Source organism: Acuticoccus kandeliae (genome assembly GCF_003073115.1).
Window position 1 is genome coordinate 621,177 of the sequence record NZ_QBBV01000001.1, and the last position, 57,443, is coordinate 678,619.

Annotated in this window: 48 protein-coding genes (3 of these 48 running past the window's edge); 20 read left to right on the top strand and 28 right to left on the bottom strand. The window is 69.3% G+C overall.

Going from position 1 to position 57,443, the window contains the following annotated elements:
* Positions 1-653 carry the 3' portion of a TRAP transporter large permease gene (locus DBV35_RS02870; protein ID WP_108658732.1) on the top strand. 619 nt of this gene lie to the left of the window's left edge, so the window shows 653 of its 1,272 coding nt (coding positions 620-1,272); its start codon lies off the left edge, out of view; the stop codon is at positions 651-653.
* 99 nt (positions 654-752) lie between these two features.
* Here the strand turns inward: DBV35_RS02870 and DBV35_RS02875 are convergent, their stop codons facing one another.
* The gene (locus tag DBV35_RS02875) at positions 753-1,490 is read right to left on the bottom strand and encodes a phosphatase PAP2 family protein (RefSeq protein WP_108660521.1); all 738 of its coding nucleotides are present in this window, start codon (positions 1,488-1,490) and stop codon (positions 753-755) included.
* Positions 1,491-1,649: 159 nt separating this feature from the next.
* Here DBV35_RS02875 and DBV35_RS02880 point away from each other — a divergent pair, with 159 nt between their 5' ends.
* Positions 1,650-2,465, top strand: coding sequence for an inositol monophosphatase family protein (locus DBV35_RS02880; RefSeq protein WP_108658733.1), 816 nt, complete (start codon positions 1,650-1,652; stop codon positions 2,463-2,465).
* Positions 2,466-2,498: 33 nt separating this feature from the next.
* On the opposite strand, the gene DBV35_RS02885 is transcribed toward DBV35_RS02880, so the two are convergent.
* Genes DBV35_RS02885 through DBV35_RS02895 form a run of 3 tightly spaced genes read right to left on the bottom strand, consistent with a single transcriptional unit; the run spans position 2,499 to position 5,459 of the window.
* Entirely contained in the window at positions 2,499-3,863 is a 1,365-nt protein-coding gene (locus tag DBV35_RS02885; protein WP_205648442.1) for a TRAP transporter large permease, read from the bottom strand.
* Complete coding sequence (locus DBV35_RS02890; RefSeq protein ID WP_108658734.1) at positions 3,860-4,405, bottom strand: TRAP transporter small permease subunit; 546 nt, start codon at positions 4,403-4,405, stop codon at positions 3,860-3,862. The genes DBV35_RS02885 and DBV35_RS02890 overlap by 4 nt, the downstream gene beginning before the upstream one ends.
* A gap of 4 nt (positions 4,406-4,409) precedes the next feature.
* Complete coding sequence (locus tag DBV35_RS02895) at positions 4,410-5,459, bottom strand: TRAP transporter substrate-binding protein (protein WP_108660523.1); 1,050 nt, start codon at positions 5,457-5,459, stop codon at positions 4,410-4,412.
* Positions 5,460-5,719: 260 nt separating this feature from the next.
* Between DBV35_RS02895 and DBV35_RS02900 the strand changes: the two genes are divergently transcribed.
* The 3 genes from DBV35_RS02900 to DBV35_RS02910 all read left to right on the top strand — a co-directional run bounded on the left by DBV35_RS02900 (position 5,720) and on the right by DBV35_RS02910 (position 7,827).
* Positions 5,720-6,166: an MOSC domain-containing protein gene (locus tag DBV35_RS02900; protein ID WP_245943820.1), complete on the top strand. Its 447-nt coding sequence runs from the start codon at positions 5,720-5,722 to the stop codon at positions 6,164-6,166.
* Positions 6,167-6,187: 21 nt separating this feature from the next.
* Positions 6,188-7,141: a PDR/VanB family oxidoreductase gene (locus DBV35_RS02905; RefSeq protein WP_108658736.1), complete on the top strand. Its 954-nt coding sequence runs from the start codon at positions 6,188-6,190 to the stop codon at positions 7,139-7,141.
* Positions 7,142-7,248: 107 nt separating this feature from the next.
* On the top strand, positions 7,249-7,827 hold the full coding sequence (locus DBV35_RS02910; protein WP_108658737.1) for a helix-turn-helix domain-containing protein: 579 nt from the start codon (positions 7,249-7,251) through the stop codon (positions 7,825-7,827).
* Positions 7,828-7,839: 12 nt separating this feature from the next.
* Here DBV35_RS02910 and DBV35_RS02915 read toward each other — a convergent pair whose 3' ends face one another.
* Complete coding sequence (locus tag DBV35_RS02915; RefSeq protein WP_108658738.1) at positions 7,840-8,475, bottom strand: TetR/AcrR family transcriptional regulator; 636 nt, start codon at positions 8,473-8,475, stop codon at positions 7,840-7,842.
* Between the two features lie 211 nt (positions 8,476-8,686).
* On the opposite strand from DBV35_RS02915, the gene DBV35_RS02920 reads away from it, so the two are divergent.
* The 3 genes from DBV35_RS02920 to DBV35_RS02930 are packed head-to-tail and all read left to right on the top strand — an operon-like array spanning position 8,687 to position 12,434.
* Positions 8,687-9,163: a (2Fe-2S)-binding protein gene (locus DBV35_RS02920; protein WP_108658739.1), complete on the top strand. Its 477-nt coding sequence runs from the start codon at positions 8,687-8,689 to the stop codon at positions 9,161-9,163.
* Positions 9,160-10,140 (top strand): FAD binding domain-containing protein, encoded by a 981-nt coding sequence (locus DBV35_RS02925; protein WP_108658740.1) that lies wholly within the window; start codon positions 9,160-9,162, stop codon positions 10,138-10,140. The genes DBV35_RS02920 and DBV35_RS02925 overlap by 4 nt, the downstream gene beginning before the upstream one ends.
* Positions 10,137-12,434 (top strand): xanthine dehydrogenase family protein molybdopterin-binding subunit, encoded by a 2,298-nt coding sequence (locus DBV35_RS02930; protein ID WP_108658741.1) that lies wholly within the window; start codon positions 10,137-10,139, stop codon positions 12,432-12,434. Before DBV35_RS02925 ends, DBV35_RS02930 begins: the two co-directional genes overlap by 4 nt.
* 88 nt (positions 12,435-12,522) lie before the next feature.
* Here the strand turns inward: DBV35_RS02930 and DBV35_RS02935 are convergent, their stop codons facing one another.
* The 11 genes from DBV35_RS02935 to DBV35_RS02985 all read right to left on the bottom strand — a co-directional run bounded on the left by DBV35_RS02935 (position 12,523) and on the right by DBV35_RS02985 (position 24,532).
* Positions 12,523-13,512 (bottom strand): ABC transporter ATP-binding protein, encoded by a 990-nt coding sequence (locus tag DBV35_RS02935; protein WP_108658742.1) that lies wholly within the window; start codon positions 13,510-13,512, stop codon positions 12,523-12,525.
* Positions 13,509-14,480, bottom strand: a complete 972-nt coding sequence (locus DBV35_RS02940) for an ABC transporter ATP-binding protein (RefSeq protein WP_108658743.1) — start codon at positions 14,478-14,480, stop codon at positions 13,509-13,511. Before DBV35_RS02940 ends, DBV35_RS02935 begins: the two co-directional genes overlap by 4 nt.
* 4 nt (positions 14,481-14,484) lie before the next feature.
* Entirely contained in the window at positions 14,485-16,035 is a 1,551-nt protein-coding gene (locus DBV35_RS02945; protein WP_205648445.1) for a gamma-glutamyltransferase family protein, read from the bottom strand.
* Positions 16,035-16,913: a polysaccharide deacetylase family protein gene (locus DBV35_RS02950; RefSeq protein WP_108658745.1), complete on the bottom strand. Its 879-nt coding sequence runs from the start codon at positions 16,911-16,913 to the stop codon at positions 16,035-16,037. Before DBV35_RS02950 ends, DBV35_RS02945 begins: the two co-directional genes overlap by 1 nt.
* 10 nt (positions 16,914-16,923) lie before the next feature.
* On the bottom strand, positions 16,924-17,715 hold the full coding sequence (locus DBV35_RS02955) for an SDR family NAD(P)-dependent oxidoreductase (RefSeq protein ID WP_108658746.1): 792 nt from the start codon (positions 17,713-17,715) through the stop codon (positions 16,924-16,926).
* 7 nt (positions 17,716-17,722) lie between these two features.
* Positions 17,723-18,595 carry an ABC transporter permease gene (locus DBV35_RS02960; protein WP_205648446.1) on the bottom strand — a complete coding sequence of 291 codons (873 nt, stop codon included), beginning with the start codon at positions 18,593-18,595 and terminating at the stop codon, positions 17,723-17,725.
* Positions 18,592-19,521 (bottom strand): ABC transporter permease, encoded by a 930-nt coding sequence (locus tag DBV35_RS02965; protein WP_108658747.1) that lies wholly within the window; start codon positions 19,519-19,521, stop codon positions 18,592-18,594. The genes DBV35_RS02960 and DBV35_RS02965 overlap by 4 nt, the downstream gene beginning before the upstream one ends.
* Positions 19,522-19,539: 18 nt before the next feature.
* Complete coding sequence (locus tag DBV35_RS02970) at positions 19,540-21,051, bottom strand: ABC transporter substrate-binding protein (protein ID WP_205648447.1); 1,512 nt, start codon at positions 21,049-21,051, stop codon at positions 19,540-19,542.
* A gap of 81 nt (positions 21,052-21,132) precedes the next feature.
* Positions 21,133-22,611 (bottom strand): ABC transporter substrate-binding protein, encoded by a 1,479-nt coding sequence (locus DBV35_RS02975; RefSeq protein ID WP_205648448.1) that lies wholly within the window; start codon positions 22,609-22,611, stop codon positions 21,133-21,135.
* A gap of 17 nt (positions 22,612-22,628) precedes the next feature.
* Positions 22,629-23,426, bottom strand: a complete 798-nt coding sequence (locus tag DBV35_RS02980; RefSeq protein ID WP_108658750.1) for a GntR family transcriptional regulator — start codon at positions 23,424-23,426, stop codon at positions 22,629-22,631.
* A gap of 161 nt (positions 23,427-23,587) precedes the next feature.
* Complete coding sequence (locus tag DBV35_RS02985; RefSeq protein WP_211099928.1) at positions 23,588-24,532, bottom strand: DMT family transporter; 945 nt, start codon at positions 24,530-24,532, stop codon at positions 23,588-23,590.
* A 142-nt stretch (positions 24,533-24,674) separates the two neighbouring features.
* Between DBV35_RS02985 and DBV35_RS02990 the strand changes: the two genes are divergently transcribed.
* Positions 24,675-25,412 (top strand): MBL fold metallo-hydrolase, encoded by a 738-nt coding sequence (locus tag DBV35_RS02990; RefSeq protein ID WP_108658751.1) that lies wholly within the window; start codon positions 24,675-24,677, stop codon positions 25,410-25,412.
* A 13-nt stretch (positions 25,413-25,425) separates the two neighbouring features.
* Here DBV35_RS02990 and DBV35_RS02995 read toward each other — a convergent pair whose 3' ends face one another.
* Complete coding sequence (locus DBV35_RS02995; RefSeq protein WP_108658752.1) at positions 25,426-26,247, bottom strand: lytic murein transglycosylase; 822 nt, start codon at positions 26,245-26,247, stop codon at positions 25,426-25,428.
* A 186-nt stretch (positions 26,248-26,433) separates the two neighbouring features.
* Between DBV35_RS02995 and DBV35_RS03000 the strand changes: the two genes are divergently transcribed.
* Positions 26,434-27,315: a PhzF family phenazine biosynthesis protein gene (locus DBV35_RS03000; protein ID WP_108658753.1), complete on the top strand. Its 882-nt coding sequence runs from the start codon at positions 26,434-26,436 to the stop codon at positions 27,313-27,315.
* Positions 27,316-27,388: 73 nt separating this feature from the next.
* Here DBV35_RS03000 and DBV35_RS03005 read toward each other — a convergent pair whose 3' ends face one another.
* The 3 genes from DBV35_RS03005 to bcsA form a co-directional block, all read right to left on the bottom strand.
* On the bottom strand, positions 27,389-30,208 hold the full coding sequence (locus DBV35_RS03005) for a tetratricopeptide repeat protein (RefSeq protein WP_108658754.1): 2,820 nt from the start codon (positions 30,206-30,208) through the stop codon (positions 27,389-27,391).
* A gap of 210 nt (positions 30,209-30,418) precedes the next feature.
* A complete protein-coding gene (locus DBV35_RS03010; protein WP_157961549.1) occupies positions 30,419-33,238 on the bottom strand; it encodes a cellulose biosynthesis cyclic di-GMP-binding regulatory protein BcsB in 2,820 nt (939 codons plus the stop codon).
* Positions 33,239-33,249: 11 nt separating this feature from the next.
* A complete protein-coding gene (gene bcsA, locus DBV35_RS03015; protein ID WP_108658756.1) occupies positions 33,250-35,571 on the bottom strand; it encodes a UDP-forming cellulose synthase catalytic subunit in 2,322 nt (773 codons plus the stop codon).
* A 612-nt stretch (positions 35,572-36,183) separates the two neighbouring features.
* On the opposite strand from bcsA, the gene bcsN reads away from it, so the two are divergent.
* Positions 36,184-37,140: a cellulose biosynthesis protein BcsN gene (gene bcsN, locus DBV35_RS03020; RefSeq protein ID WP_170134866.1), complete on the top strand. Its 957-nt coding sequence runs from the start codon at positions 36,184-36,186 to the stop codon at positions 37,138-37,140.
* 170 nt (positions 37,141-37,310) lie between these two features.
* Here the strand turns inward: bcsN and DBV35_RS03025 are convergent, their stop codons facing one another.
* The 5 genes from DBV35_RS03025 to DBV35_RS03045 form a co-directional block, all read right to left on the bottom strand.
* Positions 37,311-37,757: an acyl-CoA thioesterase gene (locus tag DBV35_RS03025; RefSeq protein WP_108658758.1), complete on the bottom strand. Its 447-nt coding sequence runs from the start codon at positions 37,755-37,757 to the stop codon at positions 37,311-37,313.
* A gap of 72 nt (positions 37,758-37,829) precedes the next feature.
* The gene (locus DBV35_RS03030) at positions 37,830-38,720 is read right to left on the bottom strand and encodes a dienelactone hydrolase family protein (RefSeq protein ID WP_108658759.1); all 891 of its coding nucleotides are present in this window, start codon (positions 38,718-38,720) and stop codon (positions 37,830-37,832) included.
* Between the two features lie 74 nt (positions 38,721-38,794).
* On the bottom strand, positions 38,795-40,336 hold the full coding sequence (locus DBV35_RS03035; protein ID WP_108658760.1) for a GH3 family acyl-acid amido synthetase: 1,542 nt from the start codon (positions 40,334-40,336) through the stop codon (positions 38,795-38,797).
* Positions 40,329-42,581: a penicillin acylase family protein gene (locus DBV35_RS03040; protein ID WP_108658761.1), complete on the bottom strand. Its 2,253-nt coding sequence runs from the start codon at positions 42,579-42,581 to the stop codon at positions 40,329-40,331. The genes DBV35_RS03035 and DBV35_RS03040 overlap by 8 nt, the downstream gene beginning before the upstream one ends.
* A gap of 92 nt (positions 42,582-42,673) precedes the next feature.
* Positions 42,674-44,725: a GumC family protein gene (locus tag DBV35_RS03045; protein WP_108658762.1), complete on the bottom strand. Its 2,052-nt coding sequence runs from the start codon at positions 44,723-44,725 to the stop codon at positions 42,674-42,676.
* A gap of 659 nt (positions 44,726-45,384) precedes the next feature.
* Here DBV35_RS03045 and DBV35_RS03050 point away from each other — a divergent pair.
* The 3 genes from DBV35_RS03050 to DBV35_RS03060 all read left to right on the top strand — a co-directional run bounded on the left by DBV35_RS03050 (position 45,385) and on the right by DBV35_RS03060 (position 49,737).
* Positions 45,385-46,983, top strand: a complete 1,599-nt coding sequence (locus tag DBV35_RS03050; protein WP_108658763.1) for an undecaprenyl-phosphate glucose phosphotransferase — start codon at positions 45,385-45,387, stop codon at positions 46,981-46,983.
* Positions 46,984-47,081: 98 nt separating this feature from the next.
* Complete coding sequence (locus DBV35_RS03055; protein ID WP_108658764.1) at positions 47,082-47,885, top strand: polysaccharide biosynthesis/export family protein; 804 nt, start codon at positions 47,082-47,084, stop codon at positions 47,883-47,885.
* Between the two features lie 193 nt (positions 47,886-48,078).
* Positions 48,079-49,737: a PilZ domain-containing protein gene (locus tag DBV35_RS03060; RefSeq protein ID WP_157961550.1), complete on the top strand. Its 1,659-nt coding sequence runs from the start codon at positions 48,079-48,081 to the stop codon at positions 49,735-49,737.
* A gap of 10 nt (positions 49,738-49,747) precedes the next feature.
* On the opposite strand, the gene DBV35_RS03065 is transcribed toward DBV35_RS03060, so the two are convergent.
* Complete coding sequence (locus DBV35_RS03065; protein ID WP_157961551.1) at positions 49,748-51,118, bottom strand: DUF2254 domain-containing protein; 1,371 nt, start codon at positions 51,116-51,118, stop codon at positions 49,748-49,750.
* 207 nt (positions 51,119-51,325) lie between these two features.
* Between DBV35_RS03065 and DBV35_RS03070 the strand changes: the two genes are divergently transcribed.
* The 5 genes from DBV35_RS03070 (at position 51,326) to DBV35_RS03090 (ending at position 55,757) form a co-directional block, all read left to right on the top strand.
* Positions 51,326-51,976 (top strand): glutathione S-transferase family protein, encoded by a 651-nt coding sequence (locus DBV35_RS03070; protein ID WP_205648450.1) that lies wholly within the window; start codon positions 51,326-51,328, stop codon positions 51,974-51,976.
* Positions 51,977-52,265: 289 nt separating this feature from the next.
* Positions 52,266-53,159 carry an NAD(P)-dependent oxidoreductase gene (locus DBV35_RS03075; protein WP_108658768.1) on the top strand — a complete coding sequence of 298 codons (894 nt, stop codon included), beginning with the start codon at positions 52,266-52,268 and terminating at the stop codon, positions 53,157-53,159.
* Positions 53,159-53,887, top strand: a complete 729-nt coding sequence (locus DBV35_RS03080) for an SDR family oxidoreductase (protein ID WP_205648451.1) — start codon at positions 53,159-53,161, stop codon at positions 53,885-53,887. The genes DBV35_RS03075 and DBV35_RS03080 overlap by 1 nt, the downstream gene beginning before the upstream one ends.
* Before the next feature lie 80 nt (positions 53,888-53,967).
* Positions 53,968-54,810: a fumarylacetoacetate hydrolase family protein gene (locus tag DBV35_RS03085; RefSeq protein ID WP_108658770.1), complete on the top strand. Its 843-nt coding sequence runs from the start codon at positions 53,968-53,970 to the stop codon at positions 54,808-54,810.
* On the top strand, positions 54,807-55,757 hold the full coding sequence (locus DBV35_RS03090) for a 2-hydroxyacid dehydrogenase (protein ID WP_108658771.1): 951 nt from the start codon (positions 54,807-54,809) through the stop codon (positions 55,755-55,757). Before DBV35_RS03085 ends, DBV35_RS03090 begins: the two co-directional genes overlap by 4 nt.
* 64 nt (positions 55,758-55,821) lie before the next feature.
* On the opposite strand, the gene denD is transcribed toward DBV35_RS03090, so the two are convergent.
* Positions 55,822-56,784, bottom strand: a complete 963-nt coding sequence (gene denD, locus DBV35_RS03095) for a D-erythronate dehydrogenase (RefSeq protein WP_108658772.1) — start codon at positions 56,782-56,784, stop codon at positions 55,822-55,824.
* 121 nt (positions 56,785-56,905) lie between these two features.
* Positions 56,906-57,443: the 3' portion of a sulfite exporter TauE/SafE family protein gene (locus tag DBV35_RS03100; protein WP_342752359.1), read on the bottom strand. It continues 113 nt past the right edge of the window; 538 of the gene's 651 nt are visible here — the last part of the coding sequence; the start codon falls outside the window, past its right edge; the stop codon is at positions 56,906-56,908.
* A protein-coding gene (locus tag DBV35_RS03105; protein ID WP_245943944.1) for an SGNH/GDSL hydrolase family protein crosses the window boundary here: on the top strand, position 57,443 shows a 1-nt sliver of it. 1,100 nt of this gene lie beyond the right edge of the window; a 1-nt sliver of its 1,101-nt coding sequence is all that appears in the window; the start codon is cut by the window's right edge — 1 of its three bases falls inside, at position 57,443; its stop codon lies off the right edge, out of view. The genes DBV35_RS03100 and DBV35_RS03105 overlap by 114 nt on opposite strands.

The window sequence follows — 57,443 nt, forward strand, 5'->3', positions numbered from 1 at the left end:
CCGAGCGTCTCACCGCGATGCGGCGGGCGGGTGCGGCCCTCATCACGCCGATCATTATCATCGGCGGCATCCTCCTCGGCGTCTTCACGCCGACCGAGGCGGGGGCGGTCGCGGTCGTCTACGCGCTCGTGGTGACGATGTTCGTGTACCGCTCCATGTCGCTGCCGACCCTGGGGCGCGCGCTCGCGGACGCCGCGCTCACCACCGGGATCGTCGGCCTCATCATCGCGGCGGCGGGGATCTTCGGCTGGGTGCTCGCGCTGGAGCGCGTGCCGATGATGATCGTCGGCACCGTCCAGGCGCTGACGGACAGCCCGTGGATCGCGGTCGCGATCATCGTCGCCTTCGTGCTCCTGATCGGCTGCTTCGTGGACGTGACGGCGGCGGTGATCGTGCTCGTCCCCGTGCTCCACCCGCTCGGGATGGCGTACGGGTTCGACCCGGTCCATTTCGGCATCATCCTGTGCGTCGCCCTCGTCTACGGCAACGTGACACCGCCGGTCGGCCTCCTCCTCTACCTGACAGCGCGGATCGCCGACTGCTCGGTGACCGAGGTGATGCGCTACCAGGTGCCGTTCTACATCGTCCTCAGCCTTGCCCTCGTCCTGACGATCCTCCTGCCGGACCTGGTCCTCCTCCTGGCTCGGCTCTAAAGAACGGCTCTCGCTCTATTGGAGCATAGAGCGAGAAAAAGCCGTTCGATATCCAAGAGCTAGATCAGCTTGTCCGCGCTCGACCGAGCGCGGGATGATCTAGAGAGCCGCCTCCGTCTCCCGCTCGTCGGCGGGGGCTTCGATCGTCTTCGCCTCCGGCTCGATCTCGCCGCGCTTGGCGAGCCAGTCGGCGATCAGCCAGCACGAGAGCGCCCACGCCGCGCCCGCGGTCCACCCGGCGACGACGTCCGTCGGCCAGTGGACGCCGAGATAGACGCGGCTCGCCCCGACGAGGCCGCTGAGGAGGCAGGCGAGGAAGATGAGGTAGGCCTTGATCGAGCGACGCGGCTCGATGCGAGCGAGGATGGTCGCGAGCGTGAGGTAGGTGATCGCCGCCATCATCGAGTGCCCGCTCGGGAAGCTCGCGCTCATCACGTAGGATTCGTGCGGGACGAGATCGGGGCGCGGCCGGTCGAAGAGGTGCTTGGCAAGGTTCGAGAAGACGACGCCGCCGCCGATCGAGGCGAGGAGGAACAGCGTCGTGCGCACCCGTCCATGGAGGAGCATCAGCCCCGAGACGGCGAAGGTGATGAAGGTGAGGACGCCGAACCCGCCGAGCGCGGTGAAGTCGCGCACCATCTCCTCCACCCAGGCCGGGCCGAGCGGGTTCGCGGGATCGCCCGGATCGCGCAGCGCGAGGAGGATCGCGGTGTCGAGGGCGTGCGTCTCCCCCTCCATCACCTCGTCCGCGACCGCCATGAAGATCCAGGCGCACGCGGCGACGACGAGGAGCGCGGCGAGGGCGCGTGGCTCGAACAGAGGCTTCACCGCTCGCATCCCGATTCCGCGCCAGTCCCGCATCGCCACGCTCCCGATTTGTGTCCGCTTTCGTCACATAGGGCGACGAGCGGCCGCTGCCCGCAGCGTGATCGGCGATTGCGGCCCGCGGCGCAATGCGCGACACGGGGGCAACCCTTCTGCGCCGAGAGCCATCCGATGATCGCCGACCCCGAAATCGCCGCGCGCCTCGACACCGTGCGTGCCGTCATCCACGAAGCCGGGGCGCTGGCCTCGTCCTATTTCGCCGACATCCACGCCCTCGAGATCGAGGAGAAGCAGAACGGGCAGGACGTTGTGTCCGTCGCCGACAAGGCCGTCGAGGATCTCGTGAAGGGGCGGATCGGCCGCGCCCATCCGACGGACGGCTTTCTCGGCGAGGAGACCGGCCTCACCCCCGGCCCGTCGGGCTATCTCTGGGTGATCGACCCGATCGACGGGACGAGCTGCTTCGTCCACGGCCGCAACGACTGGTGCGTGTCGATCGCGCTCCTGAAGGACGGCGAGCCGGTCCTCGGCATCATCCTCGCGCCGCGGCTCGACGAGCTTTTCCTCGGGGTGAAGGGGGAGGGGGCGACGCTGAACGGCGCGCTGATCCACGTCGACACCAAGAGCCACCTGACGCAGGGCCTCCTCGGCGTCGGCGCGAATTTCCGCGTTCCGACCGAGAGCGTGCCGCGCTTCACCTATCGCCTCATGGAAGCGGGCGGCATGTTCATCCGCAACGGCTCGGGCGCGCTGATGCTCGCGGAGATCGCGTGCGGCCGGCTCGTCGGCTACTACGAGCCCTACATCAATGCCTGGGATTGCCTTGCCGCGCTCCTCATCATCCGTGAGGCGGGCGGCTGGACCGCCGATTTCCCGACGCGGGAGCCGGCGATCCTCCACGGGGCCCCGGTGATCGCGTGCGCGCCGCAGGTGCGGGCCGATCTCCTGGGGCTGATCGAGGCGACGAAGGCCGACCTCTCCCGCTGATGGTGGACCGGGGCGTCGCCGCCCCGGCCCGTCTTAGAAGCCGACCGCCTTCGGGAACCACAGGACGATGGCGGGGAAGAGGATGCAGAGCGCCAGCGCCGCGAGCTGGAGGAGCGTGAAGGGGATCACGCCTTTGTAGATGTCCTCCAGCCGCAGCGAGCCCTTGCCCACCTGCCGCAGATAGAAGAGCGCGGGCCCGAAGGGCGGGGTGAGGTAGGAGGTCTGCAGGTTCACCGCGACGATGATGGCGAACCACAGGAGGATGCTCTCCGACGGGATGCTGTCGCCGAGATCGAGCGCGGCGACGATCGGGCGGAAGACCGGCAGGATGATGAGCGTGATCTCCAGCCAGTCGAAGAAGAAGCCGAGCAGGAAAATCAGCGTCATCAGGAGGATGAGGAGCCACCAGTCGTGGAGGTCGAGCATCTCCAGGACGTGGATGATCGCATCGTCCCCGCCGAGCGCGCGGAACACGTAGGAGAACAGCGTCGCGCCGCAGAAGATGCCGAAGATCATCGCGTTGGTGAGCGCTGAATCGAACACGACCTCCTTGAGGAGGCGCGGCCGCAGTGTCCCGGCGCACAGCGCGAGAACGGTCGCTCCGAATGCGCCGACGCCCGCCGCCTCCGTCGGCGTCGCGATGCCGAAGACGATCGAGCCGAGCACCACGATCACGAGCGCGGTCGGCGGCACGAAGCCCTTGAGGAGCAGGATGACGAGGTCGCGCCGCGTGCCCGCATAGGGTTCTGTCGAGCGCGGCATCAGGCGCGGCCGCAGCATCGCCGTCACGACGACATAGACGACGTAGAGCCCGGCGAGGAGGAGCCCTGGAAAGACCGCGCCGGTGAAGAGGTCGCCGACGGGAATCGCGAGGAGGTCGCCCATGATCACGAGCATGATCGAGGGCGGGATGAGGATGCCGAGCGTGCCGGAGGAGGCGATGACGCCGGCGGTCGTCGCCTTGTCGTAGCCGCGCTCGCCCATCACCGGGAGGGCGAGCATCCCGAGCATCACCACCGACGCGCCGACGATGCCGGTCGTGGCGGCCATGATCGTGCCCATCAGGACGACGGCGAGGGCGAGGCCGCCCGGCACGCGCCGCATGAGGACGGAGAGGATCTCGAGCAGGTTGCGCGCGACGCCGCTCTTTTCGAGCATCACCCCCATGAAGATGAACATCGGGATGGCGACGAGGACCTGGTTCTCGGCGATCGACCCCCAGATGCGGCTCACGATGAGGAAGAGCTGCATCGGGTTGAAGCTGCCGAAGACGATCGCGCCGGCGGCGTAGAAGAGGCCGACGCCCGCGAGGCAGAACGCCACCGGGAAGCCGGTGAAGAGCAGCGCCATCAGGACGCCGAGCATCGATAGCGGCAAGGCCGGGCCGTAGGCCATCATAGGCCGGTTCCCTCGTGCTCGGTGTGCTGGGGCGGGGTGGCCCCGAGGAGGATGGCGAGGTTGGAGGCGATGGCGGCGACGGCCGCCATCAGCAGGGTTCCGAAGCCGAAGAGCAGGAACGATTTGATGATCCAGCGGTGCGGCAGCCCGGTCTGGGAGGCCGAGCCCTCGTCCATCGCGAAGGAGCGGGCGACGAACGACCAGCCATAATGGAGCACCACCAGGCAGAAGGGGACGAGCATCAGGAGCGCGCCGAGGAGCTCGATGGTCGCCACCGCCTTGGGGCTGAAGCGGGCCGACAGGATGTCGATCCGCACGTGCGCCCCTTCCACGTAGGCGTAGCCGAGACACAAGAGGAACAGCGCGGCGTGGAGGTGCCACTCGAGGTCCTGCAGCTTCGTCGATCCCAGCACGATGAAGCGGCGCGTCACCACGTCGAGCACGATGACGAGCATCAGCGCGATCGCGAGCCATGCGGCGAGCTGGCCAATGCGGCGGGCTACGAGATTGAGCCCGCCCGCCACGGAAAGGAGCGCCTGCATCGGCTTATTTCAGATAGCCGATGTCGCGCCAGATCTTGTAGTTCTCGCGGAAGGACGAGAAGCTTTCATAGGCGCGGGCGAAGTCGGGATCGGCGGCGATCTGCTCGGTGATCACCTCGTCGAAGGCCGCCTTGATCTTGGCGAGGTCCTCGTCGGACCAGGTGTGGAGTTCGACGCCCTTCGCCTTCAGCTCTTCCAGCGCGGCGAACTGGATCGCCTCGCCCTCGGCGATGCCGTAGCGCACATTGTCGCCGCACACGGCCTCGATCTGGGCCTGCTGCGTCTCGCTCAGCGCGTCCCAGCGGTCCTTGTTGATCATGAGATCGAAGAAGGTCGACTGCTGGTGCCAGCCGGGGAAGTAGTAGTGCTTGGCGATCTGGTAGAAGCCCATCTTGAGGTCGATGGCGGGCTGCACGAACTCGAGCCCGTCGATCACGCCACGCTCCAGCGCGGGATAGACATCCGGCGCGGCGAGGAGCTGGGCCGACACGCCGAGCTTTTCGAGCGCCTTCGCGCCGAGGCCGAAGAAGCGCAGCTTCTGGCCGGCGAGCTCGTCGACGCTGTTGACCGGGTTGCGGAACCAGCCCGAGCCTTCCGGCGCGAGCATCCCGCACATCACCGAGTGGATGCCGTATTTGGCGTAGATCTCGTCGAAGATCTCCTTGCCGCCGCCGAAATAGAACCAGGCCATGTATTCGGGCGAGGCCGGGCCGAAGGGAAGGGCCGCGAACACCTGGAGCGCGGGGACCTTGCCGCCCCAGAAGCCGGGCGTCGAGAAGGCGGCGTCGATCGCGCCGACCGACACCGCGTCGAACACCTCGAGCGGCGGGACGAGGGCGTTCGGCTCATAGAAGCGGATCTCGATGTCCCCGCCCGAGACCTTCGCGATCTGCGATTCGAGACGCTTGCCGAGCGTGCCGAGCTGAGGCAGCGCGCTCGCGAAGGTGCCGGCCATCTGCCACTGCACCTCCTGGGCGAAGGCGGCTGAGCTCAGCGCGGCCGTCGCGGTGATTGCGAGCGCCGTGCGGCGGATCGCGGTCCTCACTCCCGTCATTGCCATCTCCTTGATCGCGTTGCCCACCGTCTGGACAACTGTTGCCTAACAAACAATCTCGGGTGTCTCGCGGGCAACGGGCCAACGAACCCCTGCCATCACGCGTCGCAAGGGGCGTGCCAAAATCTCTAGACTTTCAGCTTATATTCGTTCCAAATGTTGCGGTGGGTGCCGCGTCACAATCTCTGGACACGCTGCAAATCGTTGCCTAAGAAGCAACATGGACAACAACGGAGACTGCGATGTGGTCGGGTGAAGTCATGCATCTTCACATTTGCCCGCGGGCCTTCCTGCCCATGCAGGCGCAAGAGGCAATCACCCTCGTCGCCGGGCGGGGGATCGAGGGCGACCGGTACATGCTGGAGACCGGCTTCTACTCGGACAAGCCGGAGATCGGCCGCCAGGTCACCCTCTTCGAGATCGAGACGCTGGAGGCGCTGAAGCGCGACTTCGACATCGACCTCGCCCCGGAGGAGCACCGGCGCAACGTCACCGTGCGCGGCGTCCCGCTGAACCACCTCGTCGGCCGCCAGTTCCGCCTCGGCTCGACCCTTCTGGAAGCGACGCGCCTCTCCTTCCCGTGCAAGCATCTCGACGAGATCACGGGCAAGGAGGTGTTCGACCCGCTCGTCCACCGCTGCGGCCTCAACTGCCAGATCCTGGAAGGGGGCGTCGTGCGCGTCGGCGACAAGGTCACCCCGCTCTAGGCCTGGATCCGGAGCCTAGGCATGGCCCGTCACGTCACGACGGTCGTCCGGCGCATCGAGAGCCTGACGCCCGAAATCCGCCTCCTGGAGCTGATGGACCCGGATGGGTGGCCGCTGCCGCCCTTCACGGCGGGCGCGCACATCGATCTGCATCTGCCGAACGGGCTGACGCGGTCCTATTCGCTGTGCGGCGACCCGGCGGTGAAGGACCGCTGGGTGCTCGCCGTGCTGCGCGAGGCGGCGGGCCGGGGCGGCTCGGCAGCCGTCCACGACCTCGCCTTGGGGGACGAGGTCGCCTGCTCGCTCCCGCGCAACCACTTCCCGGTCGCCCGCGAGGCGCGGCGGCATGTCCTTCTCGCCGCCGGCATCGGCGTGACCCCGTTTCTCGCGATGGCCGCCTCCCTCGACCGGGCCGGAGCCGACCATCACCTCCATTTCTGGGCGCGCGAGCCGGCCGCCGCGCCCTTCCTGGCCGAGATCGAGGCGCGCGCCGAAGCGGGCCGGGCGACGCTTCACTTCACCCGCACCGGGGACGGCAGCGCGGCGCGCCTTGCCGAGATCGTCGCCGCGGAGGCGGGGGAGGGCGTCCACGTCTACGCCTGCGGCCCGACCCGCTTCCTCGACGCCTACGAGGCGGCGACCGCCGGTCTCGATCCCGAGACTGTGCATCAGGAATATTTCGTGCCGCCGCCCGTGCCCGAGCGGGCCGGCGCGGGTCCCTTCGAGGTCGAGTTCGCGAAGTCCGGCCGCGTCGTCATCGTGGAGCCCGGCGACACCATCCTCGCCGCCGCGCGGCGCGAGGGGATCGCGGTCGAGGCCTCGTGTGAGGGTGGCATCTGCGGAGCGTGCAAGGTTGCCGTCCTCGCCGGTACGCCCGACCACGCCGACCGCGTCCTCAAGGCGAGCGAACGGGCGGAGGCGATGATGATCTGCGTCGGCGGCGCGAAGTCGCCGCGCCTCGTCCTCGACCTCTGAACCGATGCGAGCGCTTGCCCTCGACCGGCGACTGAGGGCATTTCCATGAAGTCTGGTCGCCCTCGCGCGGCCGGGCCTATTTGTGCATTCCTTTGTCCGTGAGAGAGATGTCTGACGCCCCAGCCCTTCCGCCCTCCAGCATGCCCACCGCAGGGTTGGGGCGGGCCATCCGTGCGCTGCGCGTGGAGCGGGGCGTCAGCCTCTCCCAGCTCGCCCTCGCCGCCGCCCTCGACAAGGGCTACCTCTCGCGCGTGGAGCGGGGGCTGAAGATCCCGTCGGTCGCGGTGGTGCTGCGCATCTCGAGCGCGCTCGACGTGTCGGCCGCCCAGCTCTTCGGCGCGGCGGAGAATCACGACCTCGTCTTCGTGACGCGCGCGGGCGACCGCTCCGGCCTCACCGCCGAGGACGCGGACTATCACATGGAGCTTCTGACCCGTGGCTCGAACGGGACGGGGCTCGAGGCCTTCCTGATGTTCCCGCCGCTCGAATTCATCGAGGACCACAAGGTCGAGCATCGCGGGGAGGAGCTGCTCTACGTGGTGCGCGGCGCCGTCGAGGTGCGCTTTCCGGAGACCGTGCTCACCCTCGCCACCGGCGATTCGGTGCAGTTTCCGGGGCCCCTGTCGCACCAGGTCCGCCGCCTCGATCCGGAGGCCTGCGTCCTCGTGGTCGTCAGCGGCTCCTGAACCGCGCCCGTCTCAGCCCGGATTGGGCGCACCATAGCGCAGGCCGTCCATCAGGAGGCGCACGAGGCGGCGCGACCGCTCCGTCCAGTCCGGCCCGTCCGAGGCCGAATAGATGCTGGAGAGCGCATGAAGCACGTCCGCGCTGTCGACATCGGCGCGCACCGATCCCGCCGCGACAGCCTTGTCGAGGAGATCCGTCAGCGTGCGGGGGATGAGGCCTGACACCTCGGCGAAGAGCGGCGAATTCGACTCGATGAGGAGCTTCAGGCTGTCCTTCATGCCCCGCTTCGTCGCGATATAGTCGACGAAGCGCTGCATCCACCCGGCGAGCGCCTCGTCCGGCGACCTGGTGGCCGACAGCGTCTCCGCCGCGCTCACGAGCGCCTCCAGCTCGCGTCGATAGACGGCCTCGATCAGCGCCTCGCGCGTCGGAAAATGGCGATAGAGCGTGCCGATTCCCACACCGGCCTCCCGCGCGATCCCTTCGAGAGAGGTGTCCACCCCGTCGGTCGCGAAGGCCCTGGCCGCGACGTTCAGGAGTCGATCCCTGTTGCGCTTGGCGTCGGCGCGCAGCGGGCGGTCGGACGTCTTCGCTGTGGCGGCGGAGGTGTCGGACGGCCGTGACAAGGGGTTTCCTGTAATTGGCATAAGCCAAAAATAATCGCCCGCCGGTCCTTGAACCAAGGGGCGGCCGGCGTTACATCGCCTGAAAGCGGAGGAGCCTCCGCTTATTTCTATCCTTTGATCCTAACGCATCGCCGGGCGCTTTGCCATCGGTCACGGTCGCGACGCCCCGAGGGCGCGCCGCCGTTCGCCCCGCGCTGCGACGGGTCATCCTGCCCGACACAGGAGCGTTCGAATGCCCGAACCACGAGACGTCACGCTCGACATCAACGGCCGGCGCCACACGCTGACGATCGAGCCGCGCGTCACCCTGCTCGATGCCCTGCGCGAAAATCTGGGGCTGAACGGCACCAAGAAGGGGTGCGACCAGGGCCAGTGCGGCGCCTGCACGGTCCACGTCGACGGCGAACGCCAGCTCGCCTGCCTGATGCTCGCCGTGCAGGCCGAAGGCAAGGCGATCACCACCATCGAGGGCCTCGCCGCGGCCGACGGGACGCCCCACCCGGTGCAGCAGGCCTTCATCGAGGAAGACGCCTTCCAGTGCGGCTACTGCACGCCCGGCCAGATCATGTCGGCCGTCTCCTGCATCCGCGAGGGCCATGCCGGGTCCGACGCGGAGATCCGCGAATTCATGGCCGGCAATCTGTGCCGCTGCGGCGCCTATCCCAACATCGTGGCAGCCGTCCGCAAGGCGGCGGAGGTGAGCGCATGATGAATTTCGACTATGTCCGCGCGGCGAGCGTCGAGGACGCGGCGGCGCGCGCTTCCCTTCCCGGAGCGAGCCTCATCGCCGGCGGGACGACCCTCATCGACCTTGCCAAATGCGACGTCGCCCGGCCGCAGATGGTCGTCGACATCACCGGCCTTCCCGGCCTCTCCGACATCAATGCCGAGGATGGGCGCGTCACCATCGGCGCGCTCGCCACGATGAGCCGCGTCGCGGCCGATCCCGTCATTGCGGCCGAGTTTCCGGCGATCGCCGAGGCGCTGCTCCTGTCGGCCTCCGCGCAGCTGCGCAACATGGCGACGATCGGCGGCAACCTCCTCCAGCGCACCCGCTGCACCTATTTCCGCGACCCGGCCGCTTATCCGGCCTGCAACAAGCGCAATCCGGGCTCGGGCTGCGCCGCGCTCGGCGGCCACGCGCGCGAGCACGCGGTGCTCGGCGCCAGCGAGAGCTGCATCGCGCTCTATCCGGGCGATCTCGCCGTGGCGCTCGTCGCGCTCGACGCGACGGTCCACACGAGCCGGCGCGACATCCCGATCGGCGATGTCTTCCTCCAGCCGGGCGCGACGCCCGAGCGTGAGACCGTCCTCGAAGGCGGGGAGGTGATCCTCTCGGTCTCCGTGCCGCGCACGCCGGACCTTCGCTCCGCCTACATCAAGGTGCGCGACCGCCAGTCCTACGAGTTCGCCGCGGCGAGCGCGGCGGCGGCGGTCTCGCTCGACGCCGACAACCGCACGATCCGCACCGTGCGCGCCGCGCTCGGCGGGGTCGCGACCGTCCCCTGGCGCGCCCCTGCGGTGGAGGCGGCGCTCGTCGGCCAGCCCTTCGACGAGGCGAGCGTGCGGGCCGCGAGCCGCGCCGCGATGGAGGGCGCGCTCGCCCACGGCGGCAATGAGTACAAGATCGAACTCGGCCGACGCGTGCTCGCGCGCGCGATCCTGGCCGCCGGAGGCATCCGATGACCCTAGCAGAAGCCCCCATGAAACGCGGTGATGCATCCGACGGCGGCGCCGCCGGTCCGCTCGGCCGCGCCCACACCCGCGCCGACGGTCCGCTGAAGGTGCGCGGCGCCGCGCCCTATGCGCTGGAGCACCCGGTCGAGAACCCGCTTTATTGCGCGATCGTGCAGTCGACGGTCGGGGCGGGCCGCCTCGTCTCGGTCGACCGGAGCGCGGCCGAGGCGAGCCCCGGCGTGCGCCTCGTGCTCGACGCTTCCAACACGCCCTCGCTCTCGCCGGCGCTCGACGTGTTCGGCAGCGCGCAGGACCGCCCCTACCGCCCGTTCCTGACCGACATCACCCACAACGGCCAGCTCGTCGCCGCCGTCGTCGCCGACACGCGCGAACAGGCGGTCGCCGCGGCCGCGCTTGTGCGCGTCGAGATCGAGACGGCCCCCGTCGTCGCGACCTTCGAGGACCCGGCGTCCGGGGAGGGGGACCGGATGCCCGGCCTCGACAAGGGGCGGGGCGAGGCGGAGGCCGCGCTCGCCGCGGCGGAGGTCACCATCGAGGCGACCTACCACACGCCCCGCGAGTACAACACGCCGATCGAGCCGCACGGGCTGATCGTGGAGTGGAACGGGCCGGACCGGCTCACCGTCTACGAGCCGAGCCAGTGGGTCGACGGCATGGCGCGCACCTACGCCGAATGGTTCGACCTGCCGTTCGAGAATGTGCGGATCGTGTCGCCCTTCATCGGCGGCGGCTTCGGCTCCAAGGCGCGGGCGCACAATTACTCGGCCGTCAGCGCCATCGCGGCGCGCCAGCTCGGCCGCCCCGTGAAGCTCGCCCTCACGCGCCCGCAGACCTTCACCGCCTTCGGCGGCCGCCCGTCCACGCGCCAGACGCTGAAGCTCGGTGCGACGAAGGAGGGGCACCTCGTCTCCATCGTCCACGAGGGGGCGAGCGAGACCTCGATCGGCGGCAGCTTCGTGGAGCCGCTCGGGATCGTCACCGGGTTGATGTACAAGGTGCCGAACTTCTCCTCGCGCCAGAATCTCGTGCACGTGAACACGGTCCTGCCCGGCGCCTTCCGCGCGCCCGGCAAGAATCCGAGCGCGTTCGGCCTCGAGTGCGCGATGGACGAGCTTGCCTATGCGCTCGGCATCGACCCGTTGGAGCTGCGCCTGCGCAACGAGCCGGAGGTCGACCCCGAATCCGGCAAGGCGTGGTCAACCCGGCGGATGCGCGAGGCCTACGAGGCCGGCGCCGCCGCCTTCGGCTGGGCCGACCGGCGGCACGAGCCCGGCACCATGCGGCGCGGCCGCCAGAGCGTCGGCTGGGGCATGGCCTGCGGCACCCACCCGGTCTACCGCACGCCCGGCGAGGCGATGGTGCGCATCCTCGCCGACGGCTCGGTCGAGGTGCTGTCGAGTTCGACCGACATGGGGACGGGGACCTACACCATCCTCGCCCAGACCGCCGCCGACGTGCTCGGCGTCCCGGTCGAGCGCGTCTCCGTCTCGCTCGGCGACTCGCGCCTGCCGCGCGCGCCGGTGTCGGGCGGCTCGCAGCTCGCGAACCTCATGACCGGCGCCGTCCATGTTGCCGCGTCCGCGGCGCGCGAGGAGCTGATCGCGCTCGGCCTCACCGACCCGGCCTCGCCGCTGCGCGACCAGGCGAACACGCTGGAACTCGCGGACGGGATGATCGGTGCCCCGCGCGGCGCGCAGATCTCCATCGCGGCGCTGATGGCCGCCACCGGCCGCCCGGTGATCGAGACGCGGCGCAACACCCTCGCCAACCCGAACGCCACCCCGGAAGAGAGATTCGCGAACTTCACCTCCCTCGCCGGGTTCATGTCGCCGACCGAGGGGGACTATTCGCGCCACTCCTGGTGCGCGCACTTCGTGGAGGTGCTCGTCGACGAGGATTTCGGCACCGTCCGCGTCTCGCGCGTCGTCTCCGCGCTCGACGCCGGCCGGCTCTACAACCCGAAGCTCGCCGACAGCCAGTTCAAGGGCGGCATCGTCATGGGCATCGGGCAGGCGTTGCTGGAAGAGGGGGTGGCCGACCCGCGCAACGGGCGCATCCTCAACGCCAACCTCGCCGACTACCGGATCGCCACCAACGCGGACGTCCCGGACATCGAGACCATCTCGGTCGGCATCCCGGACCCGAACGCGACGCTCCTCGGCGGCAAGGCGGTGGGCGAGCTCGCGATCGTGGGGATGGCCTCGGCGATCGCCAACGCCGTCCATCACGCGACGGGCAAGCGCGTGCGGCGCCTGCCGATCACGCTCGACCGGCTGATCTAGCGCGCTTGCCGCTCAGGTTGGATCAACCTGAGCGAAGAGCAATCGCGCCAGACCGATGGAGCGAGACGTGTTCTAGGGCGCGGCTGGGTCAGCCCGGCAGCGCAGCCGGATTGCGGACATGGCACGCCGCGCGCGTGCCATGTCCCGTCTCGGCGAGGACGGGCCGGATGCGCGCGCACCGCTCCTCGGCGATCGGGCAGCGCGTGACGAAGGGGCACCCTTTCGGTGGATTGAGCGGGCTCGGCAACTCGCCCGCGAGGATCGTCTGCCGCCGGGCGCGCTGCGCCTTCGGGTCGGGCAGCGGAATGGCGCTCATCAGCGCCTCCGTGTACGGGTGGACCGGCTTCTGGAACAGGATGTCCGCCCCGCCATCCTCCGCGATCGTGCCGAGATACATGACGACGACGCGGTCCGCGATGTGCCGCACGACGGAGAGATCGTGCGAGATGAAGAGGTAGGAGAAGCCGAACTCGCGCTGGAGCCGCATCAGGAGATTGAGGATCTGCGAGCGGATCGAGACGTCGAGCGCGGAGACCGGCTCGTCGCACACGATGAGCTTCGGCTGCGTCGCGAGCGCGCGTGCGATCACCACGCGCTGGCGCTGGCCGCCCGACAATTCGTTCGGGTAGCGCCGGCCCTGTTCCGGGCTGAGGCCGACGATCGACAGGAGCTCGGCGACCCGCGCCTTGCGCGCCGCGCCCGCCATCCCGGCGATGATCAGCGGCTCGGCGATGCTGTGCGCGATGCTGAGCTTCGGATTGAGCGCCGACACCGGGTCCTGGAAGATCACCTGCATGTCGCGGCGCAGGCGCGCCCCCTCCGCCGGCGGCAGGGCGAGGAGGTCCTGCCCCTCGAAGAGGATGCGCCCCCCGCTCGCCTTCACGAGGCCGAGGATGGCGTTGCCCGCCGTCGACTTGCCGCAGCCGCTCTCGCCGACGAGCGCGACCGTCTCGCCCCGCCCGATCTCGATCGACACCCCGTCGACCGCCTTCACGATGCCCGTCGTGCCGCCGAGCCAGCCGCCGCGAACGGGGAACTCGACGCGCAGATCCTCCACCTTCAGCAGCGCTTCGCTCACGAGACGCTCGCGAGCTGATCGATGTGCCAGCAGGCCGACAGGTGGCCGGGCGCGATCGCGGCGAGCGGCGGGGTGGCGGCGCACGTCTCGTCGGCGAGCGGGCAGCGGGTGCGGAAGCGGCAGCCCGAGGGCCAACTCGACAGGTCCGGGACCGTGCCTTCGATCACCTTCAGCGCCTCCTTGCGGGTGCCGGTCATGCGCGGGATCGTGCCGAGGAGGAGGCGCGTGTAGGGATGGCTCGGCGCCTCGAAGATGGCGTCGACCTCGCCCGTCTCCACGATGCGCCCGCCATACATCACGCACACCCGGTCGGCGATGTCGGCGACCACGCCCATGTCGTGCGTGATGATGAGGATCGCCGTCCCCTGCTCGCCGCGCAACTCCTTCATGAGGCGCAGGATCTGCGCCTGGATCGTCACGTCGAGCGCGGTCGTCGGCTCGTCCGCGATGAGGAGGCGCGGGTGGGAGATCAGCGCCGAGGCAATCATGACGCGCTGGCACATGCCCCCCGACAGCTCCACAGGGAGCTGGCGCGCGCGGCGCTCGGCCTCGGGGATGCCGACATGGCGCAGCATCGCGAGCGCCCGCGCCTTCGCCTCCCGCGGCGAGGCGCGGCCGTGGACGACGAGGCTCTCGGCCACCTGGTCCCCGACCGCCATCAGCGGGTTCAGCGAGGCGACCGGCTCCTGGAAGATCATCGACAGGCGCTCGCCGCGGATCGCGCGCATCTGCCCCTCATCGAGGCGAAGGAGGTCGGTCCCGTCGAGCATGACCGAGCCCGCGCTCGCCTCGGCCGCGGCGGGGAGGAGGCCCATGATGGAGAGCGCGGTGAGGCTCTTGCCCGACCCGCTCTCGCCGACGAGAGCGACCACCTCGGCCGGCCCCACATCGAGCGAGATGCCGTCGACGACGGCGCTGCCGCGGATGTCGACCGCGAGATCGCGCACGGAGAGGACCGGGGCCGGCATCGCCTCAGCCAAAATCGTCCTCCGCGGCGACGCCCGCCCACGGGTTGGTGTGGTGCGACATGCCACTGTTGCGCCCCGAAGCGTCGCGCTGCACGGCCGAGGGGATCGCGAAGCGGACCGGGTAGAGCGTGTCGGTCACGATCTCGACCGGGTATCGCGTCGCGACGCGGGCGGCGATGTCGGCGGGCGCGTCGCGGTTGATGCCGATGGTCGGCGTGCTCGCGTCGATCCGGGGCGTGAGGAAGGCCTCCTCCAGCGACATGCCGTAATCGACCACGTAGGAGACGATCTGCGCGACCGTCGGGAAGATGGTGCGCCCGCCCGCCGCGCCCACCGCGAGCGAGGGCCGCCCGCCCTCGCTGAGGATGATCGGGCACATATTGGCGAGCGGCTCGGCGCCGGGGGCGATGGAGTTCGGCGTGCCGCGGCGCGGGTCGAACCACATCATGCCGTTGTTGATGGGGATGCCCGATTGCGGCAGCACCACCTTGGAGCCGAAGCGCGACAGGAGCGTGTTCGTCAGCGAGACCATGTTGCCGTGACGGTCGACGACGCTGAGATGGGTGGTGCAGTCGCCGCCCTGGCCGGCATGGCCCATCCGGTTCAGCCGCTCGCGATAGGCCTCGCGGATCGCGGTGGCGTGGGCGAGCGCCGTGTCGGCGTCGGGCGCGGCGCCGGGCGTCCAGTCCGCCTCCAGCATCTCGAAGGCGCGCAGGAGCGTCGGCCCGCCGCACAGGCCCGACACGGCCGCGATGTCGCGCCCGCGATACGTCCCATGCTGCGCGTCGAGCCAGCGCGCCTCGTAGGCGGCGAGGTCCGCCGCGTCGATCTTCGAGCCGCCGGCGGCGAACTCCTCGGCGAGGAGCGCCGCCGTCTCGCCCTCGTAGAAGTCGCGCGGGCCGTGATCGGCGAGGCGGCGCAGCAGAGCCGCCTGTCCCGGCATCGGCAGATAGTCGCCCTCGCCGTGGGACATCGGCGCGTCCCCGTCGCGCAGGAAGAGGGCGGCGGAGCCCGGAAAGCGGCGCAGGTTCCGCGCGTCGATCGCGAGGCAGAGGGAGGAGAACCAGTCGACCGCGAGACCCCGCTCGGCGATCGCGATGGCGGGCTCGACCAGTTCGCGCCAGGAGAGGCTGCCGAACCGCTCGAGCGCCTTCGCGAGCCCGTCGATGGTTCCCGGCACGCACATGGACGGATACCCGACCATGTTGCGCTCCTCGGCGACGGCAGGCCAGTCGAACCAGTTGCCCTCGCCGGCGGGTCCGTTCACGAGCGGATAGTCATCGACGCTGAGCCTGGCGGAAGCGCGGACGTTGAAGTCGAGCGCCGCGATCTCGCCGGTCGCCCCGTCGGCGTGGAGGAGGAAGCCGCCGCCGCCGATCCCGCTCAGCCACGGCTCCACCGTCGCGAGCACCAGCGCCGTGACCACGGCCGCGTCCATGGCGTTGCCGCCCTTGGCGAGCACGGTCGCGCCCGCGGCGGCCGCCTCGATGTGTTGCGCGGCGACGAGCCCGTGCTCGGACACGACCTCCCCGCGATGGATCGTCCAGGTCTGCATCATGTCCTCGGAAAGGCGGCGTGGCCGCTGATGGGGTCGGGCAGGGCGGCGTCGACCCGCCAGCGGTCCGCCTGTGTCGCCTCATGGTGGGCGGCGATCTCGCCGACGGTCGCCCACCACACGGTCGGCTCGGCGCTGATGCGCTCGATGAGCCGCTCCAGCATCACGATCCGCTGGGCATGGCCGGAGATCCAGTCGTGCACCGTCAGCATGAAGAGGCCGCCATAGCGGTGGAGCCCGGCCCACTCGTCGAGCCAACCGTCGAGGATCGGGCCCGGCGCGGAGGGCGGGGCGAGATCGCCGCCGCCGCCGAGGAATTTGAAGTAGATCGCATCGTCGATGGTCCACTGCACCGGGATCTCGGTCACACCGTCGATCGTGTAGGGGTGATCGTACCCCATCAGCGAGGAATCGATCAGCCCATGCCGCCGGACCTCGGCGAGCATGTGCGGCGTCATCTCCCAGGCGGGCGAGCGGAACGCCTTCGGCCGCGTCCCGGTCTGCGCCGCGAAGAGGGCGAGGGAAGCCTCCAGCGCGTCGGTGAAGGCGGCGTCGGAGATCTCCGACACGATCTCGTGGAAGTAGCCGTGGAGGCCGATCTCGTGGCCCTTCGCGAGGATCAGGGGGAGAAATTCGGGGTAGTCCTCCGCCGTCTTTCCGGGCACGAAGATCGTCGCCTTGAGGTGGTAGCGGTCGAGAAGGTCGAGGAGGCGGTGGATGCCGACGCGCGGGCCGAAGCGGCGCTGCTCGAGGTGCGAGAGCCTCACCGGCATCTCCCGCCGGTGCGCCCACAGATACGGGACGTGCGCGTCGAAATCGATGGTGAAGCAGGCGGCGCTCTGGTGCGCCCCCGGCCAGACATAGCGGTCGAGGCTCATCGCGCGGCCCTCAAAGCGGTTGCTTCTTCGCCTGGTGCACCTCGAGCGAGCCGATCGAGTTGCCGCCATCGACGGTGAGGGTCGTGCCGGTGACATAGGCCGCCGCGCCCGAGGCGAGATAGAGGAGCGCGCCTTCGAGGTCGCCGGTCTCCGTCTCGCGCCCGAGCGGGATCGAGGCACGCATCCGGGCGATATGGTCGGGCGGCAGCGGGCTCGCCGTGCCGCCCTGGGCAAAGCCCGGCTCCACGGCGTTGACGCGGATCCCGAAGGCGGCGAGCTCCAGGGCGAGGCCCTTCGTCAGCCGGTCGAGCGCGGTCTTCGAGGTGCAATAGGGCACCACCGTCTGCCGCATCTTGCGCGACGCGCCGGACGAGATGTTGAGGATCGACCCCTTCGCCCCCTTCGCGATCATCTGCTTCGCCATTCCCGTCGACAGCACGAACGGGGCGCGCAGGTTGATGTCGAAGATGCGGTCCCATTCGGCGATGTCGATGTCGAGGAGGAAGCCGCTCGGATAGACTCCGGCATTGTTGACGAGGATGTCGGCCGCCCCGAACGCCGCGCCGACGGCGGCGATGAGGCCGGCAAGGTCCGCGTCGCTGGTGAGGTCGGCCCGGTGGGTGAAGCTGCCGTCCGGCAGGTCCATCGCGGCGGCGACGGTCGCGAGCCCATCCCCGTCGGCGTCGGTCAGGCAGACCCTCGCGCCCTCGGCGGCGAAGGCGGCGGCGATGCGGCGGCCATAGAGCCCGCACGCGCCGGTGACGACCACGGCCTTGCCTCTGAACTCGCCCTCGAAATTCATGGCGCGATCACCTCGATTTCGGATCCAGGCGGTCGCGCAGCGCATCGCCGATCAGGTTCACGGACAGGATGAGGAGGAAGAGGCAGATGCCGGGGAAGGTCGCGATCCAGAAGGCGTTGGCGATGTAGTTGCGCCCGACCGAGAGCATCGCGCCCCAGCTCGCCGTCGGCGGCTGAACGCCGAGCCCCAGGAAGGAGAGCCCCGCCTCGAACAGCACCATCAGCCCGAACTCCAGCGTCGCGACGACGGTGAGGGGCCCGATGATGTTGGGCAGGATGTGGAGGAAGAGGACGCGCAGCGGGCTCGCCCCCATGAAGCGCGCGATCCGCACATAGGGCATGTTCGCGACGCTGAGCGTCTGCCCGTACGCGACGCGGGCGTAGCGCGGCCAGCGCGTGAGGGCGAGCACGATCACGACATTGACGAAGCCCGGCCCGAGGACGGCGACCGTGATGATCGCGAGGAGCACGGCCGGAACCGAGAGGAAGATGTCGACGATGCGCATCACGATCATCTCGACCCAGCCGCGAAAGAGCCCCGCCGCCATGCCGAGGACGGTCCCGACGATGCTGGAGATCACCACCGAGAGGATCGCGACGGAGAGCGAGATGCGCGCCCCGTAGATGATGCGGCTCAGAAGATCGCGGCCGAGCTCGTCGGAACCGAGGAGATAGAGGACGCCGCGCGACTCGGTCCCCGGCGGCTTCAGCCGGCCGAGGAGATTCTGCGCGTTGGGGCTTTCCGGCGCAATCAGAGGCGCGAAGATCGCGATGATCACGAACGCCGCGAAGATCGCGACGAACGGCCAGATGCCGAGCTTGAAGCGGCGCTTGCGGGCCGGGGCCGGGGCGGCCGCGATCATGGCGCTCTCGCCGCTCATCCCTCCGCTCCATCGAGGCGGATGCGCGGGTCGACGAGGCTGTAGAGAAGGTCGGCGAGGAAGTTGAGGCCGATGGTCACGAACGCGCCGATCAGCACGATCGCCTGCACCACCAGGAAGTCACGCGAGACGATCGACTGCAACGTGAGGAGGCCGAGCCCCGGCCAGGCGAACACCGTCTCCACGATCACCGCGCCCGCGAGGAGCTGCGAGATCTCCAGCGCCGAGACCGAGATCACCGGGATCGCGGCGTTGCGCAGAAGGTGGCGCCAGAAGAGCCGGCCCGTCGGCACGCCGCGCGCGCGGGCGGAGCGGACATAATCCTTCGACACCTCGTCGAGGAGGGCGGTGCGGGTGACGCGCGCGAAGGTCGCCATGCTGAGGAGGCCGAGCGCCAGCGAGGGCAGGATGAGGTGCGAGAAGCTTCCGGCGCCCGACGGCGGCAGCCAGCCGAGGAAGACCGCGAAGAACATGATGAAGAGGATGCCGCTCCAGAAGGTCGGCATGCTCTGCGAGGCGAACACGAAGCCGCTGAGGAGCCTCGTCCCCGGCCGGTCTCGCCGCAGCGCCATCACGACGCCGAGCGGCACGCCGAGCCCGAACGAGACGACGAGCGCCCCCGCCGCGAGCTGCAGCGTGTAGGGCAGGCGCGAGGCGATGATGTCCGTCACCGGGATGCGCTGGATGAAGGAGCGGCCGAAATCGAACTGGGCGATGTCGCGCAGGAAGCTGAGATATTGGGTGATCATCGGCCGGTCGAGGCCGAGCGCGTGGCGCATCGCCTCGATATCGGCCTGCGTCGCCGTCTCCGGAACGAGGAGATAGGTCGGATCGCCGGTGAGACGCTGGATGAAGAAGACCAGCGTCGTCACGCCGAAGACGGCGATGAGGGCCTGTCCGAGCCTGCGGAGGATGAAGAGGAGCATCGGCTCGGCGCGTCCCGATCAGTCCTGCCAGCGCATCCGGTTGAGGAAGAGGCTCTCGTTGGCGGTCGGCGTCCATTCGAGCCCGTCACGCGCACCGTAGATGATCGCCGCCTGGTAGAGCGGGACGAGGACGACGTCGTCCTTCACGATCTGATGCGCCTTCTCGTAGGCCGCGAGGCGGGTCGCCTCGTCGAGGGAGGAGCGGGCCTCCTCGAGGAGGGCGTCCATCGCCGGGTTGTTGTAGCGCGACCAGTTGCTGGACGAATGGAGGAGCGGATACATGATCCCGTCCGCGTCCTGGCAGGCGCAGGACCAGCGGCCGAAGGAGAGAGCGGGGCGCTGCTCGATCGGCCCCTGCGCGGCCTTCAGATAGGTCGCCATGTCGGTCATGCTGATCGCGACATTGAAGCCGGCATCGTTCAGCATCTGCTGGAGCGCCTGCACGATCCGCTGGTCGAAGACGGGGGCGGTCGCGAACGCGATCTCGCCCTTCGCCGCCTCGCCCGCGTCGGCGACGAGCGCCTTCGCCTTTTCCGGGTCGTAGGGGTAGGGCTCCATGCCGTCGACCCAGCCGAAATGCTCCGGCGTGGCGATCTCGCCGACCACGGACTCGCCGCCCGACAGGATGCCCTCGGCGATGCCCTCCTTGTCGATCGCGTAGGCGACCGCCTGGCGCAGCGCGAGATCGTCGAACGGCGGCTGCGTGGTGTTGATGCCGAGATAGCCGACGCGCTCGGTGTTCACGATGAGGGGCTTCACGCCCGGCACGTTCTCGAGCTGGCGCGCCTGGTCGGAATCGAGGCTGACCACGAGGTCGGCCGTCCCGGCCTGAAGGTCGGCGATGCGGGTGGAGGAATCGGGCACCGCGCGGAAGGTCGCGGTCGCGAATGCGCCCTTGTCGCCCCAATAGTCGTCGTTGCGGGAAAGGGTCACGGAGACGCCGCGATTCCAGGCGTCGAACTTGTAGGGGCCGGAGCCGATCGGCTTGTCGTTGAAGGCGTCGTTGCCGACCGCCTCGACGACGTGCTTGGGCACCACCGACAGCTTCACGAGCTGGGCGAGGAGGACCGGGTAGGCGCCGTCCGTGGTGAGGGTCACGGTGTGGTCGCCGGTCGCCTCGGCCTTCACGATCTTGTTGAACTGGCCGAGCTGCGGGCTGCCGAAGGCCGGGTCCGTGATGCGCTCGATCGAGAAGACGACGTCCTCGGCGGTCAGCGGCGTGCCGTCATGGAAGACGATGTCGTCGCGCAGCTCGAACTTCACCTCTGTGTCGGAGAGGCGCTCCCACGAGGAGGCGACCTGCGGGACGATCGTCCCCGCGTCGTCGCGGGTGACGACGTTGTCGAAGATGTTGCGGTAGACGTAGTAGCTGTCTGGGTTCCACTGGCCCTGCGGGTCGAGCGAGGACGGCTCGTTCACGAGGTCGATCGTGATCGCGTCCTTGGCGAGTCCGGGCACGGCCCCGAGGGCGAGGCCTGCGGCGATCGCGCTCGCGAAGACGCCCATTCGGCTCAGTTCGTTCAGAAACATCACGTCACCTCCCTTGCGTTTCGATCGTCGGGTCCGCCTCGCCCGGCGGCCCGGACCCCGTCGGAGTCCGGGCCGGAGGCGTTATTCGGACCAGCCCATGCGGTTGAGGAACATGCTCTCGTTCGCGGTCGGCTCCCACTCGAGGCCAGCGGCACCACCATAGATGATCGCGGCCTGGTAGAGCGGGATGATCGGCACCTCCGCCTTCACGTATTCGTGGAGGGCGCCATAGGCCTCGAGGCGGGCGTCCTCGTCGAGGAGGGAGCGGCCCTTGTCGAGGAGCGCGTCGACCTCGGGGGCGCTGTAGCGCGACCAGGACGAGGAGGAGTGGAGCAGCGGGAACATGATCCCGTCCGCGTCCTGGCAGGCGCACGACCAGCGGCTGAAGGTCAGCATCGGGGCCGTGTCGTTCGTGACCTGCTGGTTCTTCAGCCACGTCGCCATGTCGGTCATCTGGATTTCGACCTTGAGGCCGACATCGGTCAGCATCTGCTGGATGGCCTGGACCACCTTCTGGTCGAAGACGGGCGAGGTCGCGAGCTCCATGGTGACGTCGCCGCCGCCCACTTCCTCGATCAGCGCCTTCGCCTGGTCGGGGTCGTAGGGGAAGGGGTCGACGCCGTCGATCCAGCCGAAATGGGCCGGGGAGACGAGCTCGCCCACCACCTTCTCACCGCCGGCGAGGATGCCCTCCGCGATGCCTTCCTTGTCGATCGCGAGCGCGATGGCGAGGCGCATCTTCGGATTGTCGAGCGGCGGCTTCGTGGAGTTGAGGGCGAAGTAGCCGACGCGCTCGGTCTGGACGATGAGGGGCTTCGCGTTCGGGTAGGAGCCGAGCTGCATCGCCTGGTCCGAATCGAGCGTCACCACGAGATCGGCGGTGCCGGCCTGGAGGTCGGCAAGGCGCGTCGCGGCGTCCGGCACGGCGCGGAAGAGGGCGGACTGGAAGTAGCCCTTGTCGCCCCAATAATCCTCGTTGCGGGTGAGGGTCACGGAGACGCCGCGCTGCCACTCGCCGAACTTGTAGGGGCCGCTGCCGACCGGGGCGAGGTTGAAGGCGTCGTTGCCGACCTCCTCCACCACGTGCTTGGGCACGATGGAGAGCTTCACGAGCTGGGGCAGGAGGACGGGGTAGGGGCCGTCCGTCGTCAGCACGACGGTATGCTCGTCCTTCGCCTCGGCCTTGATGATCTTGTTGAACTGGCCGAGCTGCGGGCTCGCGAATTCCGGATCGGTGATCCGCTCCACGGAATAGACCACGTCCTCGGCCGTCAGCGTCGTGCCGTCGTGGAAGACGATGTCGTCGCGCAGGTTGAACTGGACTTCGGTGTCGGACAGCCGCTCCCACGAGGCCGCGATCTGCGGGATGATGTTCCCGTCATTGTCGCGGGTGACGACGTTGTCGAAGATGTTGCGGTAGACGTAGTAGCTGTCCGGGTTCCACTGACCGTGCGGGTCGAGCGACGAGGGCTCGTTCACGAGGTCGATGGTGATCTGGTCCTTGGCGGATGCGGCGCCCGCTCCGACGACCAGAGCGGCCGCGATCGCGACCGCACTCAAGAGACGCGTTCTCCAAATCATCTCAATCTCCCCCTTGGTTGTGGTGGCTCCCGTCGCGTGCCCTCGTCCTGGCGCGCCGGCTCCTGGCGGCGGCGGGCGCGGGTGGGCTTTGCGGCCGGGCGAACGATCTCGGCCATGTCCGCGTAGAGCGCGTCCTTGACGAAGGCCTCGAGCCTGTCGGTCGCGGTGGCGAGCGCGGCGATGGCGGAGTCCGTGTCGCGCGCGGCGCAGGCGGCGGCGAGCGGGGCCCGGTCGACGGGCCCGAGGCGCGCGGCGCCGCCGCTCTCGAAAAAGCGGACGATGCGGTCCGAATGGTCCCACGCCTCGCCGATCCAGCGGCGGCGCATCTCGCCGAGGCCGCTTGCGAGGACGTCAAGCAGCTCGCGGTCATAGGCGCGGGCGGTGGTGATGGCGGTGGATTCGGTGCGGCCGACGAAGACGGCGATGAGCTGGGACAGCTCCTTCACGCGGGCGATCACGTCGTCCCTGAGCGCCCCGATGGGCAGCGCGGGCTCGATCGCGCGGCGGGCGGCGATCGTCTCGCCGATATAGGCGCCCGTGACGGGGCGGATCTGCCAGCCCGCGCGCGGCCGCGCCTCGACGAGCCCCTCCGCCTCCAGCCCCACGAGGGCGGCGCGCACCCCGGCGCGGTTGAGGCCGTAGCGCTCCATCAGCGCCGGCTCCGAGATCACCGACCCCGGCGCAAGCTCGCACCACAGCACCGCCTGGCGCAGCCGCGCCCCGGCGAATACGCGCTTCCCCGAGGGAAGGGGCGGTGTGGAGCCGAGGGAGAATGAGGCGTCCTTGTCGAGCATGACGAGAGGCTACGGCAAGGAATTGAGATGTTACAAGATGAAATTGTCATCTCAGATGCATGTTTCTTTGGCGCGCGACCCGGCATGAGCGCGCGCGAAAACGCGAACGCCGCCCGGAAGGGGCGGCGCTGCGAGGTTCTGCGCGGGAGAGCGTGGGGCGGTCAGCGGCCCTTCGAGGAGAGGCCGGGCCGGGAGAGGGCGAGGCGCCTCTCGCGGGCGAACACGTAGACGCCGGAGGCGAGGATGATCGCCGTGCCGACCCAGGTGATCGCGTCCGGAAACTCGTGGAAGACGAGGTAGCCGAGAACTGTCGCCCCGACGATCTCCAGATACTGGAAGGGGGCGAGCACGGAGGCGGGCAACCGGCTGAAGGCCTGCGAGACGAGCAGGAAGGTGAAGCCCGAGAGCGCGCCCATCGCAGCCAGCGTCCCCCACACGTGGGACGGCAGGTCGAGCGTCGGCCCGTGCGAGGCGCCGCTCACCGTCATCACCAGGATGCCGAGCCCCATCACCAGCGTGCCATTCAGCGAGATCGCGAATTGCACCGAGAGCGGCGGATATTTGCGCGAGCCGCGACGCACGATGATCATCGTGATCGCGAAGGCTGTAGCGGCGATGAGCGGCAGGATCGCGTACCAGCCGAAGGTCGACCAGCCCGGCCGGATCACGACCATCGCGCCGAAGAGGCCGACCGCGACGGCCGTCAGCCGCCGCCAGCCGGTCTTCTCGCCGAGGAAGACGGCGGAGAGGACGGTGAGGATCAGGGGCTCGACGAAGAAGATCGCGATCGCCGTCGCGATCGGCATCACCTGGAAGGCCATCACCAGGAAGAGGAGGGAGGCCCCGCTCGTCGCCCCGCCGAGGAGGAACATCGGCTCGGTGAAGCCGCGCAGCGGCCGCCGCAGGATCGAGGCGAGCACGATGAGGCAGACGCACTGCACCGCATAGCGCCAGAAGGCGATCTCGACGGGCGGAACATAGGCGGTGAGGAGCTTCGACAGGACGTCGCCGATCGGGACGAGCATCATGGCGAAGACCATCAACCCGACGGCGACCGTCGGGTCGTCCTCGCGCGCGGCGACAGGGGTGTCGCTGATACTGGCCACGGATCGTCCTCCCGGAGGCTTTTTGTTTTGCTCCCTACCGCGTCTCGCCTTCGCATGCGAGGGTCTTGCGGGGCCGGCTCTGTCCGACGGGAAGGCTGCCCTTAGATGGGCTGGACGCCGCCGAAGACAACGGGGGATAGCGATGCAGCGCGCCCAGGCGAAGGACTGGTATCGCGTCACGCGTTTCGGCGACGATGTCAGCCTGATCGACGAGCCGCACATCAAGCCGTTCTACCGCTGCAACATCTGGCATGTGCGCGGGCGCGAGCGGGATCTCCTCGTCGATTCCGGGATGGGGGTCGTGAGCCTGCGCGAGCACGTCCCGCTCGTGACCGAAAAGAAGCTGCTTGCGGTCGCGAGCCACACCCATTTCGACCATATCGGCTCGCATCATGAGTTCCCGGAGCGCCTCGCCCATCCGGCGGAGGCCGAGATCCTCGCCCATCCGACCCGCGCCGCGACGCTCGCCGACCCTTACGCGACGGACGAGATGTTCACGGAAATGCCGCCGCTTCCCTACTCATCGGAGGAGTACAGCGTGCGCGGGGCCGCGCCGACCCGCCTCCTGGAGGACGGCGACATCGTCGATCTCGGCGACCGGCATTTCGAGGTGATCCACACGCCCGGCCACTCGCCGGGCGGGATCGCGCTGTGGGAGGCGGCGACGGGAATCCTGATCGCCGGGGACATCGTCTATGACGGTCCGCTGGTGGAGGACACCTACCACGCGAACGCGGCCGACTATGTCGCCAGCATGAAGCGGCTCTACGACGTGCCCGCGCGGATCGTCCACGCGGGCCACTTCCCGACCTATGACGGCGCGCGCCACAAGGCGATCATCCGCGCCTGGCTCCAGGAGAAGGGCGCGCTCGGCACGTGAGCGCGCGCCCGCTCTACTGGGCGAGCTCGGTCGCGAGCTGGGCGATCGTGCGCTGGTACACCTCGGCGCGGTTCCACTTGCCGATCACCGCGAAATTCGCCGTGCCGGGCCCCCAGGCCGCGCCGCGCTGCCAGCCGTTGCGGGCGAACCAGTTGGCGGTGGAGGCGAGTGCGTCGGGCACCGAGGCCATCAGGTCGCGCCGGCCGTCCCCGTCGAAATCGACGGCGTAGTTGACGTAGCGCTCGGCGAGGAACTGGGTCTGGCCGATCTCGCCCGCCCAGGCGCCCTTCATCCGTTCCGGCGTCATGTCGCGGTTCTCGATGATCTGGAGCGCGGCCATCAGCTCGCGCGAGAAGAACTCGCTGCGGCGGCAATCATAGGCGAGCGTCGCGAGGGACTGGACGATCGGCATGTTCCCCATGCCCCTCCCGAACCCGGTCTCCAGCGCCCAGATCGACACCACCAGCGCGCCCGGCACGCCATAGCGCTTCTCGATCCGGTCGATCAGCCGGCGATTGTCGCGCAGATAGGCGCGGCCGCGGTTGATCATCGCCTTGTCGACGCGGCGCTTGTAGAAGGCCTCGTAGCTGAGGCGGAAGGATTTCTGGTTCCGGTCGAGGCTGATCACCTTCTTCGAATAGGTGACGCCCTTGAAGGCGCGGTCGGCGGTGTTGCGGCTGATGCCGTTCGCCATGGCGCGCGTCTTGAAGTCGGCCACCCAGGCGTTGAAGCCGGCGGACGTGTTGCCGCACGAGGCCGCGGAGGCCGGCAGCGAGGTGATTGCGACGGAACTGGCGATCGCGACCACCATCCCAACTCGGATCCAAGGTCTCATTGCGCAAACTCCCTATGACCGTCCCTTGCCTGGACGAAATATGATCGGTCGTTTCGACTGAAGATGCACGGGCGAGACGCTTTCCGTCACGCCCGACGGCTCACGCATTTGTCTTGAGACGGGCCGAACCGACCCATATAAGCCTCCGGCCCGAACGCCAGGGCCCCTGCGAAGAGGAGCCGCACCATGGCCTATAATTACCAGATCCTCGACGTCTTTACCGAGACCGCGCTGACCGGAAATCCGCTCGCGGTCGTCTATGACGCAGACGGGATCGACACGGCACGGATGCAGGCGATCGCGGCGGAGTTCAACCTGTCCGAGACGATCTTCATCAAGACGCCGGCGGACGAAAAGCACGACGTCTCGGCGCGCATCTTCACCCCGAAGGCGGAGCTGCCCTTCGCCGGCCACCCGACGGTCGGCGCCGCCGTCGCGCTCGCGCGGCGCGGCATCGGGCGGGACGGATCGATCGCGATCGAGCTGCCTGCGGGGCTCGTCCGCGCCGCGACCAAGATCGATGGCGACACCGGCCGCGCGGCCTTCGACGCGCCGCTCCTGCCGAAGGCCGGCGGGGTGTCGATCGACCCGCTCGCCGCCGCCGGGGCGCTGAAGATCGCACCCGACGCGATCGGCTTCGGCAACTACGCGCCGACGGGGGCCTTCAGCGGGCCGCGCTTCAGCGTCGTGCCGGTGCGCGAGCCCGCTGTCCTCGGCGGGATCGCGGTCGACACCTCGCTCTGGGCGAGCGCGTTCGCGGACGGGTGGCGCGCCGTCTATGTCGTCGCGCCGAACGGGGAGAGGCGCTTCCAGGTGCGCATGTTCGCCCCGCTCGGCGGCATCCCGGAGGACCCGGCGACGGGCTCGGCCGCCGTCGCCTTCGCCGCGCTCTACGTCGAGGCGGAGAAGCCGGGCGACGGGACGCACGCGCTCACCATCGTGCAGGGCGTGGAGATGGGCCGGCCGTCGAACCTCTATCTCGGCGTGGAGATCGAGGGCGGCGCGCTGAAGCGGGTCGAGCTTTCGGGCGAGGCGGTGGTCATCGCCGAGGGCAAGCTCTTCCTCTGAGGCACCCGCCACCGCGCAACAAAAAAGCCGGGCATTGCCCGGCTTTTTCCGTTTGAAGTGGCCGCCGCCGCGATCAGAAGCCGTTGCCGACGGTGGAGCGGGTCGGCGGCGGGTATCTCCGGTCGTGGCCGACGAAGACGGCGCGCTGCGAATCGGCCGTCGGGCCGGCATCGTTGATTGCCTTGAAGATCTTCGCGGCGGACTTGAAGTCGCCCGCATTCTGGTAGGCGTAGCCCTGCAGGAGCATCAGATCCTTCTGCAGCGGCGCGATGCGGGAGCGCTGGTCGAGGAAGTAGAGCGCCTCGACATAGCGCCCGTCGCGGTTCGCGGCGATGGCGCGCTGGGTGAGGATGCCGATCTGCAGCTCGGTCCGGCGCGGACGGGACAGCGGGGCCCCGGTCGCGGCGATGGCGGCCTCGTCGGTCGCGTTGTTGGCGATCGCGGCGAGGGCGGAGCCGTAGACGGCGTCGCCGAACTGGCTCGTGCCGAGGCGCGACTTCACCTTCGCAAGCTGGAAGGCCTGCGCCGCCTCGACCGGCCGCTGGAGCTGGAGGAGGCAGTAGCCGCGCGCCGTCGCATCAGCCGCCGAGAGGGAGCCGCTGCGGATCCCCGCGTCCGAGATCGCGACGCAGGAATTGTAGTTCCGGCCCGAGAGGGCGGACTGCACCGAGCCGCCGCCGCCCGATGAGCGGACGCGGCGCGTCGTGGTGCGCGGCCGGTCGACGATGCGATAGACGTCGCCGTCGACGGTGGTCGGTAGGCCCTGGCGCACGCGGCGCTGGACGGTGCTGCCGCCGGTGTTGAGCGCCTGGTTGCCGCCGGTGACGACGGTGGTCCGCCGCTCGACCGGGCGCACGGGACGCCCGTCGCGGGTCTGCACCGGCACCGTACCGTAGCGGGCCGCGTTCTCGGCCGCACGGTCGCGCAGCACCCGCTGCTCGAGCGATTCGCCGCCGACCGGAGGCGCGCCGGGGTCGATCACGCCGCCGCCGGGCTGCGGCGGAAGCGGGACGAGGGCCTGGGTCGGGACGAAGAGACTGTTGCGCTCCTGCGGCTGCGGGCGAAGGACGACCGAACGGCGCGGGATCTCCGGGCGGGTGGAGCCGGCCGGACGGTGCGCGAGGGCCTGCACCTGCACCGGCACCGCGGTCATGGAGCCGGCCTCGGTGAAGGACACGTCGCCGGCGCGCTGGCGCTCCTGCTGCTCGACGAGAAGCTGGCGCAGGCGCTGCCGCTCGACCGGGTCGCAGATCACGGAGGAGATGCCGACCTGGTCCGTCGGATCGTCACGCGCGCCCGTCACCGGATCGGCCGGGGACACGTTGCCGCCGGTCGCGAGCGCGGCGATGGACGGGTAGAGCGGACCCCACTCGTCGACGACCTCGTTGAAGCCGGCCTGGTCGCCGAGGCGAAGGCGCGTGAGCGCGAGGCCGTAGATGGCGGCCTCGGTCGGCACCCAGTTCGAGGAGGAGATGAACCACTCCTCGGCGATGATGAACTGGCAGGTGTTGAAGGCGTACCAGCCGAGCGCCTGCGCGCCGTTCGCGTCGCGCTGGCCGATCACGACCGGCACGAAGCGGTCCACCGAGGCCTGCTCCACGTCCATGATGGAGCGCTCGCCGAACTCGTCTGCCGTCAGGATGGTCGCCATCGCGTCGAGATAGGCTTCCATCAGCTCCGGCGTCTGCTCGCGCCACTGATAGGCGACCTCGCGGGCGAGGAACTCGTCCTCGCGGTTGCCGGTGGCGCGCAGGGCGACGATGTAGCCCTCGGCAGCGTCCGAGCCGAGCCCATTGTCGAGCGAGAAGCGGAACCACTGGGCGGCCTCGGCCGGGTTGCCCTGGCGGTAGAGGTAGAAGCCGATCAGCATCGCGTCTTCGAGGTCCTGCCCCGTGCGGGCGAACTCGGCCAGAAGCTCGAGCCACTCGTTGGGAACGAGGACGCCCTCGACCTCGCCGCCGCGCGCGACAGCGCCGCGGATGATTTCGAGGCGCGCGTTGGTGAACTCGTTCTGCCCGTCCGGCCCCATGGCGCCGAGCTCGAAGAGCTGGGTCACGTAGCTCGGGTCGAGCGTCGCGGCGGCCTTCTGAAGGCTCGCCCCGCGCGAGGCCTGATCGGTGCAGGAATTGATGATGTAGGCGTAGGCGTCATAGGCGCGCTTCGGCCGGCCGGTCTGGGCGAACGCCTCGGCGACGCGCCAGATCGAATCGACGTCCTCGCACACGAGGATGCGCTCGTTCGCCTCGGCGATGTTGAGCACCTCGCGGAAATTGCGCGCGTCGCTCGCGGCGCGCAGCTCGTTGCGCACCTTCGCCTGTTCCAGGAGATCGGTGAGGCGCACCGGCGGCGTCCAGGACGGGTCGCGCTGGCGCCGCTCGGCGATCGCCGTGCGGGCCTCCTCGTAGCGCTGGTCGCCGACGAGGTCGTAGATGCGCTGCAATTCGGTGTCCTCGCCCTTCGGGTCGAGGAGGTCCCGCGGCGGCTGCCAGCCGGGATAGAGGGCGCGCAGGCGCCGCAGCTCCGCCTCCAGCCTGTCGACATCGCCCTCGCGCGCAAAGTAGCGCAGCGCCGCGCGGTCGGCTTCGGAGGGGACGGAGAGATCGTTTGTGCTGGCGCGACGCTGCGGGGCTTCCTGCGCGTCGGCCGAGCCGAGGAGGCGGCCGGTCAGCGCCGACCAGGGGCCGATATCGAGCACGAACCCGACGAGAAGCGCCGCGGTCACGCCGAGGATCAGGGGCTTCACCGACGGACCCGATTGGCGCGGCAGCGTGCGCGCCCGGTAGCCGGCCGTCTTCACCAGGCGACGGGCCCCGTCCTCGAGCGAGAAGGGCTCCTTCGGACGCAAGGCGTTCGGGGGCTGGATCTCGTAGGCTTCAACCGAGTGTTTGACCATGCGCTCCTCGCGAAGCTGTCCGAGTTGTGATGCGGCGCCGGCCGCCTGAATCGTCGCGCTGCCAACGCCCAGACTGCCTGCCCGATCGACCCTGAATGGACACGGTTAATGAAGAGTAAGTGAGATCGGCACGATCTGCGTTTATGCAACGCTGCGCGTGCCTGAACCGCCCGGCGCGCGGGCGGTTCGGAGCGTATGCGGTCTGCCCGTTCAGGGGCGGTTCCTGCGGCCGAGCGGCGTGACGAACAGCCACGTGATGATGCCGAGGAAGACCGCGACGAGGATCAGCGCCGCGGCATAGATGCCATTGTTGATCGAGAACCAGTTCGCCGCGATGAGGCGCAGGTTACCGAACGAGAGCGGCAGCGTCGCGAGATAGGAGACGTTTTCGACCGGCACGACCTGGACGGCGTTGTTGTCGAGGTCATAGGCGGTGATGCGCCCGCCGATCCGGTTCCAGTTCTCAGGCGAGGAGAGCGCCGCCATCGAGGTGGAGAGGAGGGCGGGGGTGGGCGCCGTCACGAGCGTCCACGCCGTGTCCCGGTTCTCCGGCGCGGCGGACTGCGCCATCAGGAGCGAGGCGTTCTCCGAGATCACCGGCTCGGCGAAGCGCATCTCGTCCTCGCGCTGGCCGAAATTCAGGTTGAACTTCACTGCCTCGCGGGCCGAGCGCATGGTGTCCTTGATCCAGCGCGAGACCATGTTCGACTGGCCGAGCTCCTCGGCCCAGCGCTCACGAGTGCGCTGCGCCTCGTTGCGCGGGTCGAGCGAGCGCTGCGGCTCGTTCGCCTCCTGCGGGGCGGTCGCGGTGCGGTCGAGGCGGACTTCCTCCTGGCGCAGCTGCTCGCGCAGGCGCCGCAGGACGTCGTCATAGCGCTCGAGGCCGGCCGGCTCGCCGCCGCCGGCGCCCGGCGACACCGTGCCCGCCGCATAGGGCTGGAGCCAGTTCGACGGGATGACGCGGGCTGCGCCGGTCGATTCGAGTGCGAGGTTCGACACGTCCGACAGCGCGCCGATGACGATCACGCCCGAATTGCCGAACGGGGCGACCTCTTCCACGACATTGGTCGCGAGGGGGGCGCCGCGGCTGACGGCGACGCGGGAGATCAGCGTGCCGGCCGCGCCGATCGTGTCCGGCGAGGAGCCGCCCACATGGACGCGCACCGGGTCGGTAGAGAGCTGGTACGGGAAGCCGTTCGTCGCGAACGAGGCAAGGTTCGGCACCTGGCCGATCCGCGCGAAGTTCGGGAAGACGAGGCGGGTCGACGAGAAGAGGGCGAACCGGTCGCGCGCCGGCACCGTGCCGCCCGGAAGGCAGGCGCGGTCCGCGGTGGTCTGGAGGTCCGCCAGGATCTCGATCTTGTTCACGCCCGGCCGGAAGCTCTGCATCGACAGGACGATCGGGAAGCCGTCGAACACCTCGCCGGTGGAGGAGGTGAAGCTGATCGCGGTCGAGAGCACGCCGTTGACCGCAACGGCGAGGCGGCTCCCCGGCTCGACATCGCTCGAATAGGCGGCGTCGAGGAGGAGGAGCGCTTCGCCGTAGGCGGCGGCGTAGAAGTCCGGCGGCAGGGTGACCGAGAAGTCGGTGCGGAAGCGGCGGCCGGAGAAGTTGATCGTCTCGACGCCGGCTTCACGCAGCGTGATCGTCTGCGCCCCGTCGACGCGGACCGTGTCGGCGACGAGCCAGGGCGGGATCGCCGCGATCGGGGACTGGGCGGCGTTCGCGAGCTCGGGCGCGTCGAAGCGGGCAAGGGCCGCGTCGACATCGCGCTCGCTGGGGCCGGTGATGACGAGGGTCGGGCCGATATTGGGATCGTCGACGAGGGTCGTCACCGGGCCGACCGCGCCTTCGCGCGGGACGATGCCGGACGCGCGGCTGAGGACGTCGTAGGGACCGATCATGAGGTTGAGGATGCCTGGCGTCGCGACGGCGCCGTCCATCGAGCTCACCACCTCGACGAGGGGCTGGGCGAAGCGGCCGCGCAGCGAGGCGGACTGCACGGCGCGCAGCATCCGGTCGATATTGGTCGGGCTGCTCGGCGCATCCTGGTAGACCCGCAGGCGCGTCGCCCCGTTGGTCCCGACGCCGACGGCGCCGAGATCGGAGATGCCCGCGAGCGGGATGCGCCCGCCCTCGAAGGAGAGGCCGGTGAGGCGCGTGTCGATGCGCGTCCACAATTCGTAGGTGGCGTCGATCGAGCAGTCGATGCGGTGGCGCATGTCCGCCTCGATCCGCAGCGCGTTCTCGCCCGGACGCAGGAGCGTCGTGGAGATCGGGAGCGCGATCACCTTCGTGCGGTCCGGGCTGTCGATCGCGGTCTGGGCGATCTGGCGGCCGTTGAGGAAGACGCGCAGGCGCGAGGCCTCCGGCAGGACGAGCACGGAATTGGTGAAGGCGATCGACAGCGTGCCGCCGCGCGCGGCCTCGGCCGCGGTGAGGAAGACGCTCCAGGAGCGATAGTCGATCTCACCGTTGAGGCGCAGCGTGCGGAAGGGGACGATGGGCCGCTCCACGACCGAATCGACCCAATCCTGGCCGCCATCGACATTGACGCGCAGCTCGCGGACGGTGCCGGAGTCCTCTTTCAGGACGCGGAAGAGCTCGCCGCGCTGCTCCTGGCTGATCGCGTCGACGGGGACGACCTCGGGCGAGGCGGCGCCGTTGGCGAGCGGGGAGACCGTCGTCGAGGGGCGGAAGAATTGCTGCTCCTCTTCCGGCAGGTCGATCTGCGGAGACTGACCGTCCTCGTTGATGTCGAACGGGCGGGCGGTCTGGATCGAAGTCGCCGGGGCGCCGGTGCGCGGGACGGCGGGGGAGACCGGGCTCGCCGCCTCCTCCGCGATGCGCCGCTGCTGCGAGGGCGATGCGGTGGCCGGGAGGTCCGAGGCGCCGCCACCGCCGCCGGCGCCGGTGCCGAGGGAGAAGTTGAAGGGCTGGTTGCCCTGCGCTGCCGCCGGCCCGCCCTGGATCAGGCCGAGGCCGAGGAGGAGGGCCGCCGTGGCGCCAAGGAGATGGGATCGACGCATGACCATGCTCCTCAGCGGTCCGGGCGGGTGTGGGTCGGGCGCGAGCTCGCCCCGCCATGGAGGGCGGCCGCGGAGCCGCCGCCGGTGACGACCGCGTTCGGGTCGGCGCCGATGAAGCCCGTCCGGCGCGGCTGCGCGGGGGAGGGCGGCGCGTTGTTCGGCCGGTCCGGGCTCGGAGCCGGACGGCGCGGGGCGGCGGTGGTGACGAGGTAGGAGAGGCCGCGCACCATCTGGAAGATGGCGAGCGAGATGAACTCGACCACGCCGCGGATGACGCCGATATCCTTGCGTCGCGTCGCCTGGAAGCGGACCCACTCGTCGGAGTTCGCGAAGACGAGGTCGGCGACGAGCTCGTACTGGCGGGGGTCCACCACCGCGAACTCGGAGCCGAGGGCGACACCGCCCTCGTCGCGCACCACCGAGCGCACCGTCAGCGGCAGCTCGTTCGAGGCAAGCGGGGCCATCGGCTGGAAGCGCATGATGATCTGCTCGCCCGGCTTGATCTGCCGCAGCACGTTCGCGGGCACGAGAATACGCGCGCCGGCGATCGACACGTCGTCGATCTTCGCCGGGATGACGCGGTCGCCGTAGATGATCTCGGCAGGACGGTCGATCGCGACGCGCTGCGAACTTCTGAGCTGCCGCCGCTCGGCGACGACGCCGAGCGCCGCGCCCATCAGCAGGATGTTGAAGAGGTTCCACCCGCCGACCACCAGCGCGATGTCGGCCGCGTAGGGCTGCATGATGACGCGGTAGATGGTGGCGACGACGCCCGCGAGGAGGATGAAGAAAATGACGTAGAACGGGCCGCCGAGCTCGGAGATTCGCGAGGTTCGGTTCGTCTCGCCCTTCGCCGTCACGCGGAATTTCGGTCGCGTCGGACTGATCGTCACCGCGGCGAGCGCTCGGATCAGGTAGACCGACTGGATCGTCTCATAGAGCTCGGAGATGAACGGCCATCGCACGCGGCTCCACAGGTAGTTCTGCAGGAGCAGGTTCACCAGGATGTAGGTGATCGTATAGGCGGCGAATTCGGAGCCCGACGCGTCGAAGATCGACAGGCCGAAGAAGAGATAGAAGAGCGGCGCGAACAGGAAGATCATGCGCGCGATCGGAAACAGCCAGTAGAACATCGACGACAGGTAGCAGAGGCGCTGCGCGAAGCTGAGGCCGCGCTGCAGGAGCGGGTTCTTCAGCAGCAGGATCTGCATCATGCCCTGGCACCAGCGCGAACGCTGGCCGATGAAGTTCGCGAACGTTTCCGGCTGGAGACCGGCGATCATCGGGCGGTCGACGAAGGCGGAGTTCCAGCCTTCCTTGTGGAGCTGGAGCGAGGTCTCGCAATCCTCGGTGATCGAGCGGCCGGAGAAGCCGCCCGATTCTTCCAGCGCGCTGCGCCGCAGCACGGCGGCCGAGCCGCAGAAGAAGCTCGCATTCCACTTGTCGAGACCCTTCTGGATGACGCCGTAGAACATCTCGTTCTCGGACGGCATGCGGTTCCAGGTTTCGAGGTTGTGCTCGAGCGGGTCCGGATTGATGAAGAAGTGCGGCGTCTGGACGAGGAAGAGCTTCGGGTCGTCGTAGAAGTAGCCGAGCGTCTCGTTCAGGAAGTCGCGCGTCGGGGCGTGGTCGGCGTCGAACACTGCGACGAACTCGCCGGTCGAGTGGGCGAGGCCGTTGTTGAGGTTGCCGGCCTTCGCGTTGATGTTCGCCGAGCGCGTCAGATAGTTGACGCCGAGATCGCGGGCGAGCTGCTGTAGCTCGCGCCGGCGCTCCTGGGCGGTCGCGGCGACGCGCGGGTCGGCGCTCTCGGTGCGCTCGTCCGTGCCGCCATCGTCGAGCAGGAAGACGTTGAGGCGGTCGCGCGGATAGTCGATCTGCTTGGCCGCCGAGAGGGTGGTGGCGAGAAGCTGCGGGCTCTCGTTCAGCGTCGGGACGTAGATGTCGACCGTGGGGCGCGGGGCGTCGCGGGTCAGCGTGCGGCGGGGGCGGTTGAACGGGTCCGCCGTCACGAAGAGCGACAGGAACAGCATCAGCACCGAGTAGAACTCGGCGAAGTAGAGCAGCACGCCCGGAATGAAGTTCTGGAGTTCGGAGATCGGCGGGATGGTCGTGAATGTGCGCCAGTAGAGATAGCGCAAGACGACTGCGGTTCCCAAGGCGAGGACGATGGCGCGGAAGAGGCCTTGCCTGTCGAACATCTTCAACAGCGCGATGATCACCACGATGATCAACGAGGTGACGAAGTGCGTATCCAGGCTAACTGGCTGCGTGACCATGAAAATGATCGTCGCAACCGTTGCCAGCCAGAGTAGCAAGACCAGGAATCTCATGGCGCCGCCTTAAGTTAACCCAGACACCTCGCCGAGGCCGATTGTGGCCATAATACGGCGTATCGATCAGATTCGCACGCACTTGCAGCATGACCCGCCGCGAGCCGCATGAGAATGCAGTTTCCCCGGGGACCGCAGCCTGCCCGGATATCCCATCGTGCTGCCAGGAATTGGCAGTACTGAATTCGCGCCCGCGGATCAACGCGAGCACGCGCTTGAAGGCCCCGATCCTGCGCCCGCAGAATGACCCGAGGCCGATCATACCGTCATTTCGACCGCCGGACCCGACGATCTTTAAGACAAGGCTAACACGCTTCGCCGCGGCACCCCGTGACGACCTCGTTAATGTTAACAGCGATCAAGGTTAACAAACGCTCAAGGATCGTCGGTCCATGCTCATCGCACAGAGACCGATTCCCGGTGATTCGGGGATCGCACGCGGCTGTGCCGCGGTGCACAAAAATGAGGCTGGATGCGATGCTCCTGAATTCGCGAAAGGCGCAGCTGGTGGGCGCGGTGGTGTTGTCCGCGTCGCTCGCCGGGTGCGGCTATGACACAGGCGGTGTGCGTACGGCGACCATGGGCAATTCCGTGCCGGTTACCGAAGCATTCATGACCCCGCCCCCAGGCGGCCCGGCGGTGATTGCGGTCGTCGAGAACCGCTACTCCAACGCGCTCGCCCAAGACATCATCCTCGACAACCGCTCGTCGGCGTCGGGGCAGAACGTGATCTATGTGCGCGCCTTCGGCCCGATGGGTCGGGACGGGGGGCGAGATTCCCTGTCGACCGACATGATGAACCTCACCGACATCCGGCGTGAGATGGCCCAGCGCTTCCCGGGCATCCACATGGAGGTGTCGGGCATCTACGTGCAGAACCGGTACGGCCCGTTCAGCTACGCGACCGGCCGCTCCCGCTCCGGCGCGACCTGCCTCTATGCCTGGCAGCGAATCGCGGCGGACCAGAAGGTGTTCTCCTTCCAGCGCGGCGCGATCAACTGGCGCCTTCGCGTGTGCGAGAACAACACGGACGCGCGTTCGCTCCTCCTGATGGCCTATGGTCTGACGATCAACGGCTACTTCATGTCCCGCACCTGGAACCCGTACGGCGATCCGCCGAAGCCCGATCCGCGCATCGGCGAGCCGGGCACCACGATCCTGCCGGAGCAGGTGGTCGATCCGACCGTCATCGCCCCGACCTCCTATGGCGAGGTGCGCACCTCCTCGATCCGCGCGCCGCGTCGCTCGACGACGCGGACGGTCCGCGCCGCCCCGGTGCGGCCGACGGTGCTGAACGAGCCGGTGGAGGGCGCCGCGATCGTCCCGCGGCCTGAGGCGACGGACCTCTCCGAGCCGACGGTGCAGGATTCCAACCTGCCCCCGGCCCCGACGCGCCAGACCCCGGTCTACTCGGTGCCGGCGCCGACCTCCTCGATCCGGCCCGCGCCGTTGCCGGCGACGCCGACGGGTGCGCCGTCCGTCGCGCCGCCCCCGTCGGGTCCGCGCCTTGTCCTGCCGCCCACCACGGCGGCGACCAGCCCATCCGTCCGCGTCGTCAACATTCGCTAGCGATCGCGGCTCGGTTTGCTCCGCCGGCTCCGGCCGACGGGGCAACTCACGGCCCGCCTGTCGGGCCGCACTCCTGACAGCCGCGTCGAGGCGTCATCGCCGATGCGGCTGGCATCCACTGCCTCAAACTTGCCCCGGAGTTCCCGCTCCGGGGTCTCTTTCGTTCCGGCTCAACCCATCGCCGCGGTCAGCGCATCGCGCATCGGGTCGGGCCAGGGCTCGGGCCGCCGCGTCGCGCGATCCACGAGGACGTGGGTGAAGTGCGCGTCGGCCGCCGCGGGCGACTGCGCGCCCGCGGGGGATTCGAAGAGGGCGATGTGCCAGGTCACGCTCGACACGCCGAGCCGGGCGACCTTCATCGCGATGTCGATGTGCTGGGGAAAGGTGAGGGGGTGGTGGAAGCGGCACCCCGTCTCGACCACCAGCGCGATCAGCGGCCCGCTGTGGATATCCACCCCCGCGCGCACGATCATGTACCGGTTCACCGCGCTGTCGATCAGCGTGTAGTAGGCCGCGTTGTTGACGTGGCCGTAGACGTCATTGTCCGCCCAGCGGCTCGCGATGGTCTCGCACAGCGGATAGTCGGCGCGCCGTGACGGCGGGAGACGGGCGGCCATCGAAGCTCCCAGCGTGTGGTACCTGCCCACCACTTAAGCACACTCTCCGCGAGGCGCGCGACTGGCGAATCCTCACGCCGCGCCGAGGAGGCGCAGGAGCGCCGAATCACTCTCTCGCGTCGCGTCCGCGTCGGGCTCGATGCGGGGGCCGTTGAGGCGAATGGCGCGGGCGATGGCGACGAGCCGGCCCGCCCCCTCGTCGGCGGCGCGCCCGGTCGCTTCGTCGATCATCCGGTTCTCGGGCGTGAGCCGGAGGCAGAGGCGCGCGAGGTCGAGCCGCGCGGCGCGGGCGGCGCCCGGCGTCCCGTCCCACTGATGGCGCGCGGCTGGAATGGTGATCCGCGCGACGCGCGAGCCGCCATTTTCGAGATCGCCGACCACGAGGCCGAGCCGCTTGCCGTCGATCGTCGCGTCGCGCTCGCCGGTGATGAAGGCGACCGGGGCGCCGGTGGTGCGGTAATCCTCCAGCCGCACGATCGGCGGGCCGTAGACCGAGACGTGGGAGGCGAAGGCGCGGCCCTCCGCCGCATAGCGGGCGTGGACCTGCGCGTAGGCGGTGAGGGCGGCCGCCGTCCCGCCCGTCCCGAAGCCGATATGGTGGATGCGGGCGGGGTCCACCCCTGCCTCGTGCGCGATCCAGTTGAGGGCGGCGTAGGCGTCGCCCGCCATCGTCATCTCGGAGATCGCGAGGGTGCGCAGCGGCCGGCTTGCGCGTCCGCGACCGCGCGCCGCAGCGCTGTCGATCACGAGGACGGTGAAGCCATGCTCGCCGAGGAGCCGTCCATAGCGGGCGGCGTGCGCGGGATCGGGCCGCACGAGGCCCTCGCTGATGACGACAGCCGGGCCCCCTATGCCCGCGACGGGGCGATAGACGTCCGCCTCGATCTCGTCGGGCCGCGCGCCGGAGGTTGCCTCGCGGGGGCTGGCCGATCGCAGGCGGATTCGGTCGAGGCGCTCGGTCATCGCTCACCAGTAGGGGACAGGACACGGGTGGCTCTAGCGTGCTTTGGGGCGAGGGAAAAGGCGCGGCCGCCGGCCTACTCGGTGGCCCCTTCCGCCTCGTAGCGCGCGGCGAAGCCGAGGAGATCGGCCCTCAGGTCGTCCGCGAGCACCACGCGCGGCACCTTGTTTTGCCCGCCGAGCTTGCCGCGCGCGCGCATCCAGTCAGCAAAGCCACCGTGCGGGACGAAGACGATGCGGGGCGGCTTCAGCTGGTAGTCGTTGCCGCGATGGACCTCGTAGTCCTCGTTCCCGGCCTTCAGCGTCGCGTCGAGGGCGTCGGCGAAGCGGGTGGAATCGGCCGGCGAGGGGACCGCGTCGAGCTCCACCACGAACTGATGCTGCCCGGCGTGGCGGCCGGCTTCCGGATAGAGCGGCGTCACCGTGTATTCGGAGACGATGCGGCCGATCGCCTCCGCCCCGGCCATCACGGCGCATTCGATCTCGCGCCCGCTAAGGTGCTCGCCGAAGGCGCTGAGATAGTAGGAGGTGCGGCCGGTCACGCGCACGCGGGGGATCGCTCCCGGCTCCAGCGTCACCACGTCACCGATGCGATAGGACCAGAGCCCCGCGCAAGTGGACAGGATGAGGCCGTATTCGCCGGGTGGCGCGTTGCCGATCCAGTATCGCGTCGGCGCGTCCTTCTCCCACTCTTCGATCGGCACGAACTCGTAGAAGAGGCCGATATCGAGGTTGAGGCGCATCCCGTCATCGACGCCGCGGTCGCCGCTCGCGATGAAGCCCTCGCTCGCCGAATAGACCTCGCGCCAGTCGACCCCGCCGCGCGGGAACCACTGGTCGAAGACGGCGCGGTAGGGGGCGAAGCTCATCCCGCCATACACCATCAGGTCGAGGCCCGGATAAAAGGCCTTCACGTCGTGCCCGCGCCCGGTGATCTCGGCGAGGCGCTCGAAGAAGAGGAGCAGCCAGCTCGGCGTGCCGGCGATGCAGCGGATCGGCTCGCCGAGGGAGAGCTTGGCGAGCCGGTCGATCTTGTTCTCCCAGTCCGCCTCCAGCGCCTCCTCGATCGAGGGGAAGACGAACGGGGTCGACCAGCGCGGATTCTCGAGCCGCGCGATGCCGGAGAGGTCGCCCGACTTCACCCCGTGGCCGAGATCTTCCATCGCGACGGACCCGCCGAGCATGAAGCTCTTCCCGCCGAGGATGTGGGAATGCGGATGAAGGCGCGCGTGATAGCCGAGCATGTCCGTGCCGGCGCGCGCGTTCGAGCGCAGCATCTCGCGCGAGACGGGGATGTGCTTCGTGCGCCCGCTCGACGTGCCGGAGGAGACGGCGAAATAGGGGATGCGGCCCGGCCAGCTCACATCGTTGAGGACGGGGAAGGTCGCGTCGAAATAGTCGGCGCGGAAATTCTCGAAGGCGCGCAGCGGCACGCGGGCCTGGTAGTCGGCGACCGAGTGGATCGAGGCGAAGCCGTGATCGCGCCCGAAGCGGGTGTCGCGCGCCTTGTGGACGAGGGCGAGGAGCTGGGCCTCCTGTGTCTCGGCCGGGGTGTGGCGCGCGAGACGGCGCTGGCGCAGGCGCGCGTAGCCGCGCAGGAACGGGGTCGCGTCAAGCATGGGCGGGCGCGATCGGCGTCACGTGCGGGAACGCGTCGGCGATGCTTTCGGGCCGCAGGGGCAGGCGGATCTGCTCGCCGCGCCGCCACGGGCCGACCTGGTCGAACATCGTGCGCGAGCCCGGCCACCCGTCCTGCCCGCCGAGGAGGACGGCATAGGTCTCGTCGAGATCGGCGAGGTCGGCGACGAAGCGCGCGTTCGCGCCGAAATTCGACGCGTGCTCCTTCTGGGTGAAGGGGTGCATCGACTTCATGAGCGTGTCGTTCGAGCCGCCGCTCGGGAAGTCGAGGACGGGGAGGCGCGGGCCGAGCCACGGAATGCGCACCAGCGGATGGGAGAGGCGGAGCCGGTGGAGCGAGCCCCACGTGCCGGTCTTCGCGAACGGCGCTTCGGCGGAGCTGATCGCGGCCTTCAGCGCGGCGTCGAGATCGTCCGCATGGGCCGCGTCGACGAGGCGGGTGAGGCGCGAGAAGGGGCGCCAATAGGGGCTGACGATCCGGTGCGGCGACAGGGCCTCGAGCTCGTCGATCAGCGGTTCGGCGATCAGCTCGAAGGCGAGGGCGCCCGGCGAATCGGAGCGATACTGCCCGTCCCACTCCTTCAGCGCGTCGACCACCGGCCCTTCGAGGCCGAGCCGCGCGGCGATCGCGGCGAGGTCCTGCGCGAGGGCGTCGGCGGCGGCGTGGTAGACGTCGAGCTGCAGGCCCTTCAGGTCCTCCGCGGTGAAGTCGTCGCGCGCGGACAGGAGCGTCCCGATGCGCTTGATCCGGTGGTCGGCCGCATAGAAGAGGCTGATCGTGACGGGCGAGGTCTCCGGCTCCTCGTTCGCCGAGGCGACGAAGCCGCATTCGGGGTCGACGGTCTGCGGCAGGTCCTTGCCGCTCAGGAGGTTCGCCCACTGGGCGTGCGCCTCCGCCTTGCTGATCACGAGGTCGACGGGCGTCTCCAGCGGGCGGCGCGGCACGTGCGCACCGATCATCTTGCCGATCGTCCCGTCCTCGCCCGCCCAGATCATGTTGAGGCCGGGCAGCGAATAAAGGTCGATCGCGTCCTCGAACGAGCCCCAGTCGTGCGCCCGCATCAGCTTGTAGAAGGGCGTGAACTCGTCGCTCGCGCGGTGGCCGAGCCAGTGCAGCGCCACCGTGTCGGACGGCATGTTGAAGGGCTTCGCGTCGCTGATGACGGGCCCGAGCGCGGACTGGCGCAGCGTGACGCGCTTCTCCTTGTTGCCCCGCAGGCCGATCCTCGCCTCGGTCTCCACGACCTCCTCGTCGCTGAGATCGATCAGCTCGGACGAGGTGGCGTGGAGGTTGGTGCCGCCCCAGGTGCCGTGCGCGTTGCGTCCGACCCCGAAGATCGGCAGGGCCGGGATCATGAGGCCCCAGACCGAGACGGACGGGGTGCGCAGCCCCGCGATCAGCCACAGATTGGGCGAGGTGATGATGTGGTGCGGGTCGGAGGCGAGGAGGGGCTTTCCCGACTTCGTGCGCGACCCGGCGAGCGCGTAGGCGTTCGAGCCGGTGCGGGTGAAGGCGGTCGGCAGCGCCTCGTCGAGCGCGTCGGCGCCGATCGGGATGTCCTCGTCCGCAACCGCCGCGACGCCGACGAGATCGGCCCAGAGGCGTGACCAGTCCTCTTGCTGGCGCAGCGGATTGAGCGTGCGCCAGACGCGCCAGGCATAGTCGGCCGAGCAGAGGCGCGAGACGGCGAAGACGTCCTCCACCGTCCACGGCTCCGGCTCGACGCCGAGGATCTCGAATTCGGGCGGAAGTGGCGCTTCGGCGACGACGGCGCTGATCCCGGCCGCGAACCCGTCGGCCCAGGCCCGCGTGTCGGGCGGAAGGAGGGCGAGGGACTCGGCGCTCGCGCGCGGGAAATCGACAAGGCGCAGCAGCGTGTCGACCTCGAGCGCGGCGTCGCCCGCGACCTCCGAGAGGCGCCCGTAGGCGACGCGGCGCATCAGCTCCATCTGCGCGAGCCGCAGATGCCCGTGGACGATGCCGAGCCCGACCGCGCCGTCCGCGTCCGTCGTCGCCTCGACGAAGGGGATGTGCTGGTCGTTCCAGCGGATCGTGAGCGGCGCGGCGAGGGGCGCGCGCTGCGGCATCATGCGCAACCTCTCCTCGGCCGAAAGCTCGGGAAAGCGGCGGCCGACGGAGCGGCGGAGGACCGAGCCGGCAAGCCCGGCGAGCCCGAAGGCCTGGCGGCTGCGGCGGCGAAGCGCGGAAGGATTGAATCGAGCCATGACCTGCGACCAACGGGGAGAAAGCGGGACGGTTCCACGCGGGACGCCTTCCCCCCGCCGCGCGGCGTCCCTCAATCGCAAGTGGCGCGGCGTCAGCGGCGGATCAACACCGTTGCGACACGCTGGCCGCGTCCGGCGAAATTCAGCATCGAGACGAGCTCGGAAAGGTTCGCCCGGTCTGAGACGCCCGAGCGGGCGACGATCGCCGTCACGTCCGCCTCGCTCGCGAGCCCCTGCGCCTCCGGCACGTCGAGGAGCGGGGGGAGGTTGAGGATGATGACGTCGAAGCGCTGATAGAGCCGGTCGAGGAGGGCGGCCGCCGCCGGCGCGCGCATCAGGGACGGGTCGTTCAAATTGCCGGGCGCGATGAACATCATCGACGTCGTCGGGTCGAGCTGTAGCGCCCCCTCCACGTCGCCCTTCTGGGAGAGGATCTCGGTGAGGCCGAACTCGTTGGCGCCGCCGAGGCTCGCATGCGTCGACGGGCGCTCGACATTGGCGTCGACCACCACGGTCGCATCGCCCGCGACCGCGCACGCCTGGCCGAGCGCGTCGGCGAGGCTCGAATGGCCGGTGGCGGGGTCGGCGGCTGTGAAGGCGACGATGATCGGCCCGTCGACCCCGCTGCCGAGAATGATCGCGGCGCGCAGCCGGGTGATCGCCTCGGCGAAGGCGGCGTTGCGGCGACGCGAGCGGAGCGCCCGCCCGCGCGGCACCGGCGGCACCACCGCGACCGGCGTGAGGCCCGAGGCGCGCGAGACGTCCGCGCTCGACCGGATGCGCGAATCGAGGAGGGCAAGGCCGATGACGAGGGCGAAGGCCGCCGCGCCCGACAGGATCCCGCCGCCCGCGACGACGATCATCCGGTTCGGCCCCGACGGACGCGTCGGCGGGACGGCGGCGGCGATGATGCGCCCGTTCGGCCGCTCCAGCCCGGCGGTGCCCTGCACCTCGTTGAAGCGGTTGAGGAAGGCCTCGTAGACGCGGCGGGAGGCCTCCACCTCCCGCTCCAGCCGCCGCAGCTCGATCTCTGCCGCGCGCTGCTGGTTCAGCTGGTCGCGCAGCCGCTCCACCTCGGCGGCGAGCGCGTCGACCCGCTCGGCCTCCACCTCCTCGCTGGTGCCGAGGGAGGCGGCGATCTTCGCCGTCTCTTCGGTGATGGTCGTGCGGATCGCGGCGAGCGCATCCTGCGCCTGGATGAGCTTCGGGTGTCTCGGCTGGTAGAGGGCGGAGAGCTCGGAGACGAGCCGCTCCTGCTCGGCCGCCTGGGCGCGCAGCGTCTGGATCAGCGGCGAGTTCACCACCTGCGGCAGGGCCGTCTCCGCGATGGTGCGCTGGCGGGAGAGAGCGCTCGCCATGGCGAGGGCGGACTGGGCGCGGATCAGCTCCTCGTTCAGCCGCGCGAGCTGCTCCTCGAGGATCGTCGTCCCCGCCCCCTCGGTGATGCGGTTGGTGCTGCGGAAGGTCTGGACCGCGCGCTCGCGCTCGTCGAGGTCGCTGCGCAGCGCGTCGAGCCGGTCGGAGAGGGCGGTGATCGCGTCGCGCGCGCGGTTGCGCAATTCGCTCACCTCCACGCCGAGATAGGAGGCCATCACCGCGTTCACGACCTCGGCGGCGAAGGCGGGCTCGCCCGATTCGAAGCGCACGTCCACGATGAAGGAGCGGCCGGTCGGGCGGACCGTCAGCCCGCTCCGCAGCTCGGAGATGATCGTGTTGCGCGCGGCGTCGCGCGACATCGCGGGCCCCTCGCGCCCCTGTGCGAGGAGGGGGTTCGCGCTCGAATATTCGAGGTCGAGCATGTCCACCACGCGCGACAGCACGTTGTAGGAGGTGATGACCTGGACCTCGGTCTCGGTCAGCGTCTCGGGCGGGACATATTGGGTGTCGCGCGAATCCTCCAGAAGGGTCGAGGGGCGCGGGTTGATCTCGAGAAGGCCGCCGGCGGTGTAGGAATTCGGCAGGCGCATCGCGAGGAAGGCGGCGGCGGCGACTCCGACGATGACGATCGTCATCACGAGCCAGCGATATTGCCAGAGCGCGCCGATCAGCCACAGCAGCGGGTTGAGCGGGTTCGCGAGGTCGGTCTCGGGCGGGCCGGTCGGCCGGGAGGCGGCGCTGTCCTCGCTCAGGGCGTGCGTGCTCATCGCGGCGGCGCACCCCGCGGCGCCGCGGCCGAGAACGACCCTGACGGTCGGGAGCCGCGATTGTCGGCCAGTGGGGCCTCCCCGAACAGCGTGGCGCAGGGCGCCGCGGTCACAAGCACGGCGCGATGCGATCGACGATGGCAGCGAATCCCGAACCGACTGCCGACAAGAACACGTGCGTCTTCAACTCTATATCTACGCGGCGGCGGGGGGCGAGACCACCGATCGGCCGCGCGGGTACACAGGATTGGCGGGCGATCGCCCCGCAAGCCCCGCGAGAGCGATGCGGTTCACATTGACGCGGGTACCACCTTGGATAGCGGCAACGCTGCCGCTCGCGTTCCCGTGCGTGTACGCCGGTCTCATCGGCGTCGACTGGGCCAGGGTGTGCCTATCGACGCAAGGTGGAGCAGATTTCAGTTCTATCCGCGAAACTTGTCGATTGTTTCCATTGTCGAACGATCACGGCGCTGTTACCTGATGCAAGGCGGCATCTTGGGACGCATCTGATAGACAGCGCCTATACTGAATGCTTGCATGGGAGCGGGTGCCATGGCGGGGCCGTCCGGCGCGATCGCCGCGGGGCAAAGCCGGACCAGCAGACCGATGCTGCATTTTTGCTCTCGAATGGGACCATCGAAGCGAGTGCTGAAACGGCGATGACAGGCGGGGAACGGCAAGCGCAGCGCGACGAGACCAGCCAGGCGGTGCCTGCTGGCGGCGTCGTCGCGCCCGAGCCGGTGCTCGTCGCAACGTCCGATGCGCACGCAAACGTGCCGGAATACGTGCCGTTGGCGGCGGCCGCGCCGGCGCATAAGCCCGCCGAGCCCGCCCCCCTCGTCGCCGCCCGGCCCGACTATCTCGATCTCCGCAATATCGACCGCGCGCTCGGCGTAGGCGACGTCTTCTTCTTCTTCATCAGCGGCGTCATCGTCTCGCAGCTCATCGTGGGCGGCGGCGCGAACACGCTCGCCAACCTCGCGATCGTCGCCATGAGCGCGTTCGTGTTCTCGCGCTTCCTCGCCCACAGCAAGGTCTACCGGATCCCGGCGCACAAGATGACGCCGCGGCTCCTGCGCCGTCTCGGCCGGTCGATCCTGTTCACCTTCGTCTTCGTCACGGCGATGACCTTCGCCTTCCGCCTCGGCGCCGATTATTCGCGCGAATGGCTGCTGATGTGGTTCGCCGCCGCGACCGCCGCGCTTCTCGCCTACCGGGCGATCGTGTGCGCGATCGTGCGCGTTGCGATGAGCCACGGCCATCTCCAGCGCCGCGTCGCGATCTATGGCGGCGACGCGCAGGGCGTCGCGGTCATCGAGCATCTGAAGGCGAGCGACGACGCCAACTATACGCTCGTCGGCTTCTATGACGACCGCTTCCAGCGCGTCCCCGGCACGATCGAGGGATATGAGCGGCGCGGCGGCCTCGCCGAGCTGGAGGAGGCGGTGGAGCGCGGGCTCATCGACGAAGTGATCGTCGCGCTGCCGCTCAGCGCCGTCGACCGTCTCACCCAGATCATGAACCGCCTGTCGCGCTTCTCCGTCGCGGTCCTCTTCGCGCCGGACCTTGCGATGTGGCGCTTCTTCGACCGCCCGTTCGAGGTGATCGGCGGCGCGCCGATGCTGCGTGCGATGGAAGTGCCGATCGAGGGGTGGGCGGGCGTCGCGAAATTCATCGAGGACCGGGTGATCGCGGGGATCCTGCTCCTCCTCATCTCGCCGCTCCTCATCGCGGTGGCGATCGCGATCAAGCTCGATTCCAAGGGCCCGGTCTTCTTCCGCCAGCCAAGGCGCGGCTGGAATGGCGGCATCTTCACAATCTACAAATTCCGCTCCATGCGGACCGACATGGCCGACTTCCAGGGCGCGGCCCAGGCGACGAAGGACGACCCGCGCGTCACCCGTGTCGGCAAGTTCCTGCGCCGCACCTCGATCGACGAGCTGCCCCAGCTCTTCAACGTCCTCAACGGCGACATGAGCCTCGTCGGCCCGCGCCCGCACGCGCTCGGCACCAAGGCGGAGGGCAAGCCCTTCGAGGAGGCGGTCGCCGACTATATGCGCCGTTATCGCGTGAAGCCGGGGATCACGGGCTGGGCGCAGGTCAACGGCTGGCGCGGCGAGACCGACACCAACCGCAAGCTCCTCGTGCGCGTGCGCTACGACATCGAATATATCGAGCACTGGAACTTCTGGTTCGACCTCTACATCCTCGCCATCACGCCGCTCTCGCTCGTGATGAGGTCGGAAAACGCCTACTGATCCGCTCTCCACAGCGATCTGTTAAGTCTCTCCTAACCGTTAACGCCTCGCTAACCATGACCCCCCGAAGGTGAGCCCGTGGCTCGCTTGGGAGTGTCATGCTGCGTCTGGCCGTCCTGGCTGTCTTGTTCGTCCTGTCGGCGTGCGCCACGCAGCCGGTCGAGGCGCCGTGCGCGCCCGCGTCCGGCGCCTGCCCGGTCTACAAGGCCCCCGAGGACGCGCGCGGCGCCTGCGCGCCGGCCTGCGCCGCCCCCGCCACCGTGCCGACCCCCGCCATCCCGAGCGGCTTCCAGCCCTGGGCCGAAGGCTACGAGGAGGCGCTGCGCTTCGTCGTCGGCGACCAGCTCCAGATCACGCTCCCCTTCTACGACGACGAGGACGTAACGACGACCGTCGCGCCGGACGGCAACATCTATGTCGGTCTCGTCGGCAAGGTGGCGGCGGCGGGGCGCACGCCCGACGCGCTCGCGGCCGACCTCAAGTCCCGCTACGCGCGCTATCTGCGCTTCCCGGAGGTGGGCGTCGTGCCGACGAGCTTCGGCAGCCGCCAGGTCTTCGTGGGGGGCGAGGTGGACAAGCCGGGCGCCTATCCGCTGCGCGGGCCGACGGGCGCGCTCGAGGCGGTGTACGAGGCGGGCGGCATCAAGGACACGGGCGAGCCGAAGAACGTCATCCTCATCCGGCGCGGGCCGAACGACCTGCCGATGATGCGCTTCCTGGACCTCAATTCCTTCGCGAAGGACGGCACGCCGACGGAGAACACGCTCCTGAAGCCGTTCGACATCGTCGTGGTGCCGAAGAGCCAGATCGCGCGGATCAACCTCTTCATCCAGCAGTACATCGAGGGTGTGGTGCCCTTCAACCACAACTTCAGCTACGTGCTCTTCGACGCGGGCAAGTAGTGCCCCTCCCGCGGAGCCACCGCGATGACCTTGATTTGCCAACCGTTCTCGGCTGACGCATAGCTGTCACGGGTTGCGGCAAATCGTGAGGGTGTCCGCCCGTCCCGAGGCAGGGCGGGCCTGACAAGCGCGCGGTTGCGACCCATATTGGCCATCACGACACGAGGGACCGCGCCGAGCGGGCGATGAGGTTTTGACCGAGAGCACAGTGGGTGCGCGCCTGCGCCGCCGGCGCGCGCGCGGCGACACGCCTGCACCAACCGCGGATCCCGCCGTCACGGCGGGTGGCGAGAGCGTCGAACCCTTCGCGTACGGCTATGGCGGCTGGAGTGTCTCGCTCGACAATGTCGCGATGCCGGAGACCGCGCCGCCGAAGGCGCGCGCCGAGCCGGCCCCCGCGCCGCCCGCGCCCGAGCCCGAGCCCGGCGAGCCTCCGCTTGCCGAGAGGCCCCCTGCCGCCGAGCCCGCCACCGCGGTCCGCGAACCGGAGCCCGAGCCGGAGCCTGTCCCAGAGCCAGAGCCCGAACCCGCGCTGGCCGCCGCCGAGCCCGCGCCGCCGGTCGAGGACGCGGCGCCCGCCGAACCGCGGGTGAGCGACGTCATGCTGCCCGCCCCCGTGGAGCCGCCGGCCCCGGTGCGCCCCGCGCCGGCGGCCGAGGACGACCGCCCCATCATCGCCGCCCCGACCCGGCGCGCCGCGACGCTGGAGGCGCGCACCCCGCGCCTGCCGCGCCGGCCGGACCGGACCGAGCGCACACCGCGCGGGGCGAACCCCAGCGGCCTCGATGTCGGCGCGCGCAAGCGCACCGCCCAGCGCATCGAGGGCGGCGGCACCGTCATCATCGAGGAGCGCCTCTTCCCGCTCGTCGACTGGTCGAGCGGCGGCATCGCGATCCGCTCCGAGGGCCACCTCTACCGGATCGGCGACGTGCGGATGCTCGAGATCGAGATCGATCTCGGCGACTATGCCGTGAACATGGACGTCGAGGGCGAGGTCGCGAACCGCTCGTCCGACCGGACCGGCTGGCGCTTCGTCAACCCGACGGAGGACCAGCGCCAGGTCCTGCGCACGCTCACCAATGCGAGCCTCCACGGCAAGCCCTTCACCGCGCCCCTGCCGAAGGCGGAGGGTGTGCCAGAGCCCAAGCGCGCGAAGCGGAAGGTGCGGCGCGGGCGCGGCTTCAGCCCGCTCGCCGCGCTGATGTCGCTCCCCTTCAACCTCGCCATCATCGCGCTCGTCGCGGGTGTCGCGATCCTCACCATGTCGGCCGAGAAGGCGCGGCGCACGGCCGACGCGCCGGCCGTGACGCAGGGCGCGGCGCGGGCCGAGCACGCGGCCGTCGCGGTGGAGCGCGTCGCGCTCTGGACCGACGATGCGGGCCTCATCCTCGAATGGGCGGTGGCGCCGGGGCAGGAGGTCGCGCGCGGGGCGCAGGTGGTCGTCGTCGCGACCGACGCGGGCGGCGAGCGGCGCGCGATCGTGAGCCCGTGCGACTGCGTCCTTGCCCGCATCCTCGCCGATCCGGGCGAACGGACGGTGCGGGGGCAGACCGTCGGTCTGCTCTATCCGCGCGACGCGCAGGGCCACGTCCAGGCCCTCTTCCGGCGCGGCGCCGCGCCGAGCCGTGGCGCGCATGTCATCGTGGACCTGCCCTATTCGGGCGAGCAATATCAGGGCGTCGTGGAGCGCGTCGGCCAGCTTGCCGACCCGCAATCCTTCATCGGCCTGCCGGCGCCGATCTTCACCGCCGACCCCGGCTCGGTCTACGCCCGCATCAAGACGATGCCGCCCATCCCGGCCGCGCTCGCGGGCGATCCGGCGATCGTCACCGTCCGCCCCGCCGAGCCCTGAGCCGCGCGGCTCACGGCGTGGTCGGGGCCGTTATCCCGGCGAGCCGCCGCTCGCGCCGCGCGCGATAGTTGGCGAGGGCCGTCTCGACATCCTGCCGCGCCGCGCTCTCGTCGAGCCGCTCCTGCGCGGACATCGCCAGCGTCTCGGCCTCGTGGTCGATCGCCTGGAGGCGCTTCGCGCCATGCACATCGTCGGCGAGGTCGGCGAGCATCGCGATCGCGTGGACCGTGACGTTGCGGTCGGCGGCGATATACTGGCGCATCTGCGACAGCGAGCGGGCGAGCATCGTCTCGAACGAGACGCGCGTATAGAGCACCGCGGAGAGGGGCGAGACGTCCGCCGTCTCCCCCTGCCGGGCGAAGGCCGAGAGCCCCGCGCGCAGCCAGTCGAGGCACAGCATCGCCGTGTTCGGGTCGTTCACCCCCGGCGAGAGTGCCCGCTCCAGCACCTCGACGAGCTCGTCCGACAGGAAGAGGACGTCCTGCAATTCGGTCCGGTTGGTGCCGAAGGTGACGGCGCGGCCGAGCGCCTCGCGGCACGCCTCGTCGAAATGGGAGGCGGGGCGGGCGGTCATGATGGTCTCGCCCTCGACCACGAAGTCGCCGGGCGTGCGCACGAGGACGACCTGCCCCTTCGCCTCGCGCGCCTTCGCGGTCAGCGTGTCGAGATCCACCCACTGGATGTAGCCGGTCCGGCCGCTCGCGATGGACGCGGCGCTGTCGCCGATCGCGGCGCTGTGGGTGTGCCAGGGCGCGATGTCGGGCTCGGCGGCGTCCTCGTCGCGCTTTGCCTGCGCCAACGCGGTGGCGACCACGGCCGCCTCCAACTCCGCGCCGATCTTGGCGACGAGGTTCATGATGTTGATCGATTCGGGCACGTGGTGGATGTAGACGATCAGCGCCCCGACCGAGGCGAGCGTCAGCATCATCGCGACGAGGATCGAGATCTGCGGCACGAAGGCGGCGATGATGTCGTCGTCCACCCCGCTCTCGGCGTGGATCGTGCTGAGGACGGCGATGCAATAGACGAAGGTCGCGAGGAAGATCCCCAGAACCACCTGGTTGGTGCGGTCGCGCATGAAGTTGCCGATGAGGCGCGGCCCGTAATTGCCGCTCGCGAAGGTCACCGCGACCATGGTGATGGAGAAGGACACGCCCGCGACGCCGAGGACGGCCGAGGCGAGCGTCGTCAGGATCCCGCGCGCCCCGTCCACCTGCATCGGGCGCAGGAAGCCGACCGCGTCCATCCAGCCGGTGCCGAGGCGGACGTCGACGATGGGCAGGGTGAACCCCGCGACCAGCGCGAGTGCGGTCAGCACCGACGGCCAGAACCAGTAGCTCTGGCGCAAGGCGAGCGCGCTTTCGATAAAGAGGGTTCGCAACCGCCCGTCCTTCCTTCCGATTGTTCTCCCTGAACGAAATAGGGCGCTTTCCGCGCGCACCAGCGTCCGCGGCGTGAAATCGTGCCCGAACCCGTGGCCGCGCGGGACGACATCGGGGCAACGCATCAATTCTCCATCACCCGGCGCAATCGCGGCCCGGTTCGGGCTACAAGTGTCGCAACCAACCGCATCCTGGGGAGGCTGAAATTGGATAGCGACATGATCACCGTGTGGGGCCGGGCGACCTCGTCCAACGTGCAGAAGGTGATGTGGACGATCGGGGAGCTGGGGCTTGCCCACAAGCGGATCGATGTCGGCGGGAAATATGGCGGGCTCGACACCCCCGAATATCGCGCCATGAACCCGCACGGCGTGATCCCGACCATCGAGATGGACGGCTACGTGATGTGGGAATCGAACGCCATCGTGCGCCACCTCGCGAGCCTCGACCCCTCGCGCCGCCTGTGGCCGGCCGAGCCCGCCGCGAGCGGCGCGGCCGACATGTGGGCCGAATGGTCGAGCATCTACGTGCAGCGGCCGGTCACCGCGCTCTTCTGGGCGGTGGTGCGCACGCGCCCGTCCGAGCACGACGCGAACAAGATCGCGGCGGCCAAGAAGGAAGCCTACGGCGCCCTCGCCAAGGCGAACGCGGTGCTGGAGACGCGCGACTTCCTCGCCGGCGACACCCTCTCGATCGCCGACATCAATTTCGGCCACACCCTCTATCGCTACCACGAGATGGAGATCGACCGGCCGGACCTTCCGGGCGTCGCCGCCTACTATGCGCGCCTGTCGACCCGCCCGGCCTATAACGAGCACGTCAAGGTCGACTTCTCGAGCCTGCGCGTCACCGACTGAGCGCACGCGGCGCGGGACCCTCCGTCCCGCGCCGCCATTCCCGACGTTCGCCACGAACCGGCATCATTTTGCCGATTGTCTCTCAATCGATCCACTTCTTGCGTCGAAGGGGCGGAAGTGGGGGCCCCGGCGATTGTTTATCGAGACGTGCTGTGCCACCCATTCACCCCGAGTTGCGCCGCGTCGGACCGGACGGGTTCCGCGCGCGCAAAATCGTGGCAAGAGGGCCGTTTCGGGGGCGACACCCGGCGAGCGCTCGCGATTGGGCGACAGACCCAAGGGAGGAAGCATGTCGAACAGACCGGCCATCGGATTCATCGGGCTCGGCCTCATGGGATCGGCCATGGTGGAGCGGCTGCAGTCGCTCGGCTACCCCATGACGGTCATCGCGAACCGGAACCGGACCGGGGTGGACGCGGCGGTCCAGCGCGGCGCGACCGAGGTCAAGCGTGCGGCCGACATCGCGGCGGCGAGCGACATCGTGATGATGTGCATGGACACGTCCGCCTCCGTTGAGGCGCGCATGCTCGGGCCGGACGGCGTGATCGCGGGGCTGAAGAAGGGCGCGCTGGTCATCGATTTCGGCACCTCGCTGCCGGGCTCGACGAAGATGCTCGCCGCGGCCGTCGAGGCGGCGGGCGGGCGCTACATGGACGCCCCGCTCGGCCGCACGCCCTCCCACGCGAAGGACGGCAAGCTCAACATCATGGCCGGCGGCACCGAGGCCGATTTCGCCCGCATCGAGCCGGTGCTGAAGGATCTCGGCGAGAACGTCTTCCATGTCGGCCCGCTCGCGGCCGGCCACACGCTGAAGCTGATCAACAATTTCTTCGCGATGACGACCGCGTGCGGCATGGCCGAGGCGTTCGCGATGGCCGATTGCGCCGGCATCCCGCGCGACAAGCTCTACGACGTGATGTCGGCCGGTCCGCTCCGCTCCGGCATGATGGATTTCGTGAAGGGCTACGCGATCGACGGGAACCCGAACCTCCTCGCCTTTTCGGTCGCGAACGCCAAGAAAGATCTTGGCTACTATTCGGCCATGGCCGACAATCTGGGCGTTCCGAGCCTGATGTCGATCGGGGCCAAGCAGTCGCTCGGAGTCGCCAAGGCGACCGGCCACGGGGACAAGATGGTGCCCCAGATGGTCGATTTCTTCGTTGAACTCTTTAAGGACCGTTGATGCGGCTTTCTGGAAAACGCGCGCTGTGCACGGCATCGGCGCAGGGGATCGGGCGGGCCACCGTTGAGGCGTTCGCCCGTGAGGGGGCCACGGTCTTCGCGACCGATGTGAACGAGGATGGGCTGAAGGGCCTGCCCGAAGGCGTCATCACCTTCGGGCTCGACGTGCTGGACCGCGGCGCGGTCGAGGCGGCGGTCGCGCGCACCGAGCCCGACATCCTCTTCAACTGCGCCGGCATCGTCCACAACGGGGCGATCACCGAGGCGAGCGACGAGGATTTCGACTTCGCGTTCGAGCTGAACGTGAAGGCGATGTTCCGCCTGATGCGCGCGGCGATCCCCGGTATGATCGAGCGCGGGGGCGGGTCCATCGTGAACATCGCCTCCGCCGCCTCGTCGATCATCGGCGTGCCGAACCGGTGCGTCTACGGCGCCTCGAAGGCCGGCATTCTCGGTCTCACCAAGTCGGTCGCGGTCGACTACGTGACGAAGGGCGTCCGCTGCAACGCGATCTGCCCCGGCACGGTCGATTCGCCTTCGCTGCACGACCGGCTGCGCGCCACCGGCGACTATGAGGGCGCGATGAAGTCGTTCATCGCCCGCCAGCCGATGGGCCGCATTGCGAGTGCGGAGGAGATCGCGATGATGGCGCTCTATCTCGCGTCCGACGAGTCGGCCTTCGTCACCGGACAAGCCTTTGTCATCGACGGCGGCTGGACGGCAGCCTAGTCAGATCCATTGGGGACGAACGCGGGCGACGGCGCCCGCCTTTGCGTCCAAGAAACAACCCGAACCAAGGGAGACGGTCCTTGAAACTCTTGCGCTACGGCCCGGCGGGCCACGAAAAGCCTGGCTGCTTGCACACCGACGGCACCATCCGTGACCTGTCCGGCGTCGTTGCCGACATCTCCAGCGCGACGATCTCGCCAGAGGTGCTGGAGCAGCTCATCGCGACCGACGTGTCGAGCCTGCCGGTTGTCGAGAATGTCGGCCGCATCGGGCCCTGCGTCGGTTCGCCGAGCAAGTGCATCTGCATCGGCCTCAACTATTCCGACCACGCGGCCGAGACCGGCGCCACCCCGCCGACCCAGCCGATCATGTTCCAGAAGGCGGTCAGCGCGATCGTCGGCCCGAACGACGATGTCGAGCTGCCGCGCGGGTCCGAGGCGCTCGACTGGGAAGTCGAGCTCGCGATCGTGATCGGCAAGGAGGCCAAGTACGTCTCCGAGGCGGACGCGATGGACTATGTCGCCGGCTTCACCCTCTTCAACGACGTGTCCGAGCGCGACTATCAGACCAAGCGCGAAGGGCAGTGGACGAAGGGCAAGTCGCACGACACGTTCGGCCCGCTCGGCCCCTGGCTCGTCACCCGTGACGAGATGCCGGACCCGCACAATCTCGACATGTGGCTCGACGTCAACGGCCAGCGCCGCCAGACCGGCTCGACCTCGACGCTGATCTTCAACGTGCCGACGATCGTCTCCTACGTCTCCAACTTCATGACGCTGAAGCCGGGCGACGTGATCCCGACCGGCACCCCGCCGGGCGTCGCCATGGGCATGAAGCCGCCGCAATATCTGAAGGTCGGCGACGTCATGACGCTCGGCATCGCCGGCCTCGGCGAGCAGCGCCAGAAGGTCGTCGCGGCATGAGCGAAGAGAAGGTCGATATCCTCCTCGCGGGCCGGCTGCAGCCGAGCCTCGTCGAGGCGCTGGAGGCCGGCTTCAACGCCCACAAGCTCTACGAGGTCGAGGACCGCGACGCGTTCTTCGCCACCGTGGGCCCGAAGATCCGCGGCATCGCCACCAACGGCCATGCCGGCTCGCCGCCGGAGCTGATGGACAAGCTGCCGAATCTCGAGATCGTCTCGAGCTTCGGCGTCGGCTATGACGCGATCAACGTCCCGGAATGCCGCAAGCGCGGCGTCGTGGTGACCAACACTCCGGACGTCCTCAACGACGCGATGGCCGAGATCACCATGGGGCTCATCATTGCGCTCTGCCGCAAGATCCCGCAGACCGACGCCTATGTGCGCGCGGGCCGCTGGGCGAAGGACGGCAACTACCCGCTGACGCGCGAGCTCACGGGCGCGACCGTCGGCATCGTCGGCCTCGGCCGGATCGGCAAGGAAGTCGCCCGGCGCTGCCAGGCCTTCAAGATGCAGGTCGTCTATCACGGCCGCACCGAGCAGAAGTTCGAGCCCTATCCCTACTATGGCGATCTCATCGAGATGGCGAAGGCGGTGGACTGGCTCGTCTCGATCGTGCCGGGCGGCGCCAGCACCGACAAGATGATCAACAAGGCCGTGTTCGACGCGCTCGGACCGGACGGGCTGTTCGTCAATGTCGGCCGCGGCACCACGGTCGACGAGGTGGCGATGCTCGCCGCGCTCAAGGAGAACCGCATCGGCGGCGCCGCCCTCGACGTGTTCGAGGACGAGCCGAACGTGCCGGAAGGCTTCCTCGGCCTCGACAATGTGGTCCTGTCGCCCCACCAGGGCTCGGCGACCCACAAGACGCGCTGGGCGATGGGCGATCTCGTCTACCGGAACCTGAAGTCCTACTTCGCCGGCCACCCGCCGATCACGCCGGTCAGCTGACCCGCGCGACCCGTCGAACGTTGTGCCGCGCCTCTCCCCCTGAGGGGCGCGGCACACGCGATCCTCAGCGGCGGATGTCGTCCTCGAGGAAGTAGCGCACATTCTCCTCGAAATTGTTGTCGGCCGTCAGCCCGAGCGCGAGCGCCTTCTGCGGGTTGATGTGCGGGCGCCAGACATTGACGATGTCGAGGATGCGCTGATCCTTCTCCCAGCGGATGCGGTTCACCGGCTCCTCGCCGGCGACGTTGCGCATCGCCTCGACCATTTCGCCGATCGTCGCGACGCGGCCGGGGAGGGCGAAGCCGCGCTGCTCGCCGAACTTCTCGCCCGGAATCTCCGCGCACTTGATGAGGTTCGCGACCGTCGCGCGCGGCGAGGCGTACCAGAGCGCATAGTCGGGATCGACCGGGCAGATCGCCTCCTCGCCCTGCAGCGGCTCGCGGAAGATCGAGGACATGAAGGACGAGGCCGCGGCGTTCGCCTTGCCGGGGCGGATCGTCACGGTCGGCAGGCGCGGAGCGCGGCCGTCGATGAAGCCCTTGCGCGAATAGTCGGTGACGAAGAGCTCGCCCGCCGCCTTCTGCGCGCCGTAGGAGGTCTGCGGGTTGAGGGCGGTCCAGTCCTCGATCTCCTCGGGGATCTCGCCGCCATAGACGGCGCAGGAGGATGTGAAGACCACGACCGGCACCGTGCCGAGCGCGCGGGCCGCCTCGAGCACGTTGATCGTGCCGAAGAGGTTCACGCGCATGCCGAGATCGAACTCCGCCTCGGCCTGGCCGGAGACGATGGCCGCGAGGTGGAAGATCACGTCAGGCCGGGTCTCGAACAGCGTGTCCACCGACTTGCGGTCGGAGATGTCGGTCGCGTGGCGCGAGACCTCGAACGGCGCGTCCATCGGCCCCGGGGCGGCGATGTCGGCGAGCGCGAGATGGGTGATGGTCTCGCCGCGCAACGTGCCGCTCGCCGCGAGTGAGCGGGCGATCTTCTGTCCCAGAAATCCGCCGCCGCCGATGATCAGGATCCGCATGGTTCCTCCCTCCTTGATTGGTTGGGCGCGAACCTAGAACGGTCCGCGCCGTGATGGAATTCTCCTCGCGCATCGAGACACGCGTAATTTTTCGGGGTCGCCCCGAGGGGACGGGCCGCCCTCACAGGATGGCGTCCAGGAGGAGCTTGCAGCCGACCGCGACGAGCAGCCAGTAGATGAGCTTGTAGAAGCGCTCGGCGGAGATGACGCGCACGAGGCGCATCCCGACCCACGTCATGAAGAGGGCGTAGGGGGCGCTGATCGCCGCGACGATCAGTCCCTCGCGGGTGATCTGGCCGAGGAGGATGAACCCCGGCAACTTGATCATGTTGACCGTCGCGAAGAAGATGACCCCCGTGCCGACGAAGACGTCGCGTGGCAGGCGCTGCGGGATGAGGTAGATCTGGAACGGCGGTCCGCCCTGGTGGAACACCGTCGAGGTGAAGCCCGACATCATGCCGAGCATCCAGCCGACGATCTTGCGCGGCGTCTTGGAGGGCGCGTTGGCGTTGAGGAGCCCGCGCAGGGCGAAGGTGAGCGTGACGAGGCCGAGGATCCCCAGAATGGGCCGCTCCGGCAACGCCCAGAAGAGGGTGAAGCCGAGCGCGATCCCCACCGTGGCGGCGGGCAAAAGCAGTTTGAGATTGCCCCGATCCCAG

Coding starts and splice junctions, on each gene's coding strand:
- DBV35_RS02875 (WP_108660521.1), bottom strand. CDS start 1,490: ATGCGAGCGGTGAAGCCTCTGTTCGAGCCACGCGCCCTCGCCGCGCTC.
- DBV35_RS02880 (WP_108658733.1), top strand. CDS start 1,650: ATGATCGCCGACCCCGAAATCGCCGCGCGCCTCGACACCGTGCGTGCC.
- DBV35_RS02885 (WP_205648442.1), bottom strand. CDS start 3,863: ATGATGGCCTACGGCCCGGCCTTGCCGCTATCGATGCTCGGCGTCCTG.
- DBV35_RS02890 (WP_108658734.1), bottom strand. CDS start 4,405: ATGCAGGCGCTCCTTTCCGTGGCGGGCGGGCTCAATCTCGTAGCCCGC.
- DBV35_RS02895 (WP_108660523.1), bottom strand. CDS start 5,459: ATGACGGGAGTGAGGACCGCGATCCGCCGCACGGCGCTCGCAATCACC.
- DBV35_RS02900 (WP_245943820.1), top strand. CDS start 5,720: ATGCATCTTCACATTTGCCCGCGGGCCTTCCTGCCCATGCAGGCGCAA.
- DBV35_RS02905 (WP_108658736.1), top strand. CDS start 6,188: ATGGCCCGTCACGTCACGACGGTCGTCCGGCGCATCGAGAGCCTGACG.
- DBV35_RS02910 (WP_108658737.1), top strand. CDS start 7,249: ATGTCTGACGCCCCAGCCCTTCCGCCCTCCAGCATGCCCACCGCAGGG.
- DBV35_RS02915 (WP_108658738.1), bottom strand. CDS start 8,475: ATGCCAATTACAGGAAACCCCTTGTCACGGCCGTCCGACACCTCCGCC.
- DBV35_RS02920 (WP_108658739.1), top strand. CDS start 8,687: ATGCCCGAACCACGAGACGTCACGCTCGACATCAACGGCCGGCGCCAC.
- DBV35_RS02925 (WP_108658740.1), top strand. CDS start 9,160: ATGATGAATTTCGACTATGTCCGCGCGGCGAGCGTCGAGGACGCGGCG.
- DBV35_RS02930 (WP_108658741.1), top strand. CDS start 10,137: ATGACCCTAGCAGAAGCCCCCATGAAACGCGGTGATGCATCCGACGGC.
- DBV35_RS02940 (WP_108658743.1), bottom strand. CDS start 14,480: ATGCCGGCCCCGGTCCTCTCCGTGCGCGATCTCGCGGTCGACATCCGC.
- DBV35_RS02945 (WP_205648445.1), bottom strand. CDS start 16,035: ATGCAGACCTGGACGATCCATCGCGGGGAGGTCGTGTCCGAGCACGGG.
- DBV35_RS02950 (WP_108658745.1), bottom strand. CDS start 16,913: ATGAGCCTCGACCGCTATGTCTGGCCGGGGGCGCACCAGAGCGCCGCC.
- DBV35_RS02955 (WP_108658746.1), bottom strand. CDS start 17,715: ATGAATTTCGAGGGCGAGTTCAGAGGCAAGGCCGTGGTCGTCACCGGC.
- DBV35_RS02960 (WP_205648446.1), bottom strand. CDS start 18,595: ATGAGCGGCGAGAGCGCCATGATCGCGGCCGCCCCGGCCCCGGCCCGC.
- DBV35_RS02965 (WP_108658747.1), bottom strand. CDS start 19,521: ATGCTCCTCTTCATCCTCCGCAGGCTCGGACAGGCCCTCATCGCCGTC.
- DBV35_RS02970 (WP_205648447.1), bottom strand. CDS start 21,051: ATGTTTCTGAACGAACTGAGCCGAATGGGCGTCTTCGCGAGCGCGATC.
- DBV35_RS02980 (WP_108658750.1), bottom strand. CDS start 23,426: ATGCTCGACAAGGACGCCTCATTCTCCCTCGGCTCCACACCGCCCCTT.
- DBV35_RS02990 (WP_108658751.1), top strand. CDS start 24,675: ATGCAGCGCGCCCAGGCGAAGGACTGGTATCGCGTCACGCGTTTCGGC.
- DBV35_RS02995 (WP_108658752.1), bottom strand. CDS start 26,247: ATGAGACCTTGGATCCGAGTTGGGATGGTGGTCGCGATCGCCAGTTCC.
- DBV35_RS03000 (WP_108658753.1), top strand. CDS start 26,434: ATGGCCTATAATTACCAGATCCTCGACGTCTTTACCGAGACCGCGCTG.
- DBV35_RS03005 (WP_108658754.1), bottom strand. CDS start 30,208: ATGGTCAAACACTCGGTTGAAGCCTACGAGATCCAGCCCCCGAACGCC.
- DBV35_RS03010 (WP_157961549.1), bottom strand. CDS start 33,238: ATGCGTCGATCCCATCTCCTTGGCGCCACGGCGGCCCTCCTCCTCGGC.
- bcsA (WP_108658756.1), bottom strand. CDS start 35,571: ATGAGATTCCTGGTCTTGCTACTCTGGCTGGCAACGGTTGCGACGATC.
- bcsN (WP_170134866.1), top strand. CDS start 36,184: ATGACCCCGCCCCCAGGCGGCCCGGCGGTGATTGCGGTCGTCGAGAAC.
- DBV35_RS03025 (WP_108658758.1), bottom strand. CDS start 37,757: ATGGCCGCCCGTCTCCCGCCGTCACGGCGCGCCGACTATCCGCTGTGC.
- DBV35_RS03030 (WP_108658759.1), bottom strand. CDS start 38,720: ATGACCGAGCGCCTCGACCGAATCCGCCTGCGATCGGCCAGCCCCCGC.
- DBV35_RS03035 (WP_108658760.1), bottom strand. CDS start 40,336: ATGCTTGACGCGACCCCGTTCCTGCGCGGCTACGCGCGCCTGCGCCAG.
- DBV35_RS03040 (WP_108658761.1), bottom strand. CDS start 42,581: ATGGCTCGATTCAATCCTTCCGCGCTTCGCCGCCGCAGCCGCCAGGCC.
- DBV35_RS03045 (WP_108658762.1), bottom strand. CDS start 44,725: ATGAGCACGCACGCCCTGAGCGAGGACAGCGCCGCCTCCCGGCCGACC.
- DBV35_RS03050 (WP_108658763.1), top strand. CDS start 45,385: ATGACAGGCGGGGAACGGCAAGCGCAGCGCGACGAGACCAGCCAGGCG.
- DBV35_RS03055 (WP_108658764.1), top strand. CDS start 47,082: ATGCTGCGTCTGGCCGTCCTGGCTGTCTTGTTCGTCCTGTCGGCGTGC.
- DBV35_RS03075 (WP_108658768.1), top strand. CDS start 52,266: ATGTCGAACAGACCGGCCATCGGATTCATCGGGCTCGGCCTCATGGGA.
- DBV35_RS03080 (WP_205648451.1), top strand. CDS start 53,159: ATGCGGCTTTCTGGAAAACGCGCGCTGTGCACGGCATCGGCGCAGGGG.
- DBV35_RS03090 (WP_108658771.1), top strand. CDS start 54,807: ATGAGCGAAGAGAAGGTCGATATCCTCCTCGCGGGCCGGCTGCAGCCG.
- denD (WP_108658772.1), bottom strand. CDS start 56,784: ATGCGGATCCTGATCATCGGCGGCGGCGGATTTCTGGGACAGAAGATC.